Source organism: Pandoraea sp., assembly GCF_004297875.1.
Taxonomy (GTDB): Bacteria; Pseudomonadota; Gammaproteobacteria; order Burkholderiales; family Burkholderiaceae; genus Pandoraea.
In genome coordinates this window covers 1-56,929 of record NZ_SCSK01000027.1, presented here as the reverse complement: position 1 = coordinate 56,929, position 56,929 = coordinate 1, and the positions used below count along the sequence as shown (strand labels likewise).

The window sequence follows — 56,929 nt, the reverse complement described above, 5'->3', positions numbered from 1 at the left end:
GCGCAGACAACGAATCAGATCCTGCAGGTTTTCCGGATGGGCCGGGTCGGGATGGTGGTTCGGAAAATGCCCGTCCACCTCGCAGAACAATTCGGTGACTTCGCAGCCCAGCGTGCGGAACAGCCGCGGCGCGAACGCGCCGGCCACGCCGTTGCCGCAATCCACCGCGATTTTCAGCGGACGGGCCAGCTTGACGTCGCCGGCAATGCGCTCGACATAAGCGTCGGCGATCTCATGCGTCGCATAAGCGCCGGCGCCATCGGTAAAATCGCCCTGCACAATGCTTTGATACAGCGCCTGGATCGCCTCGCCATAAATCGCGTTGCCGTCCAGCACCATCTTGAAACCGTTGTAATCGGGCGGATTATGGCTGCCCGTCACGACGATGCCGGAGCTCACGACGCGCCCGCCCAACGGCACGCTGGTGGCGAAATACACCATCGGCGTGGCCACCACGCCAAGATCGACCACGTCGACACCGGCGGCCCGCAACCCTTCGGCCAGCGCACCGGCCAACTCCGGCCCGGACAGCCGGCCGTCGCGCCCGATCACCACCGCGTCGCCGCCCTTGCGGCGCACCGCCGAACCAAAGGCACGGCCGATCTGGCGGGCAATCGACACATCGAGCGTTTGGCCGACAACACCGCGGATGTCGTAGGCTTTGAAGATGGAGGGGGAGAGGTGGGCGACGGGAGTGGTCATGAGAAATCGGGGAAAGGACGGTAAAAATTGAAGTGTCGGCGCAAAAACCTGGCAAAACCACGGAAGTTACGATTTTTCACGGGTCTTGGCCAATCAGCCCGGCAGCTCGTCAGCTTTTACGGTGGCGGGGCTGCGCATGCCGCCGAAAAATCAGCCAACGCGGCGTGCGGAACTTGACGATACAGGTGTACAACCAGACATAAAACAGCACAAACAGGCACACGCACCCCACCAACACCCAGGTGTAGCGCCAGAACAGCGTTGCCGGCAATACCGCCGCCAGGCACAGCATCCAGAGATACGGCGAAGTGAACGAATTGCGCCGGGTCAGCGCCGCCGCGTTGCGAGAGCCGACGGCCCAGCGCATCACGCGCTTGTAGATCAACGTATGCAGGTGGTGAGAGTCAGGCTGGTCCGGCGGGCTGCCCTTGATAAAACGGCGCCGATAGATGGAAAAAATGACCTCGAATATCGGATAGATAAACATCAACACCGGATACCAAGCCGACACCTCGGGGTGCCGCACCACCAGCAGGATCGCCAGTTCCGCCAGCATGAAGCCGATGAAATAGGCGCCGCCATCCCCCAGGAAAATCAAGCCAAACGGGTAATTCCAGGCGAAAAACCCCAGAATCGCACCGATCATGATGAAGGCAATCGTCAACACCAACGCGTCGCCCAACTTGAACGCCACGTAGGCCATCGAGATAAACATCAGCGTGGCCACCATCGAGGCCAGTCCATTGAACCCGTCGATGATATTGATGGCGTTGGCCAACGCGGCGACCGCGACGACCGTAAACGCGATGGACAGCGGGACGAAGGCGAACAACGGATCGAGCGCGGGAATATCGACCCGCTCAATGCGGATCCCCATGACCACACTGGCCAACAGCGCCGCCACCATGGTCCAGAACAACCGGGCACGCGGACTGACACGTTTGGTTACATCTTCGACGAAGCCAGCGCCAAATGCGGGGGCGGCGCAGGCCAGCAAAATCAGCGTTTGCCCAGCAAACCACGGGTAGCGGAACAACAGGAGCAAGGCCGCGCCCAGAGCACCCAGGACGATACCAACGCCCCCCACCCGCGGCACCGGCCGGACGTGAAACTTCTGCACGCCGTCCAGATCGTGGTCGGTAGAGAATTTCTCATGCAGATGGGCGTAATGGACGATGCCCAACGTGCCGAGAAACGCAATGAGGAAGCTAAAGGCGAGGTTGAGCATAAGTCACAGGGAGACTTGGGTTTTAGGGATTATACCTAGCCGAACCCTGAGATTTATTACGAATTGTAAAGTTTGAGGTTGACTCCCGGCGGATCCCAGAACCCCGGAAAAGTGACAAATCGATTAGTGACGCCCGTAGTTGTCATCAAACCGCACAATGTCATCCTCCCCCAAGTAACTACCGGATTGGACCTCGATAAGCTCAAGCGGAATCTTACCAGGGTTGGCCAAACGATGGACCTCTCCCAACGGAATATAGATACTCTGATTTTCTTTTAAAATTAACGTTTTATCCCCTTTTGTGACTTCTGCGGTCCCTGATACGACAACCCAATGTTCAGCTCGGTGGTGGTGCATCTGCAAGCTCAAACTAGCCTCAGGTTTCACTTGGATGCGCTTTACTTTGAATCTCCCCCCCTCGTCAATGCTGTCGTACCAGCCCCAAGGTCGATGGACTTTCCGGTGAAGCGTGTGTTCGTTGCGTTTTTCCGACTTTAGCGTATCTACTATTTTCTTTATCTGCTGGCTTTGGCTCTTCTCTGCGACGAGAATCGCATCAGCCGTTTCCACCACAACTAGATTACTAACCCCTATGGTCGCAACCAACCGGGTGCTAGCGTAAATGACTGAGTCCTGAGTATTAACGGCGAGGGTATCGCCCTGTAAAACATTCCCGTCTTGGTCCTTACGCCCCACTTGCCATACGGCATCCCACGCCCCCAGATCAGACCAGTCAGCTGACAGAGGCACCATTGCGATTGCAAAGCTTGAACCCGGACACTTCTCAATGACTGCGTAATCAATTGAATCGGGCGGTATTGATTCAAAGGTGTGCCGATCGGGGCGACTGAATGGGGTATCCAGCGTCCGTCCAGTCCACGCTTTGCTGGCGGCGTCCCAGATGTCGGCGCGGAACTGCTGCAAAGCATTGAGCCAGACGCTGGCCTTAAGCACAAATATGCCGCTATTCCACGCATAGTCTCCGCTGGCCACATATGTTCGCGCTGTTTCGATATCCGGCTTCTCGACAAACTCCGCGACAGCGTATTCGCCGCTTTTGCCCGGTTCTCCGATGCAGCGAATATAGCCGTACCCCGTTTCTGGACGATCAGGATCGACGCCCAGCGTCGCGATAGCGCCCGAGGCGGCAACACGGACGGCTCGTTGGAGCGCTGCTGAGAATGCTGCAGGATCAGCCACATACTGGTCAGCGGGCGTTACGACGAGAATTGGATCATCACCCTCGCTTGAGGCCTGTAACGCCGCCAACGTAAGTGCCGGCGCCGTGTTTCTTCCCACAGGTTCAAGCAAAATATTTGCCGATACGGAACTGAGCTCGCGCAATTGTTCAAGCACCAAAAATCGATGCTCTTCGTTAGCAACAACAATGGTTTGACCAACTGTTATATCTTCCGCATTTATAACGTTTACACGCTGGATTGCCTGTTGGAAAAGGCTGTTTGTACCCGAGAATACAAGAAACTGTTTAGGAAGACCTGCTCGCGAAAGAGGCCAGAGCCGCGTACCAATGCCGCCCCCAAGAACAACCGGGATAACTTTCTTCATAATATCCTACCAATACAGAGTCCCATAAGCCACGTTAGCTCATGGCAGCGCCCCATCACCAACTCTCATGCTCGCCCAGCGGGATTGCACTGCTTATTGCGCGTTAGGTTGGTGTTTACCGTCATCAAACTAGCTTTCGATTGGGTGCGACGACAGATTACGAGCCTGACTAGCCTCGCCACGACCACCTTAAATCGAATTATGCGCGGCATCACTAAGCGCTTGCAGTTAGTGGTCATTCACCGCTTGATGCCTCCCAGCGAGGGTTGACTCATCGCCGCACGTCCGCTCCATGACTTCAGCTAGTTTTCAGGGCGAATCAATCCAAGGGCGTTTTCGCACGGTCAAGCTAAAAATCGATTCAAACACGTTTATTTTCCCAACTCCAAGCATGCTTAATGATCGTCACAAGATCTGAATACTGAGGTCTCCAGCCCAGCGATGCGTTCGCTAATGCTGGATTGGCAACCAAGCGTGCAGGATCGCCAGCACGTCGAGACTCGTTCAGCACCACAATCTCGCGGCCTGTAACACGCATCGCCGTGTCAATCACCTCTCGCACCGAAAACCCGCTACCATGCCCTAGGTTATAGACTTGACTCGTCGCTCCGTCCATCAACGATTGAAGCGCCAACCAATGAGCAAAGCACAAATCCTCAACATGGACATAGTCGCGAATGCAGGTGCCATCTGGTGTGTCATAGTCCCGTCCGTAAATACTTACGTGCGGCCGGCGCCCCGAGGCCGCTTGTAACACCAAGGGAACGAGATGAGTCTCCGGGTCGTGCCGCTCGCCAAGCTGCCCCTCCGAATCAGCACCGGCTGCGTTGAAGTAACGCAGAGCCACGTACCTTAGGCCATACGCGTTGTCATAATCGGCCAGAGCTTGTTCAACCATCAACTTGGTGCGGCCATAGGGATTTATGGGCTGCTGAGGGTGGCGCTCATCAATCGGAGTATATTGCGGCTCACCGAACGTTGCTGCAGTAGACGAAAAAATTAAGCGCATCACCCCCTTATCTCGCATAGCATTAAGCAGATTGAGAGTATTGACCACATTGTTCTGATAGTACTTCTCTGGGTTCCGCATCGACTCACCAACCTGAATACAAGATGCGAAATGCATGACGGCGTCGAAACCTCGCGTCAAAATCTGATTCAGTAACGCTTCGTCACCCATATCCCCTTGAACGAACTCGCCGAACAATACAGCATCACGGTAACCGGAGGACAGATTGTCTAACGTGGTCACATTGCACCCAAACCGCCCTAGCATTTTGACCATGTGTGATCCAATATACCCGGCGCCTCCAACGACAAGAATTCTTAGCATGTAGTGAGTTCCACTCTTGTTAATTTTCAGAAATTATTCATATCTCAAATAAAAAGCGGATTGCACTTCTACAATGCCATCGCATGTGCTGCCAATTTCGACGGCTTGCACGCTGAGCATCGTGGACCACATATATGCGTGGATCAAAAACAACTTGCAGATTATTTTTGCCCAATCTCTTACAGAGGTCTGCATCCTCCAAATACATAAAGTACCGTTCGTCAAACCCGCCAATCGCGGAATAGGTATCCCGGCGCAAGGCCATAAACATGCCAGCAACCCAATCGACAACGAGCGGGTGGGATTGAGCAAAGTAGTCCGCGTTACGCTGACGTAGCAGAACACGGCGCAAGAATCTTAAAAGAGTTGGGAAGCGCCGTACACTGTCCTCCAATTTTCCATCACTAGATATCACACGCGGAGCCCAAAGGCCCACCTTTCGGTTGGCGAGGATGCCTAGCATTGGAGCTGTTTCAAAATCAACCAAGCGTACATCCGGATTGACGATCGCGAAAATCCTCGCGCAGGAGATTTTGAATGCGGCGTTATGATTAGCACCAAACCCCTTGGGTTGATGATTACGCAGCACACGAATAGGGAGTGATGAAAAAGCATTCAGAAAGCTTTCATCCTCAGGAATATTAAACGTCAAAACGATTTCATCGTGGCTCGGATTAATAACGTTGAGACGCAGAAGGTCAGCAAGCAGTGCGGCAACAAGTTCTCCCTGCCCATGGCTGACGATTGAGAAACATATGGACTCTTGGGCGATCATTGCGGAGAAACAGGCGAAGACGACATAAATAAAGTTTCGTAGCGGGAGAATCCAGCGCTAAGGGAGTATTCTCGCTGCCAAAGCTCCTGCAAAGTCTGGTCCGGCACAGGAAACTCACGAAGGATTTTATCTACCTTCGCTGGAAAATCTGATCCAAGGCGGTGGTCAAACGTAACGCCGAAACCTAGTTTGCACAACTCGCGGTGAACCGCTATATTGGATAAGAGAGACGGTACCCCCAAAGATGCGGCTTCAAGTACAACCAACGGGAAGCCCTCAGCAAAAGAGGGCAACACAAGCATGTCTCCGTTCAAGATCGCCTGGCGGGGATTCCGGATTTGACCAGTAAAAAAGATACGCTCGCCAAGGTCAATCGCGCACACCTGGCGCTCGAGCAGCGATCGTTGTGGCCCGTCACCACATATCAATAGAGCACAGTCCGGTCGTCGCCGCAAAAAATTAATGGCAGCTGCCAAATTTTTGCGGCGCGATAACCCACCAACGTACACAAGCAAGTGACGATGTTGCGTACGCTGACTATCTATCCACTCGCTTACCATTCCAGGCATATCATCTACCATTGGCAGCTCTGCTCGAAAATTATAAGCGAGGGCGAAAGATTGAGAAGGTAGAATACGTCGGTAGTACCTGCGCATAGCATTTGAAATGCAAACAACATGATCATATTTTGGTAGGGTTCGCCTCCAGAGATGCCAGGCAAGCCAGACCAAGGGGCGCGGATACCCAAAACCAACATCTAAGAGAAAAAAATTATGAACCGTGGTCACCAGAGTACAGTTTCGGTTTAGTGCGAGGATTCCACCTAACAGATCCGGCCGTAAACAATGCGTGTGGACAACTCCGCGGAGCGTCCACAGATCGCTTAAACGAAAAGGGCGCACCTCCTCAGCAAAGCCCGTATCGTCGCGCGCCGAGCCTTTCGACAGGCTCAGAAGACGTACACGCCATCCTCGATTCGCCGCCTCACGACCTAAGTCACAGGCAACATTTACCGGACCGGTGCGATCCAGTGACGGCACAATTATCGTATAAATACCTTTCACAGTTACCGCCTTACTTGTACTGCATATTTACTAACAGTCGCGAGATGTTGATAATAATTAGCCACAATTTGAGACCATTTCATTCGATTCACAATTACGCCCCTGGCAGCTTCCACCATGCGCTCAGCCTTTTCTGGATTCTCCCAGATTTCATTTAGGCATCGAAAGAACTCAGCAGGCGTCTCAGCGGACATGTAATGTTCCCCGGCGTTGATTCCGTCAATCCCGTCAGCGCCGAGGCGAGTTGTAACGACGGGAACACCACAAGCCATCGCCTCAAGCACCTTATTCTTGATCCCAGCGCCGCCGAGTAACGGACAGACAAAAACTGAACACCGCACATAGAACTCGCGGATATCCTCAACGAATCCGGTTACCGTCACACCAGACGAACCAACAAGCTCCGACGGTGGATTTCGACCTACAAGGTAGAGGTGAGTTTTTGGATGGCGAGCTATTAGGAGGGGGAGAACATTTCTGACGAAATACAGTGCAGCTTCCTTATTAGGGCCATAAGAAAAATTACCAGTAAAGATAAGACTAAATGGCTCCGGTTTTTGTGCTCTTGGTCTAAAGTAGTCCGCATCCACACCATTCGGGGTGCACACAAGAGGTAATTCCCGCCTCTGTGCGCGAACGTACTCCATATCCGCACGGCTCACGAAACTTGTAAGAGCGACACGCGCAAGCACCTTCTTTTCATAGCAACGATAGAGCTGACTTTTTATTAGATCAATTTTACGCCCAGTGCTCTTATACGAATTTGCGTTTAATCTCGAGAAAGAGTCAACCGCATTTAAGAAAGCATTTTCAAATCGACCTACATCTATATAAGTCATCAGCGGCGCAACATAAATCGCGTCAAACTTATGGACATGCCTCCGCAGGTAATGTACTGCAATCGCCGATTCAAAAATGCAGCGACCACTGATTGCGCCACTAATCAAATTCCCAATCCGATATCGCCGATCGCCGCACAGTCCAACATACGTTATCTCTCCCAATTGAGGGGCGATGGCGCGCAAGGCTTTCTCTGCGACTTCGTTCTCAGTATCCGCGATCAGCAAATCAATTTTGGCATCCGCTGGCGCTCGGGAAATAATTTCGTAATTAATTAGCGTCACACCATTTCGATGTGATGGATAAGGAAGTTCTGTCAGAACAAACAAGAAACGCATAGATATAAGCTTGATTAACACAAGATCTAAAGTCGGCGCCTTAATTTAACTAAAATTTGAAGCAACCTTTCTATTTTTTTTATTAAATATTGTGAGTAATAAAAAAATTAATAAAAAACTTAAAAGAGAAATAATCACAGAAGAAAATTCATTACCAACTCCACTTGTTAATGGATAGAGCACCAGCACAAGAGCAAACTCATTAGCCAGAGGTGTTCTCAGTTTCCTGGCCAGAATAAAGATAGCCAGACACATCAACAAAACTAGCGACAGATTTAAAATAAAGACGGCTGGCGAAAGAAGCCAAGCCAAATAAAGATTTCCCGGCAAGCCTGTCATGAACGAAACATTCACGTAGTCGCCTCCGGAGACGTTCACCAACATCCTCTCAGGAGTTACTTCAGGAATGAACTCGGCACCGAAGATCCCCCCGAACGCTTGCTTAAAAAAGTAAAGATCGTCAAGACGATTTACGGCCGACTCGAAGTACCCGCTCTTCTGGAAAATCAGCGCGCTGTCGGAGAAACTGGATAGTCGACCAGCAAGCTTACCCACAACGACCTCGGAGATTGGCGGACTGCTTCCCGCCGGACGATCGCCTCGCAACGTCCCTCGGACCGAATATAGTTGACTTACAATCAAAGGAAACAGCAAGGAAGCAATTAAAACCTTCATTTTATTACGACGCACACAGCTCGCAATTTCTCGATAATTTCTGATCAACAACGCTAGCGCAACATACAGAAAAACGCCAAGGCTGGCGCGAAGCATACCTAGCGCTAAAAGCAACACAATACCGAGCCACAATGTCTTTCGCGATTCTCTGTTCGTTAGAATAAAAAAAACGCCAATATAAAAAGGATTTATCCGATTAGAAATCTGAATTATAAATTTAATGAACGGTGGCGCGACGTAAGCATCTCTCCCAATCACGCCGACATCATATTTCATTGCAATTGCAATGAACCAAATAACAACAATAAAAAAAACACACGCCACGCTTTGATACGGAACTCTGACCGTTCGACGCTGATTTTTACTCTTAAAGTATCTATACAAATACCATCCAAAGACATATGGAATCAGAGCAGCTATCAGCACACCGGTCTGCCCGAAAAACCCCAATTTTTCCGGAGCACCGTAAAAATCTCCATTATAGGTTCCCGTTCCAAAAACATACGCATAGCTGATGAACGTTGACAATACAAACAACATGACACATGCTCGAGCCGCACGATATTCTCCCCGCTCCGCCAAATCAAGCGTCATGTGATACTCCTCCACATTTGAGTAGATGACATATCGACGGGCACAAACTCCAGTAGTGTGCTACGTTATGCATAAGTGGCAGGAACATCTTAACTAATTCGAGTTACTGAAAAATGGCTTGGTTTGGCGCGTAAATAAAACGAACAGATGCCTTGATTAAATACCCTTACCGTCCAGCAATGCGTGCCTTGTCGTGGAGCGATTCCGGGAATATGAAGAAGACTATACTGCATAGCAAGCGTCCGCTTCCGCGGACGAAGCCGCCACTTGAAACGCCAAACGATTGTCAATTTGTGGCAGCCTCGTTGTTCACATAATTTTCACAGCGAAACCTCGTTTCAAGAAATGCGCCTAACGGCTGGCGATGCTGACCGCAGTTGTCTCGGCTGATAGCGGCAAGACGCTACGTAAAAATGTCGACGCTTTAATTTTGCCGAATATAAAAGAAGGCCATCCGAATTCGCGATAAAATCCCATAGAACGCTGCGATAATTGGATTAACCATACCTAGTGAACTGTTGATACTTCGCAGCAATAGAGGCACATCATACCTCCCTCCCCAGGCTTTTCTCACTTGATACGCCTGAGAAATGGTAATAACCTTACACAAGAAACGTCGCCATCGAGAGCGTGGATAGTGTCTCTCACTCATGACGCAACGGAATTCATATCCTTGCTTAATCCACGCGACCATCACCTCGTCTCGCAAGCTTTCATTCTTGGCGATTCTATACGTTCCGAGACATGAAACTAAATGAGCTGAACCGTACCTCTCAACATATTTCGTAAAAAAAAAATAATCTGCTGAAGGATAATCTCGGTGATTGAACCCGCCCAAAGAGATTGCAGATTCGCGATGAAAAACAATTCCCAAGGTACCGCTATGCGGATAACCATAAAAATAATCGTCTAACACTCGCTCTTTTAGTTTTCCCTCCGCATATCGCGTTAATTTAGTTCGCAAGAGACCGAGAAAAGACATCGTTTGTGGAAGCGAAGAGCGCTCATCCAGAATGGAAATTTCACATGACAACAATCGCCTTGAAGCATCACCAGCCAAATAATGCCTCCTCATTGTCCTCAAGAAGTCAGGTGCCAATACATCGTCATCATGAAGGATGGTGACCCAATGTCCTCGCGCTAATAATAACCCTCGATTCCAGTTACCGAACATCCCTAAATTTTCTGAGTTTCGAAAGTAGCGCAATCTTGGATGTTTATGCTTTTGAATAATATCCCATGTTTCTTTATCTTGAGCCTCACCATCATTGTCGACAACGATAACTTCATAGTTTTCCGCACACTCTTGATTTAGCGCAGAGAGCAATGCATGCTCCAGCAGCGCCGGGCGTCGAAATGTCGGAATAACGATCGATACGTCCGGCGAAGCATACCCTCCACCGTCATAAACACATAGAGATTGAATGTGATTGTGAGCGCTAAAGCAATCTACATAAGTAAAAAAATTCATGGCTTTTAATTCTGTGGTCCAGCCCTGTAGAGAGCATGCCGATAATCTCTCCAGTGAATCTTCAATTCCCGATGGACCCTCAAGGGCCACTGCCAATTATTGTAGGCGACTTGAACCAGTCCTTGCGCAGCCACAACGCTCCAAACACCAAGTTGCTCCCAACCAGCAAGCGAGGCAAGAACAAATATTGCCAGACCTGAATATAGCGCCGCTGCCACAAACGGAACTTTATTCTCTGTGGTAATTACCAGGGCAGCATTGGAGTGATTGCACTCAAGAAACGCCACTACAGCCATTAAAATCAATAAAGGGCGTGCCGGCATTGTTGTTTTGCTATGGATAACGAGCAGCAACCAATCACTGAGAAAAATGATGCCGAAGGCAATACAGAAAAATATGGCCCAAGCATACAAATTAGAACGAATAAAGTAATTTTTTAAAAGATCATGATCTTCACTTATCCTGCAGGCAGCAAGCCGAGGTAAATAAGTAACGAAAGCCACTTGCGCCATACCTGCGGCTACCGAAAGCATCTGAAGCGCTATGGAATAACTTGCGGATTGCGACAAGCCATAAAAGTACGAAACAACAAACACACTGTAGCGGTTGATGAGGAAAGCCCCAAAGGTAACCAACCCCATTCGACTTGAGCTATACCAAATAGCTTGGATAACTTCCCAATCAAGTTTATTTTTGACTTTAGGTAACGCCCGAAGCAAGTCTCGACAGAGGTACCAGCCCAACGCACGAGAGAGCACCACTCCGATCGCATATGCCACTGCCACGACAAACAACTGATGAAACAAAAGCAAACCGATCCAACTGGCGATCAACATGCTGACGCGATTGACTATCCCAATTTGATAGTTGCCCCGCACACGATGCCCTCCTAGAAGCAACGCATTTTGCCAAGACAAAGCAATATTCAAAACCGCTGTCAGACAAAATACTACCCATGTGGCCATCGGATTTCGTAGCGACGGGGATTTCTCTATTAGAAGATGCACATAACTCGTCCCTCCAACCAAGAGGAGCAACATCGCAGCAAGCGCCAACAGCAAGTAGACCGCTTTGGCAGATCCCACGAGACTTGCCAAAAGCTTAATATTGATTTGCCCCGATTTCTCGGATACCCCCTCTCGACGTAGCTCTCGTGCTCCAGAAAAAACGAAAGTGAAATTTCGCGCAAAAGTCGGAGAAAAACCGAAGTCAAGGAGTCCCACCAGCGATTGAACAGCCAGTAGGACAAACCAAAATCCCACTTCCTCGGAAGTGAGTCGCGTGACAAGAACCGGCAACAGCAGCAACCCAGCGCCATATTGCAGGGATTGCGCAATAAATCCCCATAAAAGATCTGCCTTGGCTTTTTGCCCCTGTCCCTCGTCAGATGTGCCTAATAGAGACATACGAAACCCTATATGCTGAGGAGCTGCCTTACCCCTTGCTCCAAGCCGATTGAAGGTCGCCAAGACGGGAGTGACTTTGTGGAATCGTTCCAGGGCTGCATGACTTCGCGAGCTCGATAAGGTCGTCCCCCGAAATCCACGAGAAGTGCGCGACCAGCCACTCGTTCTACCAGAGCGACAAGGTCACGCAAGCGCAATCGCTCTCCAGAAATCATGTAATCCTGAAACATCGGCTCCGACTGCTCTAGTAGCATATCCGCCGCTCTAACGTATGCGGAGACAACGTCATCAATGTGGCACAAATCTAGAATCTGCTCGCCAGGAGACATATTTAGCACAGTGCCATTCTTTGATGCATCGACAAGAATATTTATTAACTTCCGTCGCCGATCGCCAGGACCGTATGTGTCAAATAACTTTAAAGTCACGCACGACAACCCTCTGGCGTCGTGATACCAGCTCAAAATATCCTCAAATGCCTGTTTGGTCGCAGCATACAAATTGACCGGACAGTAGGTGCTGCCCTGGTAATACTGCCATGCGGTGCCCGTATTAATGAAGCCTTTCACGCCAGCCGGCGTGGCGGCCTCTGCCAACTGTGTCGCAAAAAGCAGATTGGACTCTATCAATTTGCTAACGTCACCTGCACTGTGCTCCGAAATGAACAATGATGCCAAATGAAAGATGATGTCAGGCCTTACTTCATTCAATATACTGAGCATGCTCTCGGTAGTGCCATCGTGAACGTGCGCTCCAGTCCAAGTATCCGCCCCAAGCACTTGGTCAAGGTTTGAACTCTGCCTAACAAGCGTATGAACCCCCCACCCAAGCTCACTTAATCGCCTGGCAATCGCGCCGCCGATAAATCCTGTCGCGCCGGTGATCAGCGCTGTCTTCTTAGTCATGTCCAAACCTAAATGGGGATTTGAATGCATCTAACCCTGGAAATCCCTTATCACGTGCCGAGATAATAGGAGTCACGATTGGCCATCGAAAACCAATGGAATCCCAACGAATACCACAATCATGTTCGGCTGAGTAAACTGTGGATACCTTGTATTGCATCGTCGCATGCTCGGTCAACACGCAAAAGCCGTGCGCTATCCCCGAAGGGATGTACACGATATTCCCTGACTCTGAACTCAACTCTATCGTCTCAAATCGACCGCAGGAGGGGGACCCTTGACGTAAATCAACAATTACATCGAGCACGCGGCCCTGTAGGCAATAAACCATCTTCACGTGATCGTGCGGCGGTACTTGAAAGTGCAGTCCACGAATTACGTCGCGATAAGACTTCGAATAATATTCTTCATTCCAAGTCGTATTTAACCCTTCCGATTCAAATACATCTCGATGAAAAGTTTTAACGAAACACCCTCGTTCATCGTCAAAGACATTTGGTCTGATTTCCAAACAACCTGGTAATGACAGATTACGAAATTCGGTCATTCTGAAGCCTTAGAAATTAATCCCTAAAAATGTCTCGAGCTTGGACGCTGTATATTCCAGCATTTCTCGAGATAACCCCGGATAGATACCGAGCCAGAACGTATCCATCATAATGCGATCGCTGTTTTTAAGATCACCGCTAACACGATACTCTCTACCGATCATGTAAGGTTGCCTGACCAGATTACCTGCAAACAACAACCGCGTGCCAATCTTGTTTTGGTCAAGATATTGCAACAAATCCACTCTATTGAAGTCCACATCCTCCCTTATGGTGATTGGAAAACCGAACCAAGATGGATCTGAGTTCGGAGTGGCTTCCGGGAGAATCAAAAACTCCTCGCAACTTTTCAGACGATTTTTCAGAAAATTGAAGTTATCTTTTCTGGTTTGAATAAAACCTTCCAGCTTATCCAACTGTGCAAGTGCGCAGGCTGCCTGCATATCGGTAATTTTCAGGTTATAGCCCAAATGGGAATAGGTATATTTGTGATCGTACCCCTCAGGCAAGTTACCTAGCTTCCAGCAGAATCTCTTCCCACAAGTATTGTCTTTTCCTGGAGCACAATAACAATCTCGGCCCCAATCCCGGAATGACTCGGCAATTTGTCGCAATTCGTAGTTATTTGTAAAGACAGCGCCTCCTTCGCCCATTGTGATATGGTGAGCAGGATAAAAGCTCAATGTCCCTATGTCGCCAAAGGTTCCAACTAACCGCCCGTTAAAGGTCGAGCCGAGCGCATCACAGCAGTCTTCAATAAGCCATAAATTGTGCTTATCACAGATTTCGCGCACTTTTTTCAGATCATATGGATTTCCTAGCGTGTGAGCCAGCATGATGGCCTTGGTTCTTGGACTGATGGCGGCCTCAATCTTCGCAGGATCAATGTTATACGTAGGAATATGGACATCGACAAACACAGGAACTGCGCCGAATTGGAGAATCGGATTTACAGTAGTCGGGAACCCCGCCGCCACACCAATGACTTCATCGCCAGGTCGTATCGCTCTATCCCCTAGCTTGGGCGAGGTTAGCGTCGAAAATGCCACCAAATTTGCGGAAGAACCTGAGTTAACTGTTATCAGGTGCTTGACACCGAGGAACTTAGCGAGCCCCTGCTCAAACAACTCATTAAAACGCCCTGTCGTCAACCAACCGTCCAAAGATGCCTCGACCATGTTTTTCAATTCGGCGGCATCAATGACTTTGCCAGATGGCGGCACAACCGTTGTGCCGGGCACAAACTCCGCCACTGGTAAAGCTGCTGAGACATATTCTTCAACAAGTTGGGCAATTTGCTGACGGAGATGTTCTGGGGTCTTTTCCACGATAATTTCCTTGATAGATCAAATGCAGGCCGACTGAATCTCTCAGTCAACTTCCATATAGTGTTGTATTTGGTGCAGTGTGCACTGCCGCATGTCGTCGCCTCGTAAGAAAGCCCGATGCCATTCGACAATTCGCTGAAGCGCCTCGCCCAAAGACCAACGAGGCTGCCAACCAAGCTGCATGCGCGCCTTGGAGCAATCCAATTTTAAGTAATGTGCTTCATGCAAATTCGCCGCCGCCAAGTCGATTCGATAGCGCGCTTCTCCACCCCAAAGCGCCGTCAGTTGTTCGACAATCCAGCTAACCGGCTTACTATCATTCTCATTGGGTCCAAAATTCCAGGGGCCCGAGAATTGAGTGCCTCGATCATATAGATGCTCCACCAAGGTCATATAGCCAGAAAGAGGTTCCAACACATGCTGCCACGGCCGGATAGCATGAGGGCTGCGAATTATTACCTCTGTTCCGGACTGAATGCCTCGCATAATATCGGGAATCAGTCTATCGAACGCCCAATCCCCGCCACCAATAACGTTACCAGCACGGGCACTAGCCAGCGAAATTCCATGTGCAGCATAATCACCCGGGTTAAAATATGAGTGGCGATAGGCTTCCGTCACGAGTTCTGCGCACCCTTTGCTGTTGCTATAGGGGTCATACCCCCCCATGGGTTCGTTTTCTCTATAACCCCACACCCATTCACGATTTTCGTAGCATTTGTCGCTGGTGACATTGAGCACCGCTCTCACGCCTTGCGTGCAACGTACGGCCTCCAGGAGGTGCACTGTCCCCATGACATTGGTGCTATAGGTTTCCACTGGGTTCGCGTAGGAATATCGCACCAGTGGCTGTGCAGCCATATGAATGACAATCTCAGGTTGGGCATCCTTCACAGCAAGTTTAAGAGCATCCAAATCTCGCACATCGCCAATAATCGAAGTCATATGTGCGCCCACATGAGCAATTTCGAATAGGCTTGGGTCGGTAGACGGCGTCAAGGCATAGCCCGTCAACTCCGCTCCTAAGTGTTGGAGCCAAATTGAAAGCCAGCCCCCCTTAAAGCCGGTATGACCAGTGAGAAAGACGCGCTTACCCCGCCAAAAAGATTCGTTCATTTCCAAACCTTCCAGGGAGCCGTTCCAGTTCGCCACAATTCGTCCAAATGCATTTGATCACGCAGTGTATCCATAGGCTGCCAAAAGTCCGCGTGCTCAAAAGCCGCCAATTGCCCCTTAGCCGCCAAAGTTTCAAGTGGATTTCGTTCCCAAATACAGTCGTCTCCGTCGATCAGATCTATGACCTTGGGTGAAAGAACAAAAAATCCGCCGTTTATCATGCCGCCATCGCCTTGCGGCTTTTCCTGAAACGAATTGACTATATGGCCGCGAAGATCCAGAGCTCCAAACCTTCCCGGGGGACGGGTAGCGGTCAACGTCGCTAGCAGGCCGTGCTCACGATGAAATGCGATAAGCCTATCTATAGGTATATTGCCCACACCGTCGCCATAGGTAAAGCAAAACGCCTCTTCATTCGTAAGGTACTCTTTGACGCGTCGAAGACGCCCCCCCGTCATCGTGTGCTCGCCGGTGTCTACCAATGTAACTCGCCAAGGTTCGGCGTTTTGCTGATGTACCTCCATAGCGTTATTTGTCATGTCAAAAGTGACGTCAGACATATGTAAGAAATAGTTCGCGAAATATTCTTTGATTACATAGCCTTTGTAGCCACAGCAGATTACAAAATCATTGATTCCATAATGGGAATAGATTTTCATAATGTGCCAAAGAATCGGTTTGCCACCAACCTCAACCATTGGCTTTGGACGAACGCTAGTTTCCTCGCGAATACGAGTACCCAAACCACCTGCCAAGATTACAACTTTCATGATTTATTTATATGATAAACAAGAAGAATATGCCCAATAAAATTTACTTTATTAAAGAAATTTTATTGGCAATACTCTCACTCCAGAAAATAGAAGCAATTCCATATTATTTAAATCACAAGACATATTCCATTTATTACAATCTTATTTATTATAAGTTTTTAAGAAAAAAATTCTGCGCTCTCAAATTTTTTTCCGAGATTATCTTTACATGAAACAAATTTTTTTAATATTAAGTTCGGCCATAAAATCCTTAATTCCTTATCATCCCATCGAATACATCTTTCATGCTCCGGCGCCCAATAATCTGTAGCTTTGTAGAGAAATTCTGCGCTCTCCGATACAACAAGAAATCCATGTGCGAATCCCTCCGGAATCCACAGTTGCCTCTTGTTTTCGGCGGAAAGATATTCGCCAATCCATTGCCCAAATGTCGGTGATTTTTTTCTTAGATCGACCGCAACATCGAACACTTCTCCCGCGATCACGCGGACCAATTTCCCCTGCGGTTGCTTGATTTGGTAGTGCAAGCCACGGAGCACCCCTCGGCTTGAACGCGAGTGATTATCCTGTACGAAGTTCACGGAGCGTCCAATCGCTTCCTCAAACTTTCGCTGATTGAAGCTCTCAAAGAAGAAGCCACGATCGTCGCTAAACACTTGCGGCTCGATTAGCAGCACGTCGGGAATTTTAGTGGGCGTCACCTTCATCGAGTCATCCCCTTCAAAACAACTGCTCTTCAATCAACCGAAGCAAATACCTGCCGTAGCTGGTTTTGGTAAGCGGTGCGGCCAAGCGCTTTAGCATTTCCGCGTCGATATAACCACGCCTGTAGGCAATTTCTTCAGGGCAGGCCACTTTCAGTCCTTGCCTCTGCTCGATTGTATGAATGAACTGACCAGCCTCCAGCATCGATTCATGCGTGCCAGTATCGAGCCACGCATAACCGCGGCCCATCATCTGCACGTCCAGTTGTTGCTGCTCGAGATACACGCGGTTGACATCGGTGATCTCGAGCTCGCCACGGGCCGAGGGTTTGATGGATTTGGCGATGTCGATCACGCCGTTGTCATAGAAATACAGCCCGGTTACGGCGTAGCGCGATTTTGGCTGCAGCGGCTTTTCTTCAAGGCTGGTCGCGCGCCCGGCGGCATCGAACGCCACCACGCCGTAGCGCTCAGGGTCTTGCACCGCATAGGCGAAAACGGTGGCTCCGGCCTCTTTCGCATTGGCGCGGGCAAGCAGTGCAACGAAATCGTGCCCATAAAATATATTGTCACCCAACACCAGGGCGCATGGGTCATGGCCGATAAAGTCGGCACCAATGATGAACGCCTGCGCCAACCCGTCAGGCGAAGGCTGCACCGCATATTGGAGGTTGATACCCCATTGGCTGCCATCGCCCAGCAACTGTTCGAAGCGCGGCGTATCCTGCGGCGTTGAAATCACCAGAATGTCGCGGATACCCGCCAGCATCAGCGTGGTGAGCGGGTAATAGATCATCGGCTTGTCGTACACCGGCAGCAGTTGCTTGGAAACTGCCAGCGTCGCCGGGTACAGGCGTGTGCCAGACCCGCCTGCAAGAATGATGCCCTTGCGATTACTCATAAGCAATGTGCTCTTGTATCGTTGGGTGATTCGTTGTTAATGGGCCAAAAGCGTCATCACATGCTCAACCCCCTGGTGCCATGGAGGCAACTGCAGGCCGAACGATTCTCGTAACTTGTCGGTATTCAAACGAGAGTTCTCCGGGCGCGGCGCGGGCAGCGGATACGCGCTGGTGGGAATCGGCTCGATGGCGTCCGGTTTTACCTTCAACGCAATATTTCTGGACATCGCTTGCTGCAAGACGGCTTGCGCATAGCCATGCCAGGTTGTGTCACCCGATGCGCTCAAGTGATACGTGCCATAGACGAACTCCGCCGACGCTTGCCCCCGCAAATATTGGCTGATGATTTGCGCAGTTACATCGGCAATCAAACTCGCCGGGGTTGGTGCGCCATGCTGGTCCGCGACGATCTTGAGTTGATCGCGCTCCCTGGCGAGCCGCAATATGGTTTTCAGAAAGTTATTGCCGTGTGCGCCGAATACCCAGCTCGTGCGGAATATCAAATGGCGTTTGTGATGACGTCGAATGGCTTCCTCGCCCGCCCATTTTGTTTGGCCGTAAACCGATTGCGGGTTGGCGGCATCGTCCTCGACGTAGGGTGTACTCTTACGGCCGTCGAAAACATAGTCGGTGGAGTAATGAACCAGCAACGCGTTGAGCTCGGCCGCTTCCTGAGCCAGAACTTCAGGCGCCACCGCATTGACCGCATGCGCCAGCTCGCGCTCCGACTCGGCCTTGTCAACGGCAGTATATGCAGCGGGGTTGACGATAATGTCTGGCCGCACCTGCCGCACCACCGCGCGGATCATCTCCGGCTTTGAAAGATCGCATTGCGTGCGGTCCACCGCCACCACGTCACCCAGCACCGCAAGGCTTCGCCGCAACTCGAAACCAACCTGGCCCTGCTTACCGGTAATAAGGATCTTAGGCATGTTGAAGGGGATATTGTTTGTCCGTCCATTCGCGATACGCGCCGTTGACGACATTCTCTACCCAAGGTTGATTATCGAGATACCACTGCACGGTCTTGCGAATACCGCTCTCGAACGTTTCGGCCGGCTTCCAGCCAAGTTCGTGCTCAAGCTTGCGGGCATCGATAGCATAGCGGCGGTCATGCCCCGGCCGGTCTGTCACAAATGTGATTTGCGTCCGGTACGGTTTGCCGTCGTCGCGTGGTTTGAGTTCATCGAGCAGGGCACAAATGGTCTGCACGACGTCGAGATTTGCCTTTTCATTCCAGCCGCCCACGTTATACGTTTGCCCGACTCTGCCCGCCTCCAGCACGCGGCGGATCGCGCTGCAGTGGTCTTTGACGTATAGCCAGTCGCGAATCTGCTGTCCGTCGCCATACACCGGCAGCGGTTTACCGGTCAGCGCATTCAAAATGACCAGCGGAATGAGCTTTTCCGGAAAGTGGTACGGCCCGTAGTTGTTGCTGCAGTTGGTGGTCAACACCGGCAGGCCGTAGGTGTGACGCCAGGCGCGCACCAAATGGTCGGACGCCGCCTTGCTGGCCGAATAGGGGCTATTGGGCTCGTAGCGATTCGTTTCGGCAAACGGGGGATCTTCTGCGGCGAGCGTGCCATAGACCTCGTCGGTAGACACATGCAGAAAGCGAAACGCTGCTTTGCGATCCGCCGGCAACTCATGCCAATAGCCGCGCACCGCCTCGAGCAGATTGAATGTGCCGACCACATTGGTCTCGATGAAATCACCCGGCCCGTGAATGGAGCGGTCCACATGCGACTCCGCCGCGAAATTCACCACCGCCCTCGGTTGATGCTCCGCCAGCAACCGGGCGACCAAGGCACGATCGCCAATATCGCCACGCACGAAATGGTGCCGCGTATCGTTGTATAAGGCGGCCAGCGTGTTAAGATTTCCCGCGTAGGTCAATTTATCCAGATTGACCACCGGTTCACCGTGTTCGGCAAGCCAGTCGAGCACAAAATTGCCGCCAATGAAACCGGCGCCACCCGTCACCAAAATCATGTTGCACCCAACCCTGAAAGGCCATTCGATCGGCGGATTTTAGCAGATGGTCGTGACGCTTCCGGCCCTCAGCGACCGTTTCGGCGCTGAAATTTATAAACAAAAAGCAAAGTACGTAACCAGAATTAACCAAAAGCCGGCAAATTCAGTTTTTGGCGCACAATGGCGAACATTTGCCGGGGACGTTGCGTCAAAAGCGTGATTTATGCCCAGCACCTTTTTGACCGACCCACGCACCACCGCCATGCCGACCCACATCACCGACCCCAACGAAACGTATGACGATGAGATTTCGCTTGGCGATATCGTGGCCTTTATCGTCAAGCATTTGTATTTGATCGTTGCCTTCGCCTTGATCGGCCTATTGCTTGGCGTCGGCCTCTCATGGATGAGCCACAAACAATGGCAGGCCAACGCCGACTTGCAGATCGGACAGATTCAGTATGCGGGCGGTGGCGCGCAACCTGTCTTGATAGAACCGGTCGCACAGACGGTGGCGCGCGTGGAGTCCCGCTCGTTTCAGGACGCTTTGCTCAAATCGCAAAATCAGAATCCAGCCGACGATACGTCACCGCTCGTGTACGTGGTGAGAAAGACGCTGACGGCGAAGGCGGTAGCCGGCACCAGTTTGGTGCATCTGTCGGTTCGCGGTTTCAACCCAGACCAGTCCAAAGCCCTGCTGCAAGCCTCGGAAAAGATGTTGATCGCGATCCATGCCGAGGAAGCGGATTCTCTGCTGAGTGAATTCCGCGCCAGGTTGGCGCGTGTGGATCAGGAACTGACCGAAAACGACGTTCAGATCAAAAGGCTGAACGATGCGATTGCGCAGCGCGCCAAGGCACCTGCGGCAGCGCACAGCGCCAACGACGCTCTGCTGCTTGGCTTGATGAGCAAGGCCAGCCAGGACCGACAGGATCTGGTCAAGCGCAAAACCGCTTTGGAAGAGCAGTTGAACCCCAATCTCTCGTTCGTCTCGAAACCGCTGGGCGACATTACGGTCTCGGACAAGCCCGTCTACCCTCGTCCGGTGCTATTTGCGGCGGCGGGTCTGGTGATCGGCTTGTTCGTCGGCCTCGGCCTCGGTTGGCTGCGTGACCTGCGCCAACGCGGTTGGAAGGTATGATGCCGCGTGCAGCAAAATCATTCAGTGCCTTATCCTTATCATCCATTTAGATGATGCCCCGCTACGCCGTCGGCGACCTGCAAGGCTGTTGCGACTCGCTGCATGAGCTGCTGAGCCAATTGCCGCCCGACGCGGCGCAGGCACATCTGTATTTTGTGGGCGACCTGATCAACCGCGGCCCCGCCTCGCTGGCGACGCTGCGTGCGGTGATGGCGCTAGGCGATCGCGCCCGGGTGGTGCTGGGTAATCACGACCTTCATTTGCTTGCGGTGGCCGCCGGTGTGCGGCAACTGCATGCATCCGACACGCTCGGTGACATTCTCGGTGCGCCCGATCACGACGAATTGATCGATTGGATTCGCCACCGGCCGCTGGCGCATTTCGAAGATGGCTTCCTGATGGTCCACGCGGGCGTGCTGCCGCAGTGGGACGTGGCGCAAACGCTCGAACTGGCCCAAGACGTCGAGCAGGCACTACGCGGGTCGGGGTGGAAGTCTTTTCTGTCGCAAATGTTTGGCAATCAGCCCGACCGCTGGCATGCGGGGTTGACTGGAACAGATCGCCAGCGCATTACGATCAATGCATTGACCCGGCTGCGCTTTTGCACTGTCGATGGGCAGATCGACTTCAAGGTGAAGGAAGGCGCGGGCAGCGCACCGCCGGGCTTCATGCCGTGGTTTGATGTGCCGGAGCGCAAGACGGCCGACGTTACGATGGTGTTCGGTCATTGGTCGGCGCTGGGGCTTATGCTGCGCGACAATGTGATGGGTCTCGATACCGGTTGCGTATGGGGCGGCCAGTTGACGGCGGTGAAGCTGGCGACAGAGCCCGCGCAGCGAAAAGTCTATCAGGTGGCGTGTCCGCAGATACGCGACCCATTCGCCACGTCAGCCCAAAGCAAGCGCTAACTGCCGGATATCATCGGCTCCAGTACCTCGGCAGTTTCGACAACCCCCACCATCTCGCTTACCCCCTCTTCCCGCCGGAAACCGCACAACGCCTGCGCGACCGCCGCTTCGGCCAGCGCGGCAACCTCGCGCCGGTGGGCACCTTCCGGTATCGACAGCGGCTCGCCGATCGACAGATGCACGGTGAGCGGGGGAGCGTTCAGGATCGCGTTGATCGATTGCATCAGCGTGGTGTCGCCGGCATAGGACGGCGCCATCGATTGGCCACCGTCGGCAGCGTCGGCGTAGTACAGGCACAGTGGCTGGATCGCCTTGCCGGTGGAGGCCGGTGCCTGCAGCAGATTGGCATGGAACGGCAGTAGCGTCGTGCCGTCGCTGGTGGTGCCTTCCGGGAAGACGGTCAGCGCCTCGCCGGCGTCGAGCAGTTCTGCCAGGTGATGCATGATGCGCTTGGCGTCGGCGCGGCGTTCGCGTTGCAGGAAGATGGTGCCCATCTGCACGCTGAGCCAGCCGACCAGTGGCCATTGGCGAATTTCTGCCTTGGCGACGAAGCGCACCGGACGCCAGGCGTTGATGGCGAAAATATCGATCCAGGAGATGTGATTGCACACCAGCATCACGCCGCCCTCAGCCAGCGGCGCCTGCTGGTGCACGACGAGCCGCATGCCGCAGAGCTCGAGCAGCCGCGTCGACCAGGCACGGGCGCGCATGGTTTTTTGCTCGACGCTCAAGCGCGGAAAAATGAACGCGCAGGTCAACAACCCGCGCAGTAGGTGCGCGGCCAGTCGCAGTTTTTTGATCAGTAGCACGGTGGCGGCCCTAGCTGGATTCGCGCGGTGCGCGCTGCTCGAATACGATCTGCCCGCCGACCAGCGTGGCGCGCACGCGGCCCGGCAATTCGTAACCGAGAAACGGCGTGTTATGGCCCTGACTGCGCAGCATCGCCGGCTGCACCTGCCAATGCGCTGCCGGGTCGAATACGCAGAGATCGGCCACGGTGCCTTCGGCGATTTGCCCGGCTCTCGCACCGGCGCTGCCGAGCACGTCGGCCGGCGCGCTGGTGATGCTGGCCAGCGCCTTGACCAGCGGTATGCGCATTTCGTCGGCCCATTTCAAGGTGAGCGACAGCAACAGTTCGAGGCCGGTGGCGCCGGGTGATGCTTCGCCGAACGGCAGCAGCTTTTCGTCATCGTCGACCGGCGTGTGATTCGAACAAACGGCGTCGATGGTGCCGTCGGCCACGCCAGTCCGAATCGCGTCGCGGTCGCGCTGCCCGCGCAGCGGCGGGGTGAGGCGGCATTGCGCATCGAAATAGCCGATGTCCATATCGGTCAGGTGCAGGTAGTTGGCGCCGACGTCGCACGTCATCGGCAAACCTTCGGCCTTGGCCGCACGCATCAGGGCAACGCCGTCGGCGGACGACAGCCGGCACAGATGCACGCGGGCGCCGGTGATGCGCACCAGCTCGATGATGGTGTGCAGCGCAATCGTCTCGGCGGCCACCGGCACGCCCGGCAAACCTAGCCGCGAGGCTACCGCGCCGCTGGCGGCCACGCCCCCCTTCGATAGAAATGGATCTTGCGCACGCAGCCAAAGGGTGTAGCCAAAGGTTTTGGCGTATTGCATGGCGCGCTGCAGCACTTGGGTGTCGACGATCGGCACATCCGCCTGCGAAAACCCGACACAGCCAGCCTCGGTCAGTTCGCCCATTTCGGTGATGACTTCACCCTTGAGGCCGACGGTCAGCGCGCCCAGTGGGTAAACGTGGGCCTGATTCAGGCCCCGGGCCCGAAATTTGAGCATTTCGACCAAACCGGGCTCGTCGAGCACGGGGTCGGTATCGGGTAGGCATACCAGGCTGGTCACGCCGCCGGCCACTGCCGCGGCCATTTCGGATTCGAGCGTGGCGCGGTATTCGTAGCCCGGCTCGCGCAGGCGCGCCGCCAGGTCGACCAACCCCGGGCAGATCACCAGCCCGCTGGCGTCGACGGTCTTGTTGGCGTGAAAATCGGCCGGCGCGCGGCCGATGGTGGCGATCTTGCCGGCAGCGATAAAGATATCCTGCGGCGCATCGGTGCCGCTGACGGGATCGATCAGCCGTCCGCCCTTGAGATGAATTTTCATGGTGTTCAGTCGTTGTTGGCAGCGACGATGCTCATGACCGCCATCCGCACCGCGATACCGAAAGTCACTTGTTCGAGGATCACCGATTGCGGGCCGTCGGCCACCGCGGAGTCAATCTCGACGCCGCGGTTCATCGGCCCGGGGTGCATCACGATGGCATCGGGCCGGGCCAGCGCCAGGCGCTCCGCGGTCAGGCCATAGCGTTTGAAGTATTCGCCGGCCGAGGGCAGCAGCGCGCCGCCCATGCGCTCGTTTTGCAGGCGCAACATAATGATCACGTCGACCCCGCGCAAGCCCTCGTTCATGTCGTGAAAAACGTGCACGCCCATTTGCTCGAGCCCCGAAGGCAGCAGAGTGCGCGGGCCGATCGCGCGCACCTCGGGCACGCCGAGCGTGGTCAGCGCATGGATGTCGGAGCGCGCCACGCGCGAGTGCAGGATGTCGCCGACGATTGCCACCGTGAGCTTGGTGAAGTCCTGCTTGTGATGGCGAATCGTGTACATGTCGAGCAGCCCCTGGGTGGGGTGCGCATGCCGGCCGTCGCCGGCGTTGATGACATGCACGTGCGGCGCGCAGTGCTGGGCAATCAGGTACGGCGCGCCGGACTGCGCGTGCCTTACCACGAACATGTCGGCGTGCATGGCCGAGAGATTGTTGATGGTGTCGAGCAGCGATTCGCCCTTGCTGGTCGACGACGCGTTGATGTTCAGGTTCAGCACGTCGGCCGACAGGCGCTTGGCGGCAATCTCGAAGGTCGTGCGGGTGCGGGTGGAGTTTTCGAAGAACAGGTTGAAGACCGATTTGCCGCGCAGCAGCGGCACTTTCTTCACTTCGCGGTCGGTCACGCTGACGAACTGCTCGGCGGTGTCGAGAATGTGCGTGACGATCGCGCGCGGCAGCCCTTCGACCGTCAACAAGTGCTTCAACTCGCCATTGCGGGTCAGTTGCGGGTGTCCCTTAAGCATGACCGGCCTCCAGGCGGAATGAGAATTGGCCGGCCGGGTCTTGTTCAAGCACGAGGGTCTGGCTGCCGTCGAGCTCGATGGCCTGGCCGACGAAGCGCGCGCCGATCGGCAATTCGCGCCCGCCGCGGTCGACCAGCACGGCCAGATCGATGCGGCCCGGGCGGCCGTAGTCGTACAGTTCGTTGACGGCCGCGCGGATCGTGCGTCCGGTGTAGAGCACGTCGTCGACCAGGAGAATGCTTGCGCCTTCCACGGCAAACGGCAGTTGCGTGGGACTGGCCTGGCTGTGCAAGCCTTTCTTGGCGTAGTCGTCGCGGTGCAGTGCCACATTGACCACGCCAAACGCCGGGGCGCCGAGATCGCGGGCGAGCCGCTCGGCCAGCCAGGCGCCGCCGCTGTGAATGCCGGCCAGGGCCGGCAGGCCGGCGCCGTAGGCCTGGCGAATTTGCGCCAGCAGGGTCTGATAAAGGGATTCCGCGTTAATGGGGGGCATGTTCGTCAAAATATTGCTGCAGGATGATGCGCGCGGCTTCCGCGTCGAGCGGGCCATTGTGTCCGGGCCCCAGCGCGCTCGAGGCCGCAACCGAAGAGTAGCGCTCGTCGACCCAGGTGACCGGCAGGTTGAAACGTCCGTTGAGCTGGTTGCCGAAACGCCGCGCCTGCTGGGTCATCGCATGCGGCGTGCCGTCGGGATGGGTGGGCAGCCCGACCACCAGCGCCGTGGGCTGCCAGGCACGGATCAGCGCGCCCACTTCGGCAAAACGGGTTTCGCGATTGAGGTTGGCAATGATGGTCAGGGGGCGTGCCTGGCGCAGCAAGGTGTTACCGATCGCCACACCAATACGCCGCTCGCCGTAGTCGAAAGCGAGCAGCGTCGCCTGCGCGTCGCTCATGCGTGCCCTGCCTCACCCGAGAGCATCGAGGCACTCACGCCGAGCAACGAGAGCGCCGCCTCGAAACGCTGCGCCGGCGGCACGTCGAACACGATCATCGGGTCGGCGGCCACGGTCAGCCAGCCGTTGCGCGCGATTTCGTCTTCCAGTTGGCCGGCCCCCCAACCGGAGTGCCCGAGCGTGAGCAGGAACCGGCTGGGTCCGCCGCCCTGGGCGACCGCCTCCAGCACATCCTTGGAGGTGGTCATTTCCAGCCCGCCAGGCACCGATAGCGACGACGTGTATTGCGCGCCGCTCGCCTCGTGCAGCACGAAACCGCGCTCGGTCTGGACCGGCCCGCCGAAATAGACGGGCTGATGGGCCAGCGGTTCGATCTCCAGCTTCAGATCGAGCCGGTCGAACAGCGCCTGCAAGTCGATGTCGGTCGGCCGGTTGATGACCAGCCCGATTGCGCCGCGCTCGCTGTGCTCGCACAGGTACACGACGGTGCCGGAAAAAGTGGGATCGGCCATGCCAGGCATGGCAATGAGAAACTGATTGGTGAGATTGATTTGATCGTTCGGCATAGCGCCAATTCTAACAAAGCCCGGCGGCCCGCCAGGGCAAGGGGGTTGGCCTTGCGCCGAGGCGCGTTCGCGATGTCCTTACGGCGACTTTAGCACGGATTGCGGCGCATGATGGCCGCGCCGGGCCCTTGTTTTGCGGGTGGCCGGCTAGGTTTTGCAGCGCAGCATCGCCTCGCGCGCCGCAGCCAGTTCGTCGACCTGCTTGGGCCGTGGCTCGGGATAGGTATCGGCGGCAAATTGATGCAGCATGCCGTGCAAGGTTTGCGCCGCGTTGGCCGCCAGCTTGGGCCAGGCGTCGCCGGGCGCCAGTCCGTGCCGCCCGGCACTGTCGCCGACGGCGCCGAGCGCCGCCGCGAGCCGGGCCACGGAAGCCAGGCCGATGCGATGCGCATGGCGCGCGAGGGCAAAGGCGGCGGCTGGCTCCGGCAAGGCGGGCAGCAAGGCATCGGCCTGTTCGAGAAAGGCGGCGCCGGCCTCTTGCTGCACCGCCAACGGACCGACCGTGCGCCATTGACGGCTGAGCGGGGTCTCGTCGGTCGGGGTCGGGACGTCCACCGGGCGAACCATCAGCGGCTGCAGCATGCCGAAATCGCATAAAACGGCCTGGTTCGCCGGTGCGGGGGCCTCGGCGTCCGCGATGGCAAGCTCGATCAGGGTTTGTCGCGTGAGGGCCGGATCGACTTCGCCACCGCCGGCATCACCTTGCAGCTGGCGGCCCAGGCTCAGGTTCATTTGGGCGCACAGGCGCTTGAGCGAAAGTGTGAGCGGGCGACCGGCCAAGGCGCGCAGGGTTGTTTCGGCCAGCCCCCAATAATCGAGCGCGGTGTCGGCCGCGGCAAGGTCCCGCGCGCACCCGGCCAGCGCATCGAGCGCCTCGCCGCCGGCGCTCGCGTCTTGCAGCATCGGCAGCAGCGCGCGCTCGAAACGATTGCGCACAGCGCGCGGCTCAGCCGGCGCGGACCAGTGTGCCGCCGCGATCGGCCAGCCCGCCAATTGCCCGGCCACGGCCGGAAGTGACGCGGCACCCGGCGGCACACCCGCATGCCAAATAGCTTGTTCAAACTCGCGCAGCGCGTTGCGCAGCGGGTCGGTCAGGGGGGTGGGGCCGTAAGCTGCCTCGGCAATGGCGCGCACCAGCGACTCGCCCTGCTGGTGCCAGTCGGCATGGCCGGTGTTCTGAAGGATGCGGTTGGCGCGTCGCAGCGGCGGCAGCACGGCGCCCGGCCCCTCGCCCGCCCAGACTTCGGAGGCGGCATTCAAGGCCTGTTCGACATCCGGCAAGCGCCACAATGGGGCTTCCGGCGTCAGCGTGTCGGCGCGGATCGCCAAGGGACTCTCCCTGCTTCGGCGCCAGGCGGCGCCGCCCCGGAGGTTATGGATCTGGCTGTTCTGAAATGCTTTGCTGTGAATTCACCATCGAGACTGCCGGGCCAGCGCGCCGCGCGCGTCGGCCCAGGGCGGCTTAGATCTCGACCATCTCGAAGTCTTCCTTGCGTGCACCGCACTCCGGGCAAGTCCAGTTGATCGGCACGTCTTCCCAGCGCGTGCCGGGTGCGATGCCTTCTTCCGGCAATCCGGCGGCTTCGTCGTAAATCCAGCCGCAAATCAGGCACATCCAGCTTTTGTATTCCATGTTTCTTCAGTGTTGTCGTGCGGAGCAAGTCGCGCTGTGGCGCTCATCGGAACGCTGGCAGGGCGCGTTGCAGATTCGTTTTGAAATCGCCGCTTATGCGATGACCGTTCCGTTACAATCGGCTCAGGCGAGATGGTACCGTGGAACCCGCCGCCTGAACAGACCGCTCCGGCTCAAGAATAGAGATATGCCCAACGACGCGCCCCCCCTGATATTGACGTTTGGCCCGGCCGACCCTACTGGCGCCACCGGCGTGCAGGCCGACATACTCACCTTTGCCAGTATGGGCGGGTACGGTGTCTCGGTGCTGACGGGCTATACGCTGCAAGACTCCCGCACCTGCGACGACGTGGTCGCGGTCGACGCGGAGCTGATTGCCGACCAGGCCCGCATGCTGCTCGAGGACATGCCGATCGCGGCCTTCAAGGTCGGCGGCACGATTCGCGCGGAAAATGCCAGCGCAATCGCCGAGGTCGTCTCCGACTACGACGACATGCCGCTGATCCTGGCGCCGGACTTCACGCTGCCCGGCGAACATCTGCTGAGTGCCGACGAGCTGCGCGAGGCCACCGCGACACTGCTGGCGCCGCAAACCACGGTACTGGTCGCCAGCCATGCGTCGATCCTGCTGCTCGCACAACCCTTCTTGGATGCCGACAACGCCCCGCTGGACGAAGCCATCGGCGTATTGCTGGAGCACGGCTGCGAATATGTGCTGGTCACCGATTCCGGCACTCAACAGGTGATCAACACCTTGCACGGCGAGACCGGCCTGGTCCGGCAAGACACCTGGGAGCGCATGCCCTATCCGGTAGCCGGCGCGACCGATACGCTGGCGGCGGCCATCACGGCGCTGCTTGCCAGCGGCCTCGAGCCGCCGGCAGCCGTGCGTGAGGCGCAGGAGTATCTGCAGCAGGTGATGCTGAATGCGTTCCGGCCCGGCATGGGGCGGTACTTTCCGGATCGCTTCTTCTGGGCGCGCGGCGACGAGAGCGAGGCAGACGAGGCGGGCGAGTCGGGAGAGCCGGCCAGTTCGTGATCGCCTCGGTGCTGGCCGCGGCGGCCACTAGCCTGGTGCGGCCGAACTTCGTTTGGCAGATGGCGGCGTGCCGTAACGTTGCTCCAATTGACGGACAAACGGTTGCAACCGGTCACCCTGGGCACGGCACAGGCGCAGCAGATTGCGATATTCCATTGCAAAGGCAGCGCCGGCCAATGACTTCAGGCGCGCGACATTGAGCAGTGCGGACTCGTCGCGGCCGGCCAGCGCGAGCAGGACAACATAGCGCTCGATCAGCACATTGCTGGCGCCCAAGGTCAGCGCCTGGCGGTGCGCGGCGATCTTGGCATCGAGCTGGTTGGAGTCGAGCACCAGCGACTCGGTCACGGCGTAGTCGCCGTACGAGGTGAAGAACCGCGCCGGATGCTGGCGGTAGGCCTCGATGCGGCCGGCTTCGTAAGCGACCTCGACGCGCTGGTAGTCCTGATACAGGTACCCCAGCACAGCCATCGCCGAAATCACGACGCCGACATGGAATCCCCACGTGATGTCGGGTTTGACGCGCAGCAGCGTGCGCGGCTCGGTGAAACCGATCAAAAACATGACGGGCAGCAGAAAGAACGCATACTGCTGCGGATATTCGAGCATCGCGTGCACGCTCAACACGCCAATGAGCAGCAGGGCGAAAACGCCGGGGGCGTCGCAGGTGCTGCGCAGCGCGCGCCACAGCCAAAACAGCAGCGGCACGAGAATCAGCAATGCACCGATCAGGCCGGTCTTGGCCAATACGTCGAGCACGACATTGTGCGCGTTGTTGGCCATCTCGACCGAACCCAGATGATCGGCAAGCAGGAATTGCTGATTGATAAACTCGCCCCACCCGCCGCCCAACCATGGATGCCTGAAAAAGATCGCCAGTGCGTAACGCCAAATGGCCAGTCGGCCGACGATTTGACTATGCTCGCCGAAACGCTCGATCGCCGTGCCAGCCAGTTGCCACGCAAAGCGGTCATTGAGCCAAAGGACGCCCTGGGTGGCCACGGCCAGCATCACCGGCAGCGACAGCGGCACGAGCCAGCGGGCGGCGCGGCGCGGCGGCACCCGCCTGGGTTGAAACTCATCGCGGCCGAGCCACAGGCCGAACGCCGCTATCACCACGACTTGAACCCACGGCGTGCGCGATACCGTCAGCGCCTGCCCCGCGCACAGCAACAGGGTCGTCAGCAGCCAGACGGGCCAACGAATCCGGCGCAAATGCCAGAGGTAAAGCGTGGCCGCGCAACCGAACGACAGATAGGTGGCAACGTGGTTCGGCTGGTACATGTTGGCGAACAGCCGCCGCTCCTGCACGCCGGTAAATTGCGCCACCACCCATGAAAAATGCGCCTCGAGACGGGCGGCCTGCACGAACAGGCAGAACACCGAGAACAAGCCGCCGGCCACCAGCGCATAGGCGGACCAGCGCATCAGCACGGCCCGCCAGCCAAGCCGGCTTGCCCAGAACCCCGCGTGCATGGCGGTGATCATCGCCAGTCCGTACAGCACGCCGATGACGACCATCAGCGGTTGGGTCAAGGGCAATAGCCACAGCTGGAGCATCAAGACTGCGATGAATCCAAGCGGCGCCAGCACAGCGCGTGGCGGTTGCAGCAATTGCCTGTTACGCTGGCCAACAGCAATGACTAGGAGCCCTACGAGAACCGCCCATAGAAAGAAGGCCAGGCTTTCGGCGTAGAACGTCGAAATCGGGTAGGTGTGCCACACCAGATTGAACGGCAGACTCCAGCACAACGCCAGAACCAGGCCGATGCTCGACAGCATGAGGGGGGGGAACAAGGGCGGCTTTCCTGCGGGGGCAAAAGTGCAAGGATACAAAAAAAGCGCTTGGTTCAGAAGCGCTCTTTTTTAGCCTGACTCCCGGCTCAGCCCTTTTTGGGCCGGCATTCGGCCGGTGCGTATTTCGGATCGAGCGTGGCGGCGCTGTTCGCGCCATCCTTGGACTCGCATGTCCAGCTGATTTGACCCGACGGGGTCTTGCCGGCCGCAAGCGCCCCCGCAGTCGCATCACTGCCATAGGCCGCCTTGGGCGTAAGCACAAGGGTGCCATTACCGGCGCGCTCGGTATAAGTAACGGTGATGGTGCCGTTGGTGTCGTTGGTAGCGATCGAGGCGACGTTGTCGGTGGCCATTGGCGGCGTCCAGCCGGCGGCCAGGTGCGGCCCGCCGAGCATGGCGTTCTCGGTCACGGCGGCTTTGGCGGGCGATGCCAGCGACATGCCTTCCATCACGCGCGCGCGGATCAGATAATTTTGAAAGGCCGGCACGGCCACGGTGACCAGGATACCGATGATCGCGAGGGCAATCATCAGTTCAATCAACGTAAAGCCGCGTGAGTCGGGTTGCTTGCGTCGTACGGTACAGCGATGCTTCATCAGTTTCTCCGAGAAACCCTACCATTCATGGCGGGGAGGAAAGGAGCGCCGCCGTTAGGCGGCATTCCCACGTTAGAATACGCGACATGCTTCTTGTCTACCGCTACCGGGTGAAGTCGCTCAACGGCCTGCTGAACCGACAGAGTCGTTCGGTGAACTTCGTCTGGAACTTTTGCAACGACACGCAGAAGCACGCGCTGAAATGGAGCAAAAAATGGCCGAGCGGGTTCGACCTGAACGTGCTGACGACCGGCAGCAGCACGGAACTCGGCATTCACTCGGGCACGGTCAACGCGACGTGCGAGCAGTACGCGAAATCGCGCAGTCAGCATCGCCGTTCTTATTTGCGATACCGGGGAAAGAAGTGCCTTGGCTGGGTGCCTTTGAAGGGGCGTGATCTGAAACGGGAGGGGCAAGCATTTCGCTTTGCCGGAAATACCTTCCGTGTGTTCAACAGCCGACCGTTGCCTGAAGGTAAGATAAAGGATGGCACCAATTTTGCACAGGATGCGCGCGGAAACTGGTTTCTCAACATCGTTATCGAGGTCGCCGCTGTGCTGGCCCGCCCAATTCAGGCTGGCGTCGGCATCGACCTTGGCCTGAAGGATTTCGCAACGCTCTCGACTGGCGAAAAACTTCCCAATGACCGGTTTGGTCGGCAGGCCGCCGAAAAACTGGCGAAAGCGCAGCGCGCGCGAAAGCACAAACGGCATATCGCCAAGCTCTATGCCAAGGTGGCGAATGCCCGCGCTGACTTCCAGCACAAGCTCGCGCTCGATCTCGTCCGGCGCTTCGATTACATCGCAGTCGGCAACGTGTCGGCTTTGCAACTCGCCAAAACCAGGATGGCGAAGAGCGTCTACGACGCATCTTGGTCGTCCTTCCGGGATAAGCTCCGCTACAAAGCGATTGCGCACGGAGCCACATTCGAGGAAGTGAACGAGAGCGGTTCTACCCAGACCTGTTCGGCGTGCGGTTCGAAAGACAGCGCGACGAGGCCGAGAGGTATGGCAGGTCTGCGAATAAGAGAGTGGACTTGTAGTCGCTGCGGTGTCGTGCATGACCGTGATACCAATGCTGCGCTGAACATTCTCCGATGCGGGCGTGCATCGCCAGGTGTGGGAATCTCCCGCCTTTAGGCAGGGGAGGACGTCAAGCAATATCTCCGTGTCAGATCATAGGCGCGCAAGGAGAAATCCCCAAGACGGACTGGAGTATGCCACACCCGCCCATCAGGCTCTCTGCCCTGGATCAAACATCGGACAAATCCAGCCGTCATCGGCAATGCTACTCGGCGGACGTTTTCTCGCTTGCCTGACGGCGCTGCATGCGGCTTTTCATGAATAGTCCAACGAGTACCACGCCAATCGCGCCGAGAACCGATCCAATATAGTGGACGTTCTCGCCGGCCAGCACCGGCCAATGCCTGACGCCCGGATCGGTGACGATGAGGCCGCCGGCAATCCAGCCGAGCAAAGCTGCGCCGAGCGTGATGATGATCGGAAATTTGTCGAGCAGCTTGAGCACCAGCTGGCTGCCCCACACAATCAGGGGAATGCTGACCACCAGCCCGAAAACGATCAGGAATACACGATGCTCCTCGGCCGCGCCTTCAGCGGCGCCGGCGATGGCGATCACGTTGTCGAGACTCATCACCAAGTCTGCAACGATGATCGTCTTGATCGCGGCCACCAGGCGGTCGGCCGGTTCGATCTTGCCGTGCGCGTCGTGCTCGGGAAGCAACAGCTTGACGCCGATCCACAACAGCAGCAGCCCGCCGGCCATCTTCAGGAAGGGAATGTTCAACAGCGCGACGGCGAATACGATCAGGATCACGCGCAGGATGATTGCGCCGGCCGTGCCCCACAGCACACCCTGCAAGCGCTGCGACGACGGCAGATTGCGGCATGCCAGTGCGATGACGACGGCATTGTCGCCACCGAGCAGAATATCGATGACGATGATTTGAAGTACTGCCGCCCAGTTGAGTGAAGCAAAGAAATCGATCATGCGGTGAAAGGCTCTCCCTGAAGTTGTATCAGGGATTCTACCTGCTCACCGCGCGAAGTGAGGTAAGCGGGCACACGCTCACAAATAAAAGCGAGGGAGCCCGCGCTGCGGATTCCCTCGCTTTTTCGCAGACCCGCCTGCCGCCGGCCAACCACGCCGACGGCGGACCGGGCTAATGCGCTTTACAGCACCGACTTGAGCAAACGGCCCATTTCGGACGGGTTCTTCGTGACTTTGATGCCGCACGACTCCATGACCGCCAGTTTTTCCTGCGCCGTGCCCTGGCCGCCGGAAATGATCGCGCCGGCGTGGCCCATGCGCTTGCCCGGGGGCGCAGTCACGCCCGCGATAAAGCCGACCACCGGTTTCTTCATGTTGTCCTTGGCCCACAGCGCCGCGGTTTCTTCATCCGAGCCGCCGATTTCGCCGATCATCACGACTGCGTCGGTTTCGGGATCGTCGTTGAACATCTTGAGCACATCGATGTGCTTCAGGCCGTTGACCGGATCGCCACCGATACCCACGGCCGACGACTGGCCCAGACCCAGCGCGGTGAGCTGGCCGACGGCTTCGTAGGTCAGCGTGCCCGAGCGGCTGACGACACCGATGCGGCCCTTCTTGTGGATATGGCCCGGCATGATGCCGATCTTGAGTTCGTCGGGCGTGATCACGCCCGGGCAGTTCGGTCCGAGCAGGATGGTCTTGCGGTTCTCACGGCGCATGCGCTCCTTGAGTTCCACCATGTCGCGCACGGGAATGCCTTCGGTGATGCAGATCGCCAGGTCCAGGTCGGCTTCGACGGCTTCCCAGATCGCGGCCGCGGCGCCCGCCGGCGGCACATAGATGACCGATACGGTCGCGCCGGTTTGCGCCTTGGCTTCCTTGACCGAGCCGAAGATCGGAATCCCTTCGAAATCCTCGCCGGCGCGCTTGGGGTTCACGCCCGCCACATAGGCCGCCTTGCCGTTGGCGTACTCGCGGCACGTGCGGGTATGGAATTGACCGGTCTTGCCGGTGATGCCCTGCGTGATGACTTTGGTGTCTTTATTGATCAGAATCGACATTGCTTGATTTCCTTCATCCGGTTGCCCGGCAGCCTGCCCGCGCGCCACACGTGGCGCATCGGCCGGCTGCCCGCTTCATAGTTCGCTCAGTTGCCCTTGGCGGCCGCCACCACTTTCTGCGCGGCTTCTTCCATGCTGTCGGCGGAGATGATCGGCAGGCCGGATTCGGCCAGCATTTTCTTGCCGAGGTCTTCGTTGGTGCCCTTCATGCGCACCACCAGCGGCACCTTCAGCGACACGGCCTTGGAAGCGGCGATGACGCCTTCGGCGATCACGTCGCAGCGCATGATGCCGCCGAAGATGTTGACCAGAATTGCCTTCAGTTCCGGGTTCTTCAACATGATCTTGAACGCTTCGGTCACCTTCTCGGTCGTGGCACCGCCGCCGACGTCGAGGAAGTTGGCCGGCTCGCCGCCGAACAGCTTGATGGTGTCCATGGTCGCCATTGCCAGGCCGGCGCCGTTGACCAGGCAGCCGATGTTGCCCTCGAGCGAGATATAGGCCAGATCGAACTTGGAAGCTTCGACTTCGGCCGGATCTTCTTCGTCGAGGTCGCGATAGGCGACGATTTCCGGATGACGGAACAGCGCGTTCGAATCGAAGTTGAACTTGGCATCGAGGGCGATGACCTTGCCGTCGCCGGTCACGATCAGCGGATTGATTTCAGCCAGCGAGGCGTCAGTTTCCCAGAATGCCTTGTAGAGGCCTTGCAGCGCGGCGCGACCCTGCGGCACCGAAGCTTCGGGAATGCCGATCTTGCGCGACAGGTCGTCGGCATCGGCGTCGGTCAGTCCTTGCGCCGGATTCACGTAGACCTTGTGGATCAATTCGGGGGTCTTGGCGGCCACTTCTTCGATTTCCATGCCGCCTTCGCTCGAGGCCATCACGCAGACTTCCTGCGTGACACGGTCGACGACCAGGCCGACATACAGTTCTTTCTTGATGTCGGCGCCCTCTTCGACCAGCAGACGGCGCACTTTCTGGCCTTCGGGGCCGGTTTGGTGCGTCACCAGTTGCATGCCCAGGATCGCGTTCGCGTATTCGCGCACCTGATCCATCGACTTGGCCACCTTGACGCCGCCGCCCTTGCCGCGGCCGCCCGCGTGGATCTGCGCCTTGACGACCCACACCGCGCCGCCCAGTTGCTCGGCCGCCTTGACGGCCTCGTCCACGGAAAAGCACGGGATGCCGCGCGGCACCGCGACCCCGAATTTTCGGAGAATTTCCTTGCCTTGGTACTCGTGAATCTTCATGCGTGATTCCCTTCTTGCTGAGTTGGATGGTTCGGATCAATCGGGCGAACGGAGGCCACCATCCCGGCCACATTGGGCGCCTTGGGGTGTTCGTTCACTCGTTCGGGAGCGCGGTGGTTATACCAGCGCGGGTAATAGCGGCGCACGGCTTCGCCTTCGAATTTGAGCGCGTGGCACCGGTCGAGCTGGAAGGGCGGCGCGGCATTGTCGTCGGCGCTTCCAGCCGTATCGCGGGTGTTGATAACCTCGCCGGCAAACGCCTGGATGGCAGCCGTCGGCAAAACACCGCATAGTTCGGTCAAGTGGGTACAACCGGCTTTGCCGGCGAGTCGTTCTTGGACGGCTTTGCGGAATCCCCGGCCAAGATTCAGGCCGATCAGTTGCCGGTAGGCCGGACCAATCTGATCGCAAATCCCCGGATAGGGCACCCAGTCGGAAACCGCTTCGGCTTCTCGCACATTGAGCGCCTCATCGATCGTCACGCGCAGCCAGAGTTCGTGCACTGGAGAGCCTTGCGGGCGAACGCCGGTGGCGAGGACGAAATCACGCGCCTTGTGGTCGGTCAAACAGGCTTCGATGTCCCACAAGCCGTCGTCGCGCGCGTACGCTTCGACACGGATCGTGCGGAGATGATGCGGGGTACGGGGGGCGGGCTCGGAGAGCGGCATGCGGAAATGAGAGGCATGAGCGCGGAAAGGACATGATTTTAGCATAGGACGGCCGGAACCCCTCCTGAGCGGCACGTCAGCCGGGCAAGGGTGCCCTGGCAACCGATCGCTCAATCGTCGAAATCGGCGCCGCGCACGACCTTGCGGATCACATCCTGGGAAAACCCCCGCCCGGCCAGGAAGCGCATTTGCCGGGCGCGCTCCTGCGGCGAGTCCGCCGGCTGGCCGAACTTTTTTTGCCAGACGGCCTGGGCCCGTTCGAATTCAGTACCGCGCAGCCGCTCGGCAACATCGCTGACCGCCTGCGGATCGAGCGCATGCTGCTTGAGTTCGCTGACGATGCGGGAGGTGCCGAGCCTGGAAGCCCGGCGATTGACGACGCTTTCCGCGAAGCGCTGATTGGAGAGGAGGTTCTCTTGCTCGAGGAGATCGAGCAGTGCGTCGAGTTCTTCTTGACTGTCGGCATGCGGCGCGAGCTTGCGCCGCAGCTCGAGCCGGCTATGCTCGCGGCGCGCCAGATAAGCCAACGCCCGGCCTTTGAGGCTCAGGCCGGGACGTCGGCTCGCGTTTTCCGTTTTGGGCGGCGAATCACCCTGCGCCGCATCGGTGACTTCGGTCGGTCGACGATACGGCCTGCGCGACATCATTTAGGCGTCGTCTTCCTCGAGCACTTCGCTCTGCGGCATGGCGATGACACCCAGGGATTCACGCACCTTGTTTTCGATTTCCCGGGCGATTTCCGGATTTTCCTTGAGGAATTCACGGGCGTTGTCTTTGCCCTGGCCGATTTTCTCGCCCTTGTAGCTATACCAGGCACCCGCCTTCTCGACGATCTTGGCCGTAACGCCGAGATCGATGATTTCGCCTTCGCGCGAAATGCCGGCACCGTAGAGAATATCGAAAATCGCCTCGCGGAACGGCGGCGCGACTTTGTTCTTGACGACCTTGACGCGGGTTTCCGAGCCGATCACTTCGTCTGCTTTCTTGATCGCGCCGATCCGGCGGATATCAAGGCGCACCGACGCGTAGAACTTGAGCGCATTGCCGCCGGTGGTGGTTTCAGGGTTGCCGAACATGACACCGATCTTCATGCGGATCTGATTGATGAAGATCACCATGCAGTTCGTGCGCTTGATCGTACCGGTGAGCTTGCGCAGCGCCTGCGACATCAGACGGGCTTGCAGACCGGGCAGCGAATCGCCCATTTCACCTTCGATTTCCGCCTTGGGCACCAGGGCGGCCACCGAGTCGATGACGATCAGGTCGATCGAGCCAGAGCGCACCAGCGCATCGGCGATTTCGAGCGCCTGTTCGCCGGTGTCCGGCTGGGAGATCAGCAGATCGGACGTGACCACGCCCAGCTTGCCGGCATATTGGATGTCCAGCGCATGCTCGGCGTCGATGAAGGCGCACGTGCCGCCGATTTTCTGCATCTCGGCGATCACCTGCAGCGTCAGCGTGGTTTTGCCGGACGACTCCGGGCCGTAAATCTCGACGACCCGGCCGCGCGGCAGGCCGCCCACGCCCAGAGCGATGTCCAGGCCCAGCGACCCGGTGGACACGACTTGGATGTCGGGTGCGACCTCACCGTCTCCCAGGCGCATGATCGAACCCTTGCCGAACTGCTTTTCGATTTGCGCGAGGGCTGCGGCCAGCGCCTTGCCTTTTTCGGCAGTCAGGCCAGCGGGCGCTTTCTTGCTATCTTCCATGAATCGTCCTTTGCTATGATGAGGCGGCGGTGCAGCGGGATGAGGGCACGCTTTTGGGTACTGTATAAAAAAACAGTGTTATTTGCAAGCGTTTGCGTCGATAAAACCCCAAACCGGCCAAACCCGGGGTCGTTTTCAGAGAGCATATCAGGGTCATGCGGATTCTAATCGCCGAAGACGACAGTATTTTGGCCGACGGCCTGACGCGTTCGCTGCGCCAGACCGGCTACGCGGTCGACCACGTCGCCACCGGCCTGGCGGCCGATTCGGCGCTGGCCGCGCAAACCTTCGATTTGCTGATTCTCGATCTGGGGCTGCCCAATCTTTCCGGGCTGGAGGTCCTGCGCCGTCTGCGCGCGCGCCATTCGCACCTGCCGGTGCTGATCCTGACGGCGGCCGACAGCATCGATGAGCGCGTCAAGGGGCTTGACCTCGGTGCGGACGACTATATGGCCAAGCCGTTCGCCCTGGCCGAACTGGAGGCGCGCGTGCGGGCGCTGACGCGGCGCGGACCGGGCGGTGGCGCCACGGTGATCCAGCATGGTCCGCTCAGTTTCGATCAGGTCGGCCGCATTGCCTATCTGAACGATCAGATGCTCGACCTGTCGGCGCGCGAACTGGAATTGCTCGAAGTCCTGTTGCTGCGCACCGGCCGGCTCGTCTCCAAGGAACAATTGGTGGACCACCTGTGCAGTTGGGGCGAGGAAGTCAGCAACAACGCGATCGAAGTCTATATGCATCGCCTGCGCAAGAAAATCGAATCGAGCGGCGTGCGTATCGCCACCATTCGCGGGCTCGGCTATTGCCTCGAGAAACTCTCCGCCAGCCCCGTCGGCGCGGCCTGAACCCACGCACCACACCGGCTGTCCATGCGCTCTTTCGATCATGCAGTCCGCCAGACGGACGCGCCCCTGCCGGACCACCCCGGCCAGACCTACGACTTCGCGCCGCCCGACGAATCCGAGCCGCGCTCGCCGTCGCGCTCGCTGTTCGGCGAAATACTCGACTGGATGCTGGCACCGTTGCTGCTGCTGTGGCCGCTGAGCCTGGCGGTCACCTATCTGATCGCCCAGTCGATCGCCAACGGCCCGTTCGATCACACGCTGCAAACCAATGCCTATGTACTTGCGCAACAAGTGCACCGCGACGGCGCCCGTGCCTCGCTCGCGCTGCCGCCTGCTGCGCTCGATTTCCTGCGCGCCGACAGCGCCGGCCAAATCTACTATCAGGTGTTGGGCGCGCACGGCGAACTGTTGGGCGGCACGCCCGACTTGCCGCTGCCGCCGGAAGATGCGCACTCCCCGATCGGCGTCGTGCACCTGCGCGACGGCACGCTCAAAGGCAACGACATCCGTATCGCCTATCTTTATGTCCAGTTGCCGCCAGCGACCCCCGGTGCGGCCGTTGAGCCGGGCACGAGCGCGCTGGTGCAAGTCGGCGAGACGCTCGAGCGCCGCAACCGCCTGGCCAATGCGATCATCAAAGGCGTGATCCTGCCGCAATTCATCGTACTGCCGCTGGCGATCGTCCTGGTGTGGTTTGGCCTCACGCGCGGCCTGGCGCCGCTGCATGCGCTGCGCGAACATATTCGCGCGCGCCGGCCCGACGATTTGTCTCCGCTTCAGGCCGAGCGCGCGCCGCCGGAAATCGCGCCGCTGGTCGGCTCGCTCAATGAATTGCTGGGGCGCCTCGAGCAAAGCATGCAGATGCAGCAACGTTTTATTGCCGATGCCGCTCATCAGCTAAAGACGCCGCTGGCCGGATTGCGCACCCAGGCAGAGCTCGCCCTGCGCCAGCTCTCGCCTGACGAATTGCGGCGCTCGCTGTCGCAAATCGCGGCCAGTTCGGAGCAGGCCGCGCGCCTGGCCAATCAGTTGCTGGCCCTGGCCCGCACGGAAAACAGCGCGCGCGATCCGTCGGCCTTCAGTGCCATCCCGCTCGACGCGCTCACACGCAACGCGGTACAGAATTGGTTTGAGGCCGCCCGCGCGCGGCAGATCGACCTCGGCTATGAGGCGCCGGCCCAGCCGTTGACGCTGACCGGTCATGCGCTGATGCTGCGCGAGATGCTGAATAACCTGATCGACAACGCGATTCGCTATACCCCCGTGGGCGGCAGCGTAACCGTGCGCCTGCGTCCGGCTGCCGACGGCGAGTCCGTGCTCATCGAAGTCGAGGATACCGGCCCCGGCATCCCGATTGCCGAACGCGAACACGTGTTCGAGCGCTTTTATCGGATTCTCGGCAGCGGCAGCGACGGCAGCGGCCTGGGGCTGGCCATCGTGCGCGAGATCGTTCAGATTCATCGTGGCGACATCGTCATTGCCGAGCCACACTCGCCCCACCCGGGCACGACGAGCGGCACGCTCATACGCGTGAGCCTGCCGCTCGCTCCGGCACCGACGACGTCCCCGCCCGCCGTGCCGTCGTAGCCGGCACCCCCAGTACTTTTCGTCTTTGGCGCATCGTCAGTTTTGCGTCAGTTTCACGTCAGCGCCCGGTAAGGTTGCCAGCCAATAATCGACGGGACGGCTTGATCGTCGATTCATATCCATAAATAAATATATCTGGAGACAACCTCATGGCAACCGCCACCCTTGCCGCTGCCCGCGCGCCGATGACACGCGAGGAACGCAAAGTCATTTTCGCCTCGTCGCTCGGCACCGTGTTCGAATGGTACGACTTCTATCTCGCCGGCTCGCTGGCCGCGTATATCAGCAAGCATTTCTTCTCGGGGATCAATCCGACGGCGGCTTTCATTTTCACGCTGCTGTCGTTCGCCGCCGGCTTCGCGGTGCGGCCATTCGGCGCGCTCGTGTTCGGCCGCCTGGGCGATCTGGTCGGCCGCAAATATACGTTCCTGGTCACCATCACGCTGATGGGCCTCTCGACGCTGGTGGTCGGCCTGTTGCCCGGCTATGCGTCATGGGGCATTGCCGCCCCGGTCATTTTCATCGGCATGCGCCTGCTGCAGGGCCTGGCGCTCGGCGGCGAATATGGCGGCGCCGCCACTTACGTCGCCGAGCACGCCCCGGCGGGTCGCCGCGGCGCCTACACCGCGTGGATTCAAACCACCGCGACGCTCGGCCTGTTTCTCTCCCTGCTGGTCATCCTCGGCACCCGCACCGTGCTCGGCGAGGATGCGTTCGGCGCCTGGGGCTGGCGCGTGCCGTTCGTGCTGTCGATCGTGCTGCTGGCCGTCTCGCTCTGGATCCGCTTGCAATTGAACGAATCGCCTGCCTTCAAGCGCATGAAGGAGGAAGGCAAGACCTCCAAGGCGCCGTTGACCGAATCGTTCGGCCAATGGAAAAACCTGAAAATCGTCATCCTCGCGCTGATCGGCCTGACCGCCGGACAAGCCGTGGTGTGGTACACGGGGCAGTTCTACGCGCTCTTTTTCATGACGCAAACGCTCAAGGTCGACGGCAATACCGCCAACATCCTGATCGCGCTGGGGTTGCTCATCGGCACGCCGTTTTTCATTGTGTTCGGCGCACTGTCGGATCGTATCGGGCGCAAGCCGATCATCATGACCGGCTGCCTGATCGCCGCGCTCACCTACTTTCCGCTCTTCAAGGCGCTCACCCATTACGCCAATCCGGCGCTGGAAGCGGCGTTGGCGCGCGCGCCGATCACCGTGATCGCCGATCCCGGCGAATGCTCGTTCCAGTTCAATCCGGTCGGCACTTCCAAATTCACCAGTTCCTGCGATATCGCCAAGAGCACCCTCGCCAAAGCCGGGCTGAACTACAGCAACGAGGCCGCGCCGGCCGGCAGCATTGCGCAGGTGAAGATCGGCGACAAGATCATCACCGCGTATAACGGCAAGGACGCCGACGCCAAAGCCAAGGCGAAAGAGTTCGACCAGGCGATGACCTCGACGCTGAAAGCGGATGGCTATCCGCCCAAAGCCGACCCGGCCCAGATGAACAAGCCGATGATCGTCGCGATCCTGGCCATCCTGGTGATTTTCGTGACGATGGTCTACGGCCCGATCGCCGCGATGCTGGTCGAGATGTTCCCCACCCGCATCCGCTATACGTCGATGTCGCTGCCCTACCACATCGGCAACGGCTGGTTCGGCGGCTTTCTGCCCGCCACCGCGTTTGCCATCGTCGCGGCGCGCGGCGACATCTATTCCGGGCTGTGGTACCCGATCATCATTGCGCTGGTCACCTTCGTGATCGGAACGCTGTTCATCAAGGAAACCAAAAACACCGATATCTACGCCCAGGATTAGCGCGCAAGCCCGGGAGAATCGCCCGGGCAAAGCCGGCCTGAGAAAGCCGCATTTGGTTGTTGACTTTGCCAGGCCGCCTTCTTATAATCGCCCGTCTACGGCGAATTAGCTCAGTTGGTTAGAGCGACGGAATCATAATCCGCAGGTCCGGGGTTCGAGTCCCTGATTCGCCACCAAATCTCGAAGGGGTTCACAGCGATGTGAACCCCTTTCGTTTTTTGCGCCCGGATTGGCCATGCCAGACGCGCGGTCGGCGACGTCCCGCCGCTCTGACATTCCCCATTCTCTCGCTGCGGCAATCCGCCGCAGATTACAAAAAATCGCCGCTCTCCGATGCCAGGCAAGGCGCGCAGCATCGGTGCGTTGCGCCTGAATGTGGCCGCATCCGCTCATCTGGCGGCATTGCCCGGCTTGGCGCAACCCACCGTCATACCGTCCTGACGAGCAAAAACCGCGTGCTATGATCGCGCCGGATCGTTCGTTATTGACACGCACTGGCCGATGCTCAGCCGTTTTCACCGCAAGCTTGGAGTCGTATTGGGATTGTTTTCAATCCTGATGGCGATGCTCGCCCCGGAGATTTCGCACGTGCTCGCCGCGAACCGCGCATCGAGCGCGCTCACGGAAATCCTGGCAAGCGCGTCGTGCTCGGCGCAGTCCGCCCCCAGAAAAGCCGGCGAGAGCGGGCACGGCAAGCGCGTGCCCGGGGCCGGCCTGGCGGACTGCCAAGTATGTGGCTACTGTAACCTGCTGGCCCACTTGCCGGCATTGCCGCTTGCCCGCCCGGTTGCGTTTGCCGCCACGGTCTGGACGTTGCAGATTGTCAACGCCAAACGTCTCGACGGGGCCGAGCGCACACCCCGTCACGCCCACGCTCAACCGCGCGCGCCGCCGTTTTTTTCCTGATCCGAAATGCCGCCGCGTATCGCGGCACACCACACGCTTCGCGTCCCGACGTGCCAACGTGCACGGCGCAGGCGCGCGGTGATACCCATATTTCCTTGACGATGCGGCGCCGACGATGATCGGCCGGTCGCACTTTTTGTCACTCAGGAGTTCATCATGAATCAACTCAATTACCGCTGGTACCGTTGCCTGGCGCCGCTGGCCGCCTTCATTGCCACTGTTGCATTTACCGGCAGCGCCTTTGCCCACGCCATGCCGCAGAAGGAAGTCCCCGCGCCGAACGCGACCGTGGCCGCCCCCCAGCAAGTCAGCATCACCTTCGACGATCCGCTGGAACCCGCTTTCAGCACGCTCACCGTGACCAATGCCAAGGGGCAACCAGTGACCAAGAACAAGTCACAGGTAGCCGCCCACAACCACAAGCTCATGACGCTCGCGCTACCGGCGCTGTCGCCGGGACGCTACACGGCCCATTGGGCGGCCGTAGCATTGGACGGCCACCGAACGCATGGCGAATATTCGTTCAGCGTGAAGTAACGTGCTGCACGATATGACACTGCTGGGCTGCGCGCAAATCGCGCTCGCTGCGGGTGCCGATCTCGCGTTCGCGCTGGCCGTGGGCGCCGTCGTGCTCGGTCTGGGCGGCCCGGCGCGATGGCGCGTGAGCGCGGCGGCGTCGCTTGCGTGGCTGGTGCTGCAAGCAATTTATTTGCCGCTGCAGACCAGCGCAATGTCGGGCTTGCCCTTAAGCTCGGCGCTCGCCGAGATGCCAGTGGTGCTCAGCGCCTCGCACTACGGCGCGATGTGGCTCATTGGCGTGGCTGCCGGCCTGGCGGCATGGATCGTCTCATCGATGGCGGCTCGCAACCGGCTTGCCGATGCGATCGCGAACTTATTGGTCGTGATGGCGTTGACAGCGATGGCATATGCTCACGCCGGCACCTCGCACGCAGCAGACGGTGGCAACTTCTCTGCCGCCGAACTGGTGCAAACCGTGCACTTGCTGGCGATCAGCGTGTGGGTGGGCGTGGTGGTCGTTGCGGCCTGGCCGCTGCGTCGCGCATTCGCCGCCACGCCCGACCGCGCGGCTGGCGATACGTCGCGCCTGTCGCATCTGGCAACGCTGGCGTTTCCGGTCGCGCTCGGCACCGGCATCGCCAATGCTTACTGGGGACTCGGCGGCTCGCTCGCCTCGTTGACCAGCGGGTTATGGGGTTGGCTGTTATGCGTCAAAGTGATCGCGGTAGTTGGCATCCTGATGATCGCCGCACTCAACAGGCTGCGCTACCTGCAGCACGTGCGGCGCGGCGACCCCGATGCGCTGACGGTATTCAGGCGGCTGCTGGGCATCGAGGCATGGCTGATGATCGGCGTGATGGTCATCGCCGCCGCACTCGGACATACGATGCCGGCCACCGTGGCCTGATGCGTGCGGCGGCAGCGGCGTCACGCCGCGTGATCGAGCGCTTCGCCGCGCCAGGTCAATGGCACGTTGGCCAGCATGTCGTCGACCATCGCCTCGAGATCGAAGGCGGGCCGCCAGCCCCAGTCGTAGCGAGCGTAGGTATCGTCCAGCGTATGCGGCCATGTGTCGGCGATGGCCTGGCGAAAATCCGGCGCATAGGTGATGGCAAACCCCGGCACGCGGCGGCCGATCGCCTCGGCCAGTGTCGCCGGGTCGAAGCTCATGCCGGCGACGTTGTAGGCCGAGCGCACCCGGATCGCCGCCGCGTCGGTCGCCATCAGTTCCAGCGTGGCCCGCACCGCGTCGGGCATGTACATCATCGGCAGCACGGTGTCAGGCTTGAGAAAACAGGTGTAGGCGCCGTCGCGCTTGGCCGCCTGAAAGATGTCGATCGCGTAATCGGTGGTGCCGCCGCCGGGCGGCGTCTTGTAGCTGATCACGCCCGGATAGCGCACGCTGCGCACATCCACGCCGAACTTATGAAAATAGTATTCGCATAGCCGCTCGCCCGCCTGCTTGCTGATGCCGTAGATGGTCGTCGGGTCCATCACTGCCAACTGAGGGGTCTCGAGCGCCGGGCTGTGCGGGCCGAAGGCCGCGATCGACGACGGCCAGAACACCCGCAGGCGCGGCCTCTCCCGCGCCAGCTCGAGCACATTGAGCAGGCCGTTCATATTGAGCGTCCAGGCCTGGATCGGCCGAGCCTCGCCGGTCGCCGAGAGCAGCGCCGCCAGGTGATAGACCTGCGTGATGTGGTGGCGCTCGACCAGTGCGCCCAGGCGCTGCCGATCCAGCACATCGAGCGGCTCGTAACACACGGGGTGTTGCGGCCCGTGGGCGGCGATATCCGAGGCAATCACATTGCCCGCGCCGAACGTGCCGGCCAATGCCGCGACCAATTCGCTGCCGATCTGGCCATTGGCGCCGATCACCAATATACGTTCCATCTGTCGCCCCTTTTATTTGAGAATGCCCAGCTCGCTGCCCGCCTGCTCGAACGCGGCCAAGGCCTGTGTCAGATCGTCCCGGCTATGCGCGGCGGACATTTGCACGCGCACGCGCGCCTGCCCCAGCGGCACGACGGGATAGAAAAACCCCGTGGCCAGCACGCCGAGTTCATAAAGCCGCTGCGCAAACCGCTGTGCCAGCGGCGCTTCGAACAGCATGACCGGCACGATCGGATGCATGCCCGGCTTGATGGTGAAGCCGAGTTTTTGAATCGCATCGCGAAAGAACGCCGTGTTGGCGTGCAGGCGATCGCGCAGCTCCGATGATTGCGTCAATTGATCGAGCACGGCCAGCGAAGTGCCGACGATGGCCGGCGCCAGGCTATTGGAAAAGAGATACGGGCGGGAGCGCTGGCGCAGCGTTTCGATCAGCTCCCTGCGCCCCGCCGTGAAACCGCCCATAGCGCCGCCCAGCGCCTTGCCGAGCGTGCCGGTAATAATATCGACGCGCCCCATCACATGATGGTGCTCGTGGGTGCCTCGGCCCGTATCGCCCATGAATCCGGTGGCATGACACTCGTCGATCATCACCAACGCGCCATGCTGCTCGGCCAGGGCGCAAATTTTGTCGAGCTGCGCCACCGTGCCGTCCATCGAGAACACGCCATCGGTGACAATCAGCTTGAAACGGTGCGAATCCGCCGCCGCGAGTTGCCGCGCCAGATCGTCCATGTCGTTGTGCTTGTAGCGATAGCGATTGGCCTTGCACAAACGAATGCCGTCGATGATCGACGCGTGATTGAGCTCGTCCGAGATAATTGCATCGTCGGCGTCGAACAGCGGTTCGAACACGCCGCCATTGGCGTCGAATGCCGCGGCATACAGAATCGCATCCTCGGTGCCGAGAAACTCGGCCAGCCGCTTCTCGAGCGCCTTGTGCGGCCCCTGCGTGCCGCAGATGAAACGCACCGACGACAAACCGAAGCCGTAATCCTTCAGGGCTTGAATGCCCGCCTGCACCAGCGTCTCGCTGCCCGACAAGCCCAGATAGTTATTGGCGCACAGATTGATGCGCGTGACGCCGTCATCGCACAGAACCCGGGGTCCCTGGCGTGACATCAGCACGCGCTCCTGCTTGAACAGCCCCTGCGCGCGCGCTTCGTCCAGCCGCTCGTCCAGATGGCGATAGAAATGCTGTGGATCGTTTTTGCTCATGGATCTGGCTCGCTTGATTGTGCCGCCGGCCCGGCGCCGGCAACCGCGCTTCCGCGCGGCGGCTCTGCTACCATGCAGGCATTCATCTTAATGAATAAATTCTTTATATTGAATAATTTCCAATATATTGAAATATTCTAGTATTCAGGAAATTCGATGGCAAGCGAAATCACTTCGTCCCATGCAACGCCGCCCTGTCTGGGGGAGATCATCCAGCAACTGCGCAAGGAGCGCGGGATGACGCTGGAGACGCTGTCGCGCGCGTCGGGGGTATCCAAATCGATGCTCTCGCAAATCGAGCGCGACATGGCCAACCCCACCATCGCGGTGGCCTGGCGCCTGGCCAATGCGCTTGGGTTACGGCTCGATCAGTTGCTGGGCGGCGCGCCGCAAAATGAGCCGGCGCTGATCAAGACGATCGGCAAGCATGAGACGCCGACGCTGGCGGGTCCCGATCATGGCTACACGCTGAAGATTCTCGGGCCGATGGACCTGGCCGGGAAATTCGAATGGTATGAACTGCTGCTGCAGCCCGGCGGGGCGCTGGTGTCGGACCCGCACGATCCGGGCACGCGCGAGCACTTCACGGTGCTGGAGGGAGCGGTCGACATCGAGGTCGACCAGGCTGCGCAAAAAATGAAGGCCGGCGAGACGGCACGCTATCCGGCGGATCACGCTCACGCGATCCGCAATGCCGGCAAAGGCGCGGCGCGCGGCATCCTCGTTGTGATTCACGGATAACCCCGCGGCCAGAGCCCTGGCTGGAAATCTCAGCCGGCGACGGCTGGCGCGCTGGACGCGATCGCCGCGTCGATCAACTGGGCCGCCACAGTCGGCAGAGTCGCCAGCGGGCTGTTGCCGGCACCGAAGGTCTGACTCGCCGCATAAGCGCCCTCGAGCAGCAGCGCGAGCGTGTTGACCAGCGAGGTCGGGTCAGACACCGGCAGGGCCTCCACCAGCGCGGTAAGCCGCGAGACGAGCGCGGCCTTGTTGGCCGCCACCAGTTTTCGCGCCGGATGATCGCGTTCCGGAAACTCAGCCGCCACGTTGATGAACGGGCAGCCGCGATAATCGGGGGAACTGGCGCGTTGCGCCAAGTCGATGAAAATCTGCTCGAGTTGCCGCCGCGGCTCGCCCGGACGGCATGCGATGCTCTGGTCCAGGCGCGCCAGGCAGGCCTCGTCCTGGCGCTTGAGGTAAGCCAAGATCAGTTCGTCTTTCGAGGCGAATTGTCGATAAAGGCACATCTTGTTGACGCCGGCTCGCTTGACCACCGCGTCGACCCCCACCGCATGAATTCCTTCGCGCTGAAACAGCTCCATCGCCGCCTCGAGCAGATGCGCTTGCGCCTGATCGCCGGGCACGACCGTCCTGGCCGCCTTGGTGCGAGCGGGTCTGGATTCTTTCTTCGGGGTGGCCGGCTTGGCTGGCATCGGTATGCATCTCCTGCTTTCGCTTGACATGTTACCGATCGGTTCATATGATTGCAAGCTCAATGTGACCGATCAGTAACACCGTCGCTGTGTCGCGTATTGCAATTCATCGAGTCCAAGGAATCCATCATGAAAGCGTTGGCCAACTGGAGTGCCGGGCGCATCCACTACGCGTGGATTGTCGTGGCCATCGTGTTTCTGGTGTTGCTGTCAACCGCCGGCATTCGTGCGACGCCCAGCGTCATGATGGTGCCGCTCGAGCACGAATTCGGCTGGAGCCGCGCGACGATTTCGCTCGCCATCTCGGTGAACCTGGCGCTGTACGGCCTGACCGGTCCTTTCGCGGCCGCCGCGATGCAGCGCTTCGGCGTGCGTCCGACGATCGTCGGCGCACTCGCCGTGCTGGCATTCGGGACCGCTCTGAGCGCGCGCATGAGCGCACCCTGGCAAATGGTGCTGCTGTGGGGTGTGCTGGTCGGCGGCGGCACCGGCGTCGCCGCGCTCACGCTCTCCGCGACGATCGTCAACCGCTGGTTCAGCACCCATCGCGGGCTCGCCATGGGTTTGCTCACCGCCAGCTCGGCCACCGGTCAATTGGTATTCCTGCCGATGATGGCAGCAATCATCGAGCATCACGGCTGGCGACCCGTGGTCCTGATGGTAGCCGCCATATGCGCGGCGGTACTGCCGCTGGTTGCCATTTTCCTGCCGGAGCGGCCGGCTGCGGTGGCACAGCGCCCCTATGGCGCCACGCACGACGACACCGCTGCGGCAAGCCCTGGCAATCCGCTGACGAACGCCTTTCGCACGCTCTTTCATGCCGCTCGCAAGCGCGATTTCTGGCTACTCTTCTTCAGTTTTTTCATTTGCGGCGCCAGCACCAATGGTTACATCGGCACGCATTTCATCGCCATGTGCGGCGACCACGGCCTGTCGGAAGTGCGCGGAGCCAGCATTCTCGCCACCATGGGCATACTGGACCTGTTCGGCACGACGATGTCGGGCTGGCTCTCGGACCGTTTCAACAGCCGCGTCCTGCTGTTTTGGTATTACGGCTTGCGCGGCTTGTCGCTGATTTACCTGCCGTATGCTTTCGGCCTCGATTTTTTCGGCCTGCCGGTGTTTGCCCTCTTCTATGGGCTTGACTGGATCGCCACGGTGCCGCCGACGGTGCGGCTGACGACCGACGTGTTCGGCAAAGCGGCGGCACCGGTAGTTTTCGGCTGGATTGTCGCTGGCCACCAGCTGGGCGCGGCGACTGCCGCGCTTGTGGCCGGCATTTTACGGGCGAGCCTGGGCACCTACACGCTTGCCTCGATGCTCGCCGGCGGCGTCTGCCTGGTGGGCGCGCTGTTGGTGTTGCGCATCAACCGGGGCCAACCGCAAACGAATTCAACTTCGCTCGCCTGATATGCAAGGCGATCCCATCCAAGAGGAACTATTGCAATGAACCAAGCCAATCCGCAAAATCCCGAGACCGATCTTTTCGATCCGGTGCAACTCGGCCCGATCACCTTGCGCAATCGCATCGTCATGGCGCCGCTCACCCGCAGCCGCGTCGGACAGGGCGACGCGCCCGGCCCCATGAACGCCCAGTATTATGCGCAGCGCGCCTCCGCCGGGTTGATCGTGAGCGAAGCCACCAATATCTCTCAGCAGGGCAAGGGCTACGCATTTACCCCTGGGATCTACACCGAGGCGCAAGTCGCCGGCTGGCGTCTGGTGACCGACGCCATACACGCCAAGGGCGGTCGCATTTTCTGCCAGTTGTGGCACGTCGGGCGCATTTCGCATCCGTCGCTGCAGGCGGACAACGCGCTGCCGGTGGCCCCGTCGGCCGTGACGCCGAATGGCAAGGCTTTCACCGAGACCGGGTTCCAGCCGCACGTGACACCTCGCGCGCTCGAGACAGCGGAGATTCCGGGCATCGTCGCGCAATATCGCCATGCGGCAGAGTGCGCCAAGCGCGCCGGCTTCGACGGTGTGGAAATCCACGCGGCCAATGGCTATTTGCTCGATCAATTCCTGCGCGACAAAACCAATCTGCGCACCGACGCCTACGGCGGCAGCATCGAGAACCGTGCCCGCCTGGTGTTGGAGGTCACGCAAGCGGTCGTCGATGTATGGGGCGCCGAGCGCGTGGGCATTCGCATTTCGCCGGTCAGCCCGGCCAACGATATCGCCGATAGCAATCCCGAGCCGCTGTTCACCTATTTGGTAGAACAACTGAATCGCTTCAACCTGGTTTATCTGCACGTCGTCGAAGGAGCTACCGGCGGTCCCCGCACGGTCGAAGGCGGCTTCGACTTGCAAAAGCTGCGTCGCATTTTCAACGGCATTTACATGGCCAACAACGGCTACGACCTGCCGCTGGCCGTGCAGGCGCGTACCACCAACGCGGCGGATCTGATCGCTTTCGGTCGGCCGTTCATTTCGAATCCGGATCTTGTCGAACGCCTGAAAACCGGCGGCCCGCTCAACCCGCTCGATAAAAGCACGCTCTACGGCGGCGACGCGCGCGGCTACATCGACTATCCATCGCTCGCCGAAGCGGCCTGATAGCACGGCAATCCGCATCTTTGGCCAGTGAAAAGGGCTTTCGCACGTGGTGTGCGAAAGCCCTGTTTTTTTGCGCGCCCGACCTTGGCCGGCCCGCTCAGGCAGCCCGCGCCGACACCGACGAATTCGCCTCGCCTTGCATCCAGGTCAGGCGCATGTCGGCGCCCCCCAGATTCTGATACAGGCGCAAGCCGAATTCGGGCAGGATCGCCAGGAGGTGATCGAAGATGTCGCCCTGAATACGCTCGTAGTCGCCCCAGATGATGGTGCGCGTGAAACAATAAATTTCGATCGGGATGCCGTTGGCGTCGGGCTCGAGGGATCGCACCATGCAGGTCATCTCCTGGTGCACGTCCGGGTGGGCCTGCAGGTAGGCGCTCATGTAAGCCCTGAATGTCCCGATGTTGGTCAGACGTCGACGGTTCGCGGCGAATTGCGCGCTATCGCCCAGGCTGCGATTGGCGGCCTCGAGCTCTTCGCGCTTTTTCTCGAGATAAGGCGTGAGCAAACGCAGCGCCGCCAGCCGCGCGACGGCGGCCTCGTCAAGAAAATGGACGCTGGCCGTATCGATTCGCAAGGTTCGCTTGATGCGGCGCCCACCGGCCAGCTGCATGCCGCGCCAATTGCGGAAGCTTTCGGAAATCAGGCGCCAGGTGGGAATCGTCGTGATGGTCTTGTCCCAGTTCTGCACTTTGACGGTATGCAGCGCAATATCGATGACATCGCCGTCGGCGCCGACCTGAGGCATTTCTATCCAGTCGCCCACGCGCAGCATATCGTTGGAGGTCAGCAGCACGCTCGCGACCAGCGACAGCAGTGTGTCCTTGAACACCAGCAGCAGCACCGCCGACATCGCACCCAGCCCGGACAGCAAAAGCCACGGCGAGCGATCGACCAGCGTCGCGATAATCGCGACGCCACCGAACACGAAGACGGCGATTTTGCCGAGTTGCACGTAGCCCTTGATCGAGCGCGTGCGGGCGTGAGGCGTTGCCGCGTAGGCAACTTGCAGGGCGCTCAGCGCAGCACTGAGCGCGAGCATGCCGAACAGCACGGCACCGGAGAGCGCAACGTTGCGAATGATCTGGTCGACGCGGGCCGGAACATCAGGCACGAGATCGATGCCGCCCTGGATAACGAGAAACGGCACCATCTGCGCCAGGCGCTGGAACACGCCGGCGTCGAGCATGGTGTCGTCCCATCGCCAGGAGGTGCGCAGTACGACCACCCGCATCGCGCGGAGCAACAACCGATGCGAAATCCAGTAAAGGAAATACGCCACCAGAACGAGTAACGTCAGACTGGAGCCCACACGGGCCAGCGGGTCGGCCCAAAAATGCTCAATGGCATTCAACCACATCCAGGCAACTCCGATGAACGTTGGTTTTAAGCTCGGGGGGATGAGTGGCGACGAATCTCACGCAGGGACTGCGCGGACCGGCACTGCCTGCGGTGTCAAAACACTCGACACCTCGCCGCGGGAGCGGCCGGAGCTCAAATAATCGGCGATTGAGTCCTGTGTGACCTCGCCAAGATATGCGCCCGCCACGTCGAGCACCGGCAACCACGCCAAATTGTGCTCGTACATACGTGAGAGCAGAATGCGCAAATTGTCGTCAGGCGCGGCAACGGCCTTGAACGGACGCACCCGCTCGGCACAGGTCCCTTGCGTGCCGCGCGCATCGCGCCGCGCCACGTACCCCAGCGTATGACCGCTTTGCTGGGTGACGACCAGATGGCGAGCGTCCAATTCGTCCATCATCGCATAGGCGTCCTGTAGCGGACGATTCGCATCGATAGTGGGCTGTCGCACAGCGGCATCCTCGGCACGCACCAACAGCAGCCGTTTGAGCGTTCGGTCATGGCCGACAAAGGTGGCAACGAAGTCGTTCGCCGGCTGTGCCAGCATTTTATCGGGGTGATCGTACTGAACCAGCTTGCCCTGGCGAAATATCGCCACGCGATCTCCGAGCTTGATCGCCTCGTCAATGTCGTGGCTGACCATGATGACGGTCTTCTTGAGCTGGCGCTGCATTTGGAAAAACTCATTCTGGATCGATTCCCGGTTGATCGGGTCGACCGCCCCGAACGGTTCGTCCATCAGCAGCACCGGCGGATCCGCGGCCAGCGCGCGAATTACGCCGATACGCTGTTGCTGCCCGCCCGACAGCTCGCGCGGGTAGCGGCCGAGGTATTGCTTCGGGTCGAGCGAAACCATCGCCATCAACTCGATCGCGCGCGCTCGGCAACGCTTGCGATCCCAGCCCAGCAAACGCGGCACGACGGTGATGTTTTCCTCGATCGTCATATTGGGAAACAGGCCGATCTGCTGAATCACATAGCCGATATGCCGGCGCAACTCGACGGCATTGATGCCAGTGGTGTCCTCTCCATTGAGAAACACCTTTCCGGAGGTTGGAGGAATCAGCCGATTGATCATTTTCAGCGAGGTAGTTTTCCCACAACCGGAAGGCCCAAGGAAAACGCAGATCTCGCCCTCCGGGACGGTCAAGCTGACGGAGTCGACCGCCGTGAATTGGGTGCCGTCCTTCTGGGAGAAGGTCTTGGTGAGTTGCTCGAGTCTGATCATGATTATCGAATTCCTTTGGGCGTAAGGGCGCGCTGCAGGCGATTGAGCAGCCAGTCAGCGACGATCGCCAACAGGCTGACCATCACCGCACCGACCACCAACTGGCGAATATCGCTCTGACTGATGCCGCGCAGAATCAGCACCCCCAGGCCGCCCGCGCCGACCACGGCGGCAATCGCCATGACGCCGATGTTCATCACGACCGCAGTGCGCACACCGCCCAGAATGACGGGCACGGCCAACGGCAAATCGACCAACCGCAGACGCTGCCAGAACGTCATGCCGATCCCGATGCCGGCCTCCTTGATGCTCGCGTCGATGTGCTGCAAGGCCAGACAGGTGTTGCGCATGATCGGCAGCAATGCATACAGAAATACGGCCGCTACCGCAGGCGCATAGCCGATGCCTTGCCCGATATGCGAGAGCACCGGGATCATCAGCCCGAAAAGTGCGATCGACGGAATCGTCAGCACGACGGTGGCCAATCCCAGCACGGCACCCGACAGCCACCGGTAGCGCGTGACCAGGATGCCCAACGGCACCCCGATCAATACGGCGCAGCCGACTGCCACACCCACCAGCATGGCGTGCTCAAGCGTCAGATGCAGAATGCGGTGCAGGTTGGCGAGCAGGTATGTCAGGATGTCCATGGGCAAGTCCGGCTCAAATCAAAGAGCGGTGTCGTGATACTCAAATCAGGCCTTGCGCGCGCAGGAAGTCTGCGGCCACTTTGTTCACCGGCTGCTTGTCGATGTCCACTTCAGCGTTGAGCTTCGTCATTACCTTGTCATCGAGCTTGGCCGACAGGGCGTTGAGCTGTTCGGCCAGCTTCGGATATTTCTTCAGCGTGGCCTCACGCACCACGGGCGTTGCCGCGTAGGCGGGGAAGAAATGCTTGTCGTCCTTCAACACTTTGAAGTCGAAGCCCTTGTTGCGGCCGTCGGTCGTGTAGACCAGCCCGATCTGAACCTGACCATCGCGCAGCGACGTGTAGACCAGGCCCGGATCCATCTGCCGGACATGCGAGCGCTTGAAACGGAAACCATAGAGCTTTTCCATCGGCCGCAGACCATCGGGACGACCGACGAATTCCATGTCCGAGGCGAATACATAATTCTTGACCTTGGGGTCGGTCTTGAGCTTCTTCACGAGATCGGACACCGAGTCGATGCCGTCCGCCTCGGCCACTTTGCGCTGCATTGCGAACGCGTAGGTATCGTTGAGATCGGCCGGGTTGAGCCAAATGAGCCCGCGTTTCGCGTCGAGCCGTTTGACCGTCTGGTAGGTCGCGTCGCGATCGAGCTTGGTTTTGATTTTGTCGTAGACGATCAGCGCCGTGCCGGTGTACTCCCACGCCACATCCAACTGTCCGTTGACCAAGGCCTGACGCATCACAACGCTGCCCAGACCATTCTTCAAATCGACTGAATACCCCTTGGCTTCCAGGTATTGAGACGTCATCGAGGAGAGCAGCAACTGCTCGGTGAAATTCTTGCCGCCCACGGTGATATCGGCCGCTGCGGCGTGAAGACTGAAAACGGCGGCGAACAGCGCCCCGAATGCGAGAGAGCAGCGTGTGAATAGTTTTTTCACTGTGAATTCCTTATGAAATGAACAACGACGGAAATCGTCCGGCTTGCATCGCGCAATCACCGCGATAGACCGCGACGCTCGAACATCAGTTGACTGCCGAAGGCCACCAGGCCATCGAGCACGATCGCCAGCAGTGCGGTGCCGCCGGCGCCCAACAGCAGTTGGCTCTGATCGTTGAGATAAATGCCGGGAAAAATAAGGGCGCCCAGGCTGGTGGCGCCGATCAGGAATGCGAGCGGCGCAGTGCCGACATTGATCACCAATGCGGTACGCACGCCGCCCATGATGACTGGCATCGCATTGGGAAGCTCGACCTTGAAAAGGGATTGGAGCGGAGTCATCCCCATGCCGCGGGCCGATTCACGCAGCGCGGGCGACACCTGCCGCAGTCCCTCGAAAGTGTTGCGCACGATCGGCAACAGCGACGCGAGCCACAACGCAAGTACCGCCGGGCGATCGCCGATGCCAAGCACCGCCATCGACAGCGCCAGTACGGCCAGCGACGGCAGCGTGTTGCCAACATTGAAAATTTGCATCACGCGTTCGGCCTGCTTGCTGAACAGGGGCCGGCTCAACACGATTCCCGCCGGAATACCGGTGAAGAGCGCGAGCACCATCGAGCGTCCGACCAGACTCAGGTGCGCGATGACGTAGTACTGGAGATCGTCCTGGTAGTCGGCAATGACGTCAAGGCCGATCCACCAGACCAGACCGGCTGCGAGCGCAGCGATCAGGACCACCCCGAGAATAAATTTTTGATAATGCTTCGCCACGTTCATGCTCCCTTTTGGGTCGGCAGCGATGCGCGAAACAATGCACATCGCGGTCAAGCATGACAACTTATAGCTGCCTTGCGCTGTAACGATCTGTTCCGAAGGCCTGACATAGGCTACGGAGACCGACTAGACGTCGTCGAAACGACATGAGAGACAAGCTTCGGCATCATGAATGCCTTGGCGTCTCGATACACCTTCATTGAAAAGGCGCGAATTTCTAAACCAGCAAATGGGAATCTGGCAGGTTTATGGGCTGCCCACCAAGCGGTGAGTACGCAGCAATTTTTTGTTTACCGAACGAATCGGCTTTTTTATTTTAAGCCAAAAGTGGATGGATAGTAAAGCACTTATAGTTTTACGAGATTTATTCGGAATACTATCTTATTTTTTCTTGTGCAAAATTACATAAGGTAGCGAGGGTAACATTTACCTATTTTAATAAATTCTGCGGCTCTCAAGCTGGCACGCCGTCAAAGACCTAGCAGGCTGTTGAAAAGCGCCTCGTCACGAAGAGCGAAGCAATGTTCAGGAGTGTTTTGCGTGCGATTTTCCGCTGAAATCCAGATGCGCCGACCAGCCCGCGCAGGCAGTTTGCCC

56 protein-coding genes, 1 tRNA gene and 1 pseudogene (1 of these 58 cut by a window edge) are annotated in these 56,929 nt (G+C 58.4%); 15 read left to right on the top strand and 43 right to left on the bottom strand.

Annotation, left to right across the window (positions count from 1 at the left end):
- The 19 genes from EPN80_RS07880 to rfbB form a co-directional block, all read right to left on the bottom strand.
- Nucleotides 1–702, bottom strand: the 5' portion of a protein-coding gene (locus EPN80_RS07880) for a phosphomannomutase/phosphoglucomutase (RefSeq protein WP_293025540.1). Its footprint begins 699 nt before the window's first position; 702 of the gene's 1,401 nt are visible here — the first part of the coding sequence; it begins with the start codon at nt 700–702; its stop codon lies off the left edge, out of view.
- Between the two features lie 109 nt (nt 703–811).
- Entirely contained in the window at nt 812–1,930 is a 1,119-nt protein-coding gene (locus tag EPN80_RS07875) for a glycosyltransferase (protein WP_293025538.1), read from the bottom strand.
- Nucleotides 1,931–2,053: 123 nt separating this feature from the next.
- The gene (locus EPN80_RS07870) at nt 2,054–3,496 is read right to left on the bottom strand and encodes a mannose-1-phosphate guanylyltransferase/mannose-6-phosphate isomerase (RefSeq protein WP_293025536.1); all 1,443 of its coding nucleotides are present in this window, start codon (nt 3,494–3,496) and stop codon (nt 2,054–2,056) included.
- A 361-nt stretch (nt 3,497–3,857) separates the two neighbouring features.
- Nucleotides 3,858–4,829: a UDP-glucose 4-epimerase GalE gene (galE, locus tag EPN80_RS07865; protein WP_293025534.1), complete on the bottom strand. Its 972-nt coding sequence runs from the start codon at nt 4,827–4,829 to the stop codon at nt 3,858–3,860.
- A gap of 37 nt (nt 4,830–4,866) precedes the next feature.
- Complete coding sequence (locus EPN80_RS07860; protein WP_293025532.1) at nt 4,867–5,604, bottom strand: glycosyltransferase; 738 nt, start codon at nt 5,602–5,604, stop codon at nt 4,867–4,869.
- The gene (locus EPN80_RS07855) at nt 5,601–6,668 is read right to left on the bottom strand and encodes a glycosyltransferase family 4 protein (protein WP_293025530.1); all 1,068 of its coding nucleotides are present in this window, start codon (nt 6,666–6,668) and stop codon (nt 5,601–5,603) included. Before EPN80_RS07855 ends, EPN80_RS07860 begins: the two co-directional genes overlap by 4 nt.
- 2 nt (nt 6,669–6,670) lie before the next feature.
- On the bottom strand, nt 6,671–7,846 hold the full coding sequence (locus tag EPN80_RS07850) for a glycosyltransferase family 4 protein (RefSeq protein WP_293025528.1): 1,176 nt from the start codon (nt 7,844–7,846) through the stop codon (nt 6,671–6,673).
- Between the two features lie 45 nt (nt 7,847–7,891).
- Nucleotides 7,892–9,115 (bottom strand): oligosaccharide repeat unit polymerase, encoded by a 1,224-nt coding sequence (gene wzy, locus EPN80_RS07845; protein ID WP_293025526.1) that lies wholly within the window; start codon nt 9,113–9,115, stop codon nt 7,892–7,894.
- 424 nt (nt 9,116–9,539) lie between these two features.
- The gene (locus EPN80_RS07840; protein ID WP_293025524.1) at nt 9,540–10,586 is read right to left on the bottom strand and encodes a glycosyltransferase family 2 protein; all 1,047 of its coding nucleotides are present in this window, start codon (nt 10,584–10,586) and stop codon (nt 9,540–9,542) included.
- 5 nt (nt 10,587–10,591) lie between these two features.
- Nucleotides 10,592–11,992 carry an O-unit flippase-like protein gene (gene wzx / locus EPN80_RS07835; RefSeq protein WP_293025522.1) on the bottom strand — a complete coding sequence of 467 codons (1,401 nt, stop codon included), beginning with the start codon at nt 11,990–11,992 and terminating at the stop codon, nt 10,592–10,594.
- An 8-nt stretch (nt 11,993–12,000) separates the two neighbouring features.
- Nucleotides 12,001–12,897, bottom strand: coding sequence for an NAD(P)-dependent oxidoreductase (locus tag EPN80_RS07830; protein ID WP_293025520.1), 897 nt, complete (start codon nt 12,895–12,897; stop codon nt 12,001–12,003).
- The gene (rfbC, locus tag EPN80_RS21100; RefSeq protein WP_366929071.1) at nt 12,890–13,444 is read right to left on the bottom strand and encodes a dTDP-4-dehydrorhamnose 3,5-epimerase; all 555 of its coding nucleotides are present in this window, start codon (nt 13,442–13,444) and stop codon (nt 12,890–12,892) included. The genes EPN80_RS07830 and rfbC (EPN80_RS21100) overlap by 8 nt, the downstream gene beginning before the upstream one ends.
- A 9-nt stretch (nt 13,445–13,453) precedes the next feature.
- Entirely contained in the window at nt 13,454–14,779 is a 1,326-nt protein-coding gene (gene rfbH, locus EPN80_RS07825) for a lipopolysaccharide biosynthesis protein RfbH (protein WP_293025550.1), read from the bottom strand.
- Between the two features lie 36 nt (nt 14,780–14,815).
- Nucleotides 14,816–15,889, bottom strand: a complete 1,074-nt coding sequence (gene rfbG, locus EPN80_RS07820; protein ID WP_293025518.1) for a CDP-glucose 4,6-dehydratase — start codon at nt 15,887–15,889, stop codon at nt 14,816–14,818.
- Nucleotides 15,886–16,659, bottom strand: coding sequence for a glucose-1-phosphate cytidylyltransferase (rfbF, locus tag EPN80_RS07815; protein WP_293025516.1), 774 nt, complete (start codon nt 16,657–16,659; stop codon nt 15,886–15,888). Before rfbF ends, rfbG begins: the two co-directional genes overlap by 4 nt.
- A gap of 161 nt (nt 16,660–16,820) precedes the next feature.
- A complete protein-coding gene (gene rfbC, locus EPN80_RS07810) occupies nt 16,821–17,369 on the bottom strand; it encodes a dTDP-4-dehydrorhamnose 3,5-epimerase (RefSeq protein ID WP_293025514.1) in 549 nt (182 codons plus the stop codon).
- 13 nt (nt 17,370–17,382) lie between these two features.
- Nucleotides 17,383–18,267 (bottom strand): glucose-1-phosphate thymidylyltransferase RfbA, encoded by an 885-nt coding sequence (rfbA, locus tag EPN80_RS07805; protein WP_293025513.1) that lies wholly within the window; start codon nt 18,265–18,267, stop codon nt 17,383–17,385.
- Between the two features lie 36 nt (nt 18,268–18,303).
- Nucleotides 18,304–19,200, bottom strand: coding sequence for a dTDP-4-dehydrorhamnose reductase (rfbD, locus tag EPN80_RS07800; RefSeq protein ID WP_293025512.1), 897 nt, complete (start codon nt 19,198–19,200; stop codon nt 18,304–18,306).
- Complete coding sequence (gene rfbB, locus EPN80_RS07795; RefSeq protein ID WP_293025510.1) at nt 19,193–20,260, bottom strand: dTDP-glucose 4,6-dehydratase; 1,068 nt, start codon at nt 20,258–20,260, stop codon at nt 19,193–19,195. The genes rfbD and rfbB overlap by 8 nt, the downstream gene beginning before the upstream one ends.
- Nucleotides 20,261–20,306: 46 nt before the next feature.
- On the opposite strand from rfbB, the gene EPN80_RS07790 reads away from it, so the two are divergent.
- The 3 genes from EPN80_RS07790 to EPN80_RS07780 are packed head-to-tail and all read left to right on the top strand — an operon-like array spanning nt 20,307 to nt 22,291.
- Nucleotides 20,307–20,462: a hypothetical protein gene (locus EPN80_RS07790; protein WP_293025508.1), complete on the top strand. Its 156-nt coding sequence runs from the start codon at nt 20,307–20,309 to the stop codon at nt 20,460–20,462.
- Nucleotides 20,463–20,465: 3 nt separating this feature from the next.
- Nucleotides 20,466–21,383 carry a Wzz/FepE/Etk N-terminal domain-containing protein gene (locus EPN80_RS07785; protein WP_293025506.1) on the top strand — a complete coding sequence of 306 codons (918 nt, stop codon included), beginning with the start codon at nt 20,466–20,468 and terminating at the stop codon, nt 21,381–21,383.
- 53 nt (nt 21,384–21,436) lie between these two features.
- Nucleotides 21,437–22,291, top strand: a complete 855-nt coding sequence (locus EPN80_RS07780) for a symmetrical bis(5'-nucleosyl)-tetraphosphatase (RefSeq protein ID WP_293025548.1) — start codon at nt 21,437–21,439, stop codon at nt 22,289–22,291.
- Here the strand turns inward: EPN80_RS07780 and EPN80_RS07775 are convergent.
- The 8 genes and pseudogenes from EPN80_RS07775 to EPN80_RS07740 all read right to left on the bottom strand — a co-directional run bounded on the left by EPN80_RS07775 (nt 22,288) and on the right by EPN80_RS07740 (nt 28,472).
- Nucleotides 22,288–23,100, bottom strand: a complete 813-nt coding sequence (locus EPN80_RS07775; protein WP_293025504.1) for a 1-acyl-sn-glycerol-3-phosphate acyltransferase — start codon at nt 23,098–23,100, stop codon at nt 22,288–22,290. The two genes, EPN80_RS07780 and EPN80_RS07775, sit on opposite strands and share 4 nt — an antisense overlap.
- Nucleotides 23,101–23,110: 10 nt before the next feature.
- Entirely contained in the window at nt 23,111–24,415 is a 1,305-nt protein-coding gene (locus EPN80_RS07770; protein WP_293025502.1) for a dihydroorotase, read from the bottom strand.
- A 5-nt stretch (nt 24,416–24,420) separates the two neighbouring features.
- Nucleotides 24,421–25,377: pseudogene (locus tag EPN80_RS07765) on the bottom strand (aspartate carbamoyltransferase catalytic subunit); the annotation flags it as partial.
- Nucleotides 25,373–25,873: a bifunctional pyr operon transcriptional regulator/uracil phosphoribosyltransferase PyrR gene (gene pyrR, locus EPN80_RS07760; RefSeq protein ID WP_293025500.1), complete on the bottom strand. Its 501-nt coding sequence runs from the start codon at nt 25,871–25,873 to the stop codon at nt 25,373–25,375. The pseudogene EPN80_RS07765 and the gene pyrR, both read right to left, overlap by 5 nt.
- Nucleotides 25,860–26,273, bottom strand: coding sequence for a Holliday junction resolvase RuvX (gene ruvX / locus EPN80_RS07755; protein WP_293025498.1), 414 nt, complete (start codon nt 26,271–26,273; stop codon nt 25,860–25,862). Before ruvX ends, pyrR begins: the two co-directional genes overlap by 14 nt.
- Complete coding sequence (locus EPN80_RS07750; RefSeq protein ID WP_293025496.1) at nt 26,270–26,839, bottom strand: YqgE/AlgH family protein; 570 nt, start codon at nt 26,837–26,839, stop codon at nt 26,270–26,272. Before EPN80_RS07750 ends, ruvX begins: the two co-directional genes overlap by 4 nt.
- 147 nt (nt 26,840–26,986) lie before the next feature.
- Nucleotides 26,987–28,168: a hypothetical protein gene (locus tag EPN80_RS07745; protein WP_293025494.1), complete on the bottom strand. Its 1,182-nt coding sequence runs from the start codon at nt 28,166–28,168 to the stop codon at nt 26,987–26,989.
- 133 nt (nt 28,169–28,301) lie between these two features.
- The gene (locus EPN80_RS07740) at nt 28,302–28,472 is read right to left on the bottom strand and encodes a rubredoxin (RefSeq protein ID WP_047214927.1); all 171 of its coding nucleotides are present in this window, start codon (nt 28,470–28,472) and stop codon (nt 28,302–28,304) included.
- 187 nt (nt 28,473–28,659) lie between these two features.
- Here EPN80_RS07740 and EPN80_RS07735 point away from each other — a divergent pair, with 187 nt between their 5' ends.
- Entirely contained in the window at nt 28,660–29,511 is an 852-nt protein-coding gene (locus EPN80_RS07735; protein WP_293025490.1) for a bifunctional hydroxymethylpyrimidine kinase/phosphomethylpyrimidine kinase, read from the top strand.
- A 27-nt stretch (nt 29,512–29,538) separates the two neighbouring features.
- Here EPN80_RS07735 and EPN80_RS07730 read toward each other — a convergent pair whose 3' ends face one another.
- Together EPN80_RS07730 and EPN80_RS07725 are read right to left on the bottom strand one after the other, a co-directional pair.
- Nucleotides 29,539–31,308 (bottom strand): O-antigen ligase family protein, encoded by a 1,770-nt coding sequence (locus EPN80_RS07730; protein ID WP_293025488.1) that lies wholly within the window; start codon nt 31,306–31,308, stop codon nt 29,539–29,541.
- A gap of 86 nt (nt 31,309–31,394) precedes the next feature.
- On the bottom strand, nt 31,395–31,904 hold the full coding sequence (locus tag EPN80_RS07725) for a pilin (protein WP_293025486.1): 510 nt from the start codon (nt 31,902–31,904) through the stop codon (nt 31,395–31,397).
- A gap of 86 nt (nt 31,905–31,990) precedes the next feature.
- Here EPN80_RS07725 and EPN80_RS07720 point away from each other — a divergent pair, with 86 nt between their 5' ends.
- Complete coding sequence (locus EPN80_RS07720; RefSeq protein WP_293025484.1) at nt 31,991–33,043, top strand: transposase; 1,053 nt, start codon at nt 31,991–31,993, stop codon at nt 33,041–33,043.
- 148 nt (nt 33,044–33,191) lie between these two features.
- Here the strand turns inward: EPN80_RS07720 and EPN80_RS07715 are convergent, their stop codons facing one another.
- The 6 genes from EPN80_RS07715 to recA form a co-directional block, all read right to left on the bottom strand.
- A complete protein-coding gene (locus EPN80_RS07715) occupies nt 33,192–33,914 on the bottom strand; it encodes a TerC family protein (RefSeq protein WP_293025482.1) in 723 nt (240 codons plus the stop codon).
- 182 nt (nt 33,915–34,096) lie between these two features.
- Complete coding sequence (gene sucD / locus EPN80_RS07710) at nt 34,097–34,978, bottom strand: succinate--CoA ligase subunit alpha (protein WP_047214932.1); 882 nt, start codon at nt 34,976–34,978, stop codon at nt 34,097–34,099.
- Between the two features lie 86 nt (nt 34,979–35,064).
- A complete protein-coding gene (gene sucC / locus EPN80_RS07705; RefSeq protein WP_047214933.1) occupies nt 35,065–36,231 on the bottom strand; it encodes an ADP-forming succinate--CoA ligase subunit beta in 1,167 nt (388 codons plus the stop codon).
- Nucleotides 36,228–36,899 carry a DUF2889 domain-containing protein gene (locus EPN80_RS07700; RefSeq protein ID WP_293025480.1) on the bottom strand — a complete coding sequence of 224 codons (672 nt, stop codon included), beginning with the start codon at nt 36,897–36,899 and terminating at the stop codon, nt 36,228–36,230. Before EPN80_RS07700 ends, sucC begins: the two co-directional genes overlap by 4 nt.
- Nucleotides 36,900–37,009: 110 nt before the next feature.
- Complete coding sequence (recX, locus tag EPN80_RS07695) at nt 37,010–37,546, bottom strand: recombination regulator RecX (RefSeq protein ID WP_293025478.1); 537 nt, start codon at nt 37,544–37,546, stop codon at nt 37,010–37,012.
- On the bottom strand, nt 37,547–38,608 hold the full coding sequence (gene recA / locus EPN80_RS07690) for a recombinase RecA (protein ID WP_047214935.1): 1,062 nt from the start codon (nt 38,606–38,608) through the stop codon (nt 37,547–37,549). It lies immediately after the preceding gene.
- Nucleotides 38,609–38,763: 155 nt separating this feature from the next.
- On the opposite strand from recA, the gene EPN80_RS07685 reads away from it, so the two are divergent.
- The 7 genes from EPN80_RS07685 (at nt 38,764) to EPN80_RS07655 (ending at nt 45,180) form a co-directional block, all read left to right on the top strand.
- Complete coding sequence (locus EPN80_RS07685) at nt 38,764–39,453, top strand: response regulator transcription factor (protein WP_293025474.1); 690 nt, start codon at nt 38,764–38,766, stop codon at nt 39,451–39,453.
- 24 nt (nt 39,454–39,477) lie between these two features.
- Nucleotides 39,478–41,040: a sensor histidine kinase gene (locus EPN80_RS07680; RefSeq protein ID WP_293025472.1), complete on the top strand. Its 1,563-nt coding sequence runs from the start codon at nt 39,478–39,480 to the stop codon at nt 41,038–41,040.
- 149 nt (nt 41,041–41,189) lie between these two features.
- On the top strand, nt 41,190–42,848 hold the full coding sequence (locus EPN80_RS07675; protein WP_293025470.1) for an MFS transporter: 1,659 nt from the start codon (nt 41,190–41,192) through the stop codon (nt 42,846–42,848).
- 99 nt (nt 42,849–42,947) lie between these two features.
- A tRNA-Met gene (locus EPN80_RS07670) sits at nt 42,948–43,024 on the top strand.
- A 325-nt stretch (nt 43,025–43,349) separates the two neighbouring features.
- On the top strand, nt 43,350–43,754 hold the full coding sequence (locus tag EPN80_RS07665) for a DUF2946 domain-containing protein (protein WP_293025468.1): 405 nt from the start codon (nt 43,350–43,352) through the stop codon (nt 43,752–43,754).
- Between the two features lie 156 nt (nt 43,755–43,910).
- Nucleotides 43,911–44,291, top strand: a complete 381-nt coding sequence (locus EPN80_RS07660) for a copper resistance protein CopC (RefSeq protein ID WP_293025466.1) — start codon at nt 43,911–43,913, stop codon at nt 44,289–44,291.
- 1 nt (nt 44,292) lies between these two features.
- Nucleotides 44,293–45,180, top strand: coding sequence for a CopD family protein (locus EPN80_RS07655; RefSeq protein ID WP_293025464.1), 888 nt, complete (start codon nt 44,293–44,295; stop codon nt 45,178–45,180).
- Between the two features lie 20 nt (nt 45,181–45,200).
- Here EPN80_RS07655 and EPN80_RS07650 read toward each other — a convergent pair whose 3' ends face one another.
- Nucleotides 45,201–46,166: an NAD-dependent epimerase/dehydratase family protein gene (locus EPN80_RS07650; protein WP_293025462.1), complete on the bottom strand. Its 966-nt coding sequence runs from the start codon at nt 46,164–46,166 to the stop codon at nt 45,201–45,203.
- A 12-nt stretch (nt 46,167–46,178) separates the two neighbouring features.
- Nucleotides 46,179–47,381 (bottom strand): glycine C-acetyltransferase, encoded by a 1,203-nt coding sequence (gene kbl, locus EPN80_RS07645; protein ID WP_293025460.1) that lies wholly within the window; start codon nt 47,379–47,381, stop codon nt 46,179–46,181.
- A 156-nt stretch (nt 47,382–47,537) separates the two neighbouring features.
- Here kbl and EPN80_RS07640 point away from each other — a divergent pair, with 156 nt between their 5' ends.
- Complete coding sequence (locus EPN80_RS07640) at nt 47,538–48,122, top strand: XRE family transcriptional regulator (protein ID WP_293025458.1); 585 nt, start codon at nt 47,538–47,540, stop codon at nt 48,120–48,122.
- A gap of 29 nt (nt 48,123–48,151) precedes the next feature.
- Here the strand turns inward: EPN80_RS07640 and EPN80_RS07635 are convergent, their stop codons facing one another.
- The gene (locus EPN80_RS07635) at nt 48,152–48,814 is read right to left on the bottom strand and encodes a TetR/AcrR family transcriptional regulator (RefSeq protein WP_083566812.1); all 663 of its coding nucleotides are present in this window, start codon (nt 48,812–48,814) and stop codon (nt 48,152–48,154) included.
- Between the two features lie 129 nt (nt 48,815–48,943).
- Between EPN80_RS07635 and EPN80_RS07630 the strand changes: the two genes are divergently transcribed.
- The gene (locus EPN80_RS07630) at nt 48,944–50,224 is read left to right on the top strand and encodes an MFS transporter (RefSeq protein ID WP_293025453.1); all 1,281 of its coding nucleotides are present in this window, start codon (nt 48,944–48,946) and stop codon (nt 50,222–50,224) included.
- Between the two features lie 36 nt (nt 50,225–50,260).
- On the top strand, nt 50,261–51,373 hold the full coding sequence (locus EPN80_RS07625; protein WP_293025451.1) for an alkene reductase: 1,113 nt from the start codon (nt 50,261–50,263) through the stop codon (nt 51,371–51,373).
- A gap of 97 nt (nt 51,374–51,470) precedes the next feature.
- Here EPN80_RS07625 and EPN80_RS07620 read toward each other — a convergent pair whose 3' ends face one another.
- From EPN80_RS07620 to EPN80_RS07600, 5 genes are read right to left on the bottom strand one after another with little or no spacing between them, the layout of a single operon-like run.
- Nucleotides 51,471–52,733, bottom strand: coding sequence for a mechanosensitive ion channel family protein (locus tag EPN80_RS07620; protein WP_293025449.1), 1,263 nt, complete (start codon nt 52,731–52,733; stop codon nt 51,471–51,473).
- Between the two features lie 57 nt (nt 52,734–52,790).
- Nucleotides 52,791–53,963: an ABC transporter ATP-binding protein gene (locus EPN80_RS07615; RefSeq protein ID WP_047214950.1), complete on the bottom strand. Its 1,173-nt coding sequence runs from the start codon at nt 53,961–53,963 to the stop codon at nt 52,791–52,793.
- A 2-nt stretch (nt 53,964–53,965) separates the two neighbouring features.
- Entirely contained in the window at nt 53,966–54,613 is a 648-nt protein-coding gene (locus EPN80_RS07610) for an ABC transporter permease (RefSeq protein ID WP_047214951.1), read from the bottom strand.
- A gap of 40 nt (nt 54,614–54,653) precedes the next feature.
- Complete coding sequence (locus EPN80_RS07605; RefSeq protein WP_047214952.1) at nt 54,654–55,556, bottom strand: glycine betaine ABC transporter substrate-binding protein; 903 nt, start codon at nt 55,554–55,556, stop codon at nt 54,654–54,656.
- A gap of 56 nt (nt 55,557–55,612) precedes the next feature.
- Nucleotides 55,613–56,335 carry an ABC transporter permease gene (locus tag EPN80_RS07600; RefSeq protein ID WP_293025445.1) on the bottom strand — a complete coding sequence of 241 codons (723 nt, stop codon included), beginning with the start codon at nt 56,333–56,335 and terminating at the stop codon, nt 55,613–55,615.
- Nucleotides 56,336–56,929: the final 594 nt, after the last annotated feature.

Excerpts from the sequence above, each read along its gene's own strand:
- EPN80_RS07875 (WP_293025538.1), bottom strand. The coding sequence starts at position 1,930 with ATGCTCAACCTCGCCTTTAGCTTCCTCATTGCGTTTCTCGGCACGTTG.
- EPN80_RS07870 (WP_293025536.1), bottom strand. The coding sequence starts at position 3,496 with ATGAAGAAAGTTATCCCGGTTGTTCTTGGGGGCGGCATTGGTACGCGG.
- galE (WP_293025534.1), bottom strand. The coding sequence starts at position 4,829 with ATGCTAAGAATTCTTGTCGTTGGAGGCGCCGGGTATATTGGATCACAC.
- EPN80_RS07860 (WP_293025532.1), bottom strand. The coding sequence starts at position 5,604 with ATGATCGCCCAAGAGTCCATATGTTTCTCAATCGTCAGCCATGGGCAG.
- EPN80_RS07850 (WP_293025528.1), bottom strand. The coding sequence starts at position 7,846 with ATGCGTTTCTTGTTTGTTCTGACAGAACTTCCTTATCCATCACATCGA.
- wzy (WP_293025526.1), bottom strand. The coding sequence starts at position 9,115 with ATGACGCTTGATTTGGCGGAGCGGGGAGAATATCGTGCGGCTCGAGCA.
- EPN80_RS07840 (WP_293025524.1), bottom strand. The coding sequence starts at position 10,586 with ATGAATTTTTTTACTTATGTAGATTGCTTTAGCGCTCACAATCACATT.
- wzx (WP_293025522.1), bottom strand. The coding sequence starts at position 11,992 with ATGTCTCTATTAGGCACATCTGACGAGGGACAGGGGCAAAAAGCCAAG.
- EPN80_RS07830 (WP_293025520.1), bottom strand. The coding sequence starts at position 12,897 with ATGACTAAGAAGACAGCGCTGATCACCGGCGCGACAGGATTTATCGGC.
- rfbC (WP_366929071.1), bottom strand. The coding sequence starts at position 13,444 with ATGACCGAATTTCGTAATCTGTCATTACCAGGTTGTTTGGAAATCAGA.
- rfbG (WP_293025518.1), bottom strand. The coding sequence starts at position 15,889 with ATGAACGAATCTTTTTGGCGGGGTAAGCGCGTCTTTCTCACTGGTCAT.
- rfbF (WP_293025516.1), bottom strand. The coding sequence starts at position 16,659 with ATGAAAGTTGTAATCTTGGCAGGTGGTTTGGGTACTCGTATTCGCGAG.
- rfbC (WP_293025514.1), bottom strand. The coding sequence starts at position 17,369 with ATGAAGGTGACGCCCACTAAAATTCCCGACGTGCTGCTAATCGAGCCG.
- rfbA (WP_293025513.1), bottom strand. The coding sequence starts at position 18,267 with ATGAGTAATCGCAAGGGCATCATTCTTGCAGGCGGGTCTGGCACACGC.
- rfbD (WP_293025512.1), bottom strand. The coding sequence starts at position 19,200 with ATGCCTAAGATCCTTATTACCGGTAAGCAGGGCCAGGTTGGTTTCGAG.
- rfbB (WP_293025510.1), bottom strand. The coding sequence starts at position 20,260 with ATGATTTTGGTGACGGGTGGCGCCGGTTTCATTGGCGGCAATTTTGTG.
- EPN80_RS07790 (WP_293025508.1), top strand. The coding sequence starts at position 20,307 with ATGGTCGTGACGCTTCCGGCCCTCAGCGACCGTTTCGGCGCTGAAATT.
- EPN80_RS07785 (WP_293025506.1), top strand. The coding sequence starts at position 20,466 with ATGCCCAGCACCTTTTTGACCGACCCACGCACCACCGCCATGCCGACC.
- EPN80_RS07780 (WP_293025548.1), top strand. The coding sequence starts at position 21,437 with ATGCCCCGCTACGCCGTCGGCGACCTGCAAGGCTGTTGCGACTCGCTG.
- EPN80_RS07770 (WP_293025502.1), bottom strand. The coding sequence starts at position 24,415 with ATGAAAATTCATCTCAAGGGCGGACGGCTGATCGATCCCGTCAGCGGC.
- pyrR (WP_293025500.1), bottom strand. The coding sequence starts at position 25,873 with ATGCCCCCCATTAACGCGGAATCCCTTTATCAGACCCTGCTGGCGCAA.
- ruvX (WP_293025498.1), bottom strand. The coding sequence starts at position 26,273 with ATGAGCGACGCGCAGGCGACGCTGCTCGCTTTCGACTACGGCGAGCGG.
- EPN80_RS07750 (WP_293025496.1), bottom strand. The coding sequence starts at position 26,839 with ATGCCGAACGATCAAATCAATCTCACCAATCAGTTTCTCATTGCCATG.
- EPN80_RS07740 (WP_047214927.1), bottom strand. The coding sequence starts at position 28,472 with ATGGAATACAAAAGCTGGATGTGCCTGATTTGCGGCTGGATTTACGAC.
- EPN80_RS07735 (WP_293025490.1), top strand. The coding sequence starts at position 28,660 with ATGCCCAACGACGCGCCCCCCCTGATATTGACGTTTGGCCCGGCCGAC.
- EPN80_RS07725 (WP_293025486.1), bottom strand. The coding sequence starts at position 31,904 with ATGAAGCATCGCTGTACCGTACGACGCAAGCAACCCGACTCACGCGGC.
- EPN80_RS07720 (WP_293025484.1), top strand. The coding sequence starts at position 31,991 with ATGCTTCTTGTCTACCGCTACCGGGTGAAGTCGCTCAACGGCCTGCTG.
- EPN80_RS07715 (WP_293025482.1), bottom strand. The coding sequence starts at position 33,914 with ATGATCGATTTCTTTGCTTCACTCAACTGGGCGGCAGTACTTCAAATC.
- sucD (WP_047214932.1), bottom strand. The coding sequence starts at position 34,978 with ATGTCGATTCTGATCAATAAAGACACCAAAGTCATCACGCAGGGCATC.
- sucC (WP_047214933.1), bottom strand. The coding sequence starts at position 36,231 with ATGAAGATTCACGAGTACCAAGGCAAGGAAATTCTCCGAAAATTCGGG.
- EPN80_RS07700 (WP_293025480.1), bottom strand. The coding sequence starts at position 36,899 with ATGCCGCTCTCCGAGCCCGCCCCCCGTACCCCGCATCATCTCCGCACG.
- recX (WP_293025478.1), bottom strand. The coding sequence starts at position 37,546 with ATGATGTCGCGCAGGCCGTATCGTCGACCGACCGAAGTCACCGATGCG.
- recA (WP_047214935.1), bottom strand. The coding sequence starts at position 38,608 with ATGGAAGATAGCAAGAAAGCGCCCGCTGGCCTGACTGCCGAAAAAGGC.
- EPN80_RS07685 (WP_293025474.1), top strand. The coding sequence starts at position 38,764 with ATGCGGATTCTAATCGCCGAAGACGACAGTATTTTGGCCGACGGCCTG.
- EPN80_RS07680 (WP_293025472.1), top strand. The coding sequence starts at position 39,478 with ATGCGCTCTTTCGATCATGCAGTCCGCCAGACGGACGCGCCCCTGCCG.
- EPN80_RS07675 (WP_293025470.1), top strand. The coding sequence starts at position 41,190 with ATGGCAACCGCCACCCTTGCCGCTGCCCGCGCGCCGATGACACGCGAG.
- EPN80_RS07665 (WP_293025468.1), top strand. The coding sequence starts at position 43,350 with ATGCTCAGCCGTTTTCACCGCAAGCTTGGAGTCGTATTGGGATTGTTT.
- EPN80_RS07660 (WP_293025466.1), top strand. The coding sequence starts at position 43,911 with ATGAATCAACTCAATTACCGCTGGTACCGTTGCCTGGCGCCGCTGGCC.
- EPN80_RS07650 (WP_293025462.1), bottom strand. The coding sequence starts at position 46,166 with ATGGAACGTATATTGGTGATCGGCGCCAATGGCCAGATCGGCAGCGAA.
- kbl (WP_293025460.1), bottom strand. The coding sequence starts at position 47,381 with ATGAGCAAAAACGATCCACAGCATTTCTATCGCCATCTGGACGAGCGG.
- EPN80_RS07640 (WP_293025458.1), top strand. The coding sequence starts at position 47,538 with ATGGCAAGCGAAATCACTTCGTCCCATGCAACGCCGCCCTGTCTGGGG.
- EPN80_RS07635 (WP_083566812.1), bottom strand. The coding sequence starts at position 48,814 with ATGCCAGCCAAGCCGGCCACCCCGAAGAAAGAATCCAGACCCGCTCGC.
- EPN80_RS07630 (WP_293025453.1), top strand. The coding sequence starts at position 48,944 with ATGAAAGCGTTGGCCAACTGGAGTGCCGGGCGCATCCACTACGCGTGG.
- EPN80_RS07625 (WP_293025451.1), top strand. The coding sequence starts at position 50,261 with ATGAACCAAGCCAATCCGCAAAATCCCGAGACCGATCTTTTCGATCCG.
- EPN80_RS07620 (WP_293025449.1), bottom strand. The coding sequence starts at position 52,733 with ATGTGGTTGAATGCCATTGAGCATTTTTGGGCCGACCCGCTGGCCCGT.
- EPN80_RS07615 (WP_047214950.1), bottom strand. The coding sequence starts at position 53,963 with ATGATCAGACTCGAGCAACTCACCAAGACCTTCTCCCAGAAGGACGGC.
- EPN80_RS07610 (WP_047214951.1), bottom strand. The coding sequence starts at position 54,613 with ATGGACATCCTGACATACCTGCTCGCCAACCTGCACCGCATTCTGCAT.
- EPN80_RS07600 (WP_293025445.1), bottom strand. The coding sequence starts at position 56,335 with ATGAACGTGGCGAAGCATTATCAAAAATTTATTCTCGGGGTGGTCCTG.